Raw genomic sequence first — 57,671 nt, forward strand, 5'->3', positions numbered from 1 at the left:
CTTGAACCAGCACACAAGATGCTACCTGCGCGAAATTAAGCTCACTAACCTTTGATATAAACAAGCCAGCATTCTGAATAATGAATTAATCACACTCACAACCAGAGACATATTTAATTAAATTGTTAGCTTGAGCTTATGTATTTTAACGGCTTACTGTCGATAACTAATGTTATTTATCACCTGTAAAATATTATTCATCTCTTCAGTTTAGTCTGCTAAGTTCCATCCGTTCATCAAATAAACAACCGCTGACGCAATCGTTATTGATATAAAAATCATGTAATTATTAAATTCATAAATTATGGGCGTCACTTCTAAATTTATTACTATAATTCTTCAATGATTTAATGTTTTGCCCTGTACTGCCGCTATACTAAAACAACGTTAGAGAGCTAACGGAATATAAAGGATATAGATTATGCGATCGACACTCAAAACACGGCTGCTGTTTAGCAGTCTTTCCGCTGTACTGATCACTATTGCTGTACTCGTAAGTATCTCTAGTTATTTCATTAGAAATAATGCGTTAGAAAACACCCAACATGAAATTGACCAACTGGCGAAGACTTTTTCATCCGGCATAGGTCAGTGGATCCAAGACAGAAAAATGGCCATCACTAGCCTAAAGCAAACCATTGAAGCCGAACCTAGTACCAACGTTACCCCTCATTTGTTGCAAGCGCATACTGCGGTTGACTTTGCCCTCACTTACTATGGTGACGAGCAAGGCAACATGTATCGCCAAGATCCGTCGCTGAATGCCGCAAATTATGATCCCCGCGTTCGCCCTTGGTATATGGATGCTAAAACGGCGGGTAAAATGATCATGACGGCGCCCTACGTCAGCGCCACATTGAAAAAACAAGTCGTAACTATAGCAGAACCTGTGATGGGCTCAGGCCAGCTCATAGGCGTAGCGGCTGCGAACTTAACCATAGATCAGTTAACAGATGCAGTGCAGCGCCTCCAAGTACCAGGCAAAGGTTACACTCTGATGGTCGATAATGCAGGGCTCATTATTAGTCATCCCAATAGCCAGCTAAATACTCAACAACTCACTAAAATCGATAGTAATTTTAGTAATAACTGGTTATCACAGCGCACTAATGCCAATACGATGGAAGAGCGAAACCTCGATGGTGCCACTAAGTTAGTCTATGTTGCGGCAATACCCTCAACAGACTGGGCGCTGATTTTCGTAATGGATAAGCAAGAAATCATGTCACAGGCAACCGATCTCGCTTGGTGGATGTCTGCCGTAGGTGTTGCACTATTGGTGCTGTTTGGTTTGATTTTAATCGCCATCTTTAAAATTCAATTCAAAGATCTCGAACGCGTTGCCCAAGCACTCAATGATATTGCCGAGGGCGATGGCGATCTCACTGTGCGCATTCATACTGCCAACAGTCACGATGAAATTGGTATGTTAGCTTCGGGTTTTAACCGCTTTGTAGAACGTCTACACGGTATGATTTCCCGCATGCACAAGATTGCGGGTCAATTGGAATATCAAGCCAAAGGAAGTAGTGCGTCGGCAACGGATAACAGTCAGCGCATTGAAGTACAGCAAGATGAAGTGACTATGGTTGCCACTGCGGTGACCGAAATGGCCAGCGCCACCGAGGAAATTGCCAGTAATGCGGAGCATACAGCGCAGACCGCTCAAAATGCGGTCGGACTTTCAAACCATGGCCATAAACAGGTAATGCAAAGCCAGCAATCTATCCGTAATTTAGCCAGTGAAGTCGAAACTGCAGGGCGAATTATCGGTGAACTGAACGAGCACTCACAAAAGATCAACAGCATTTTGTTGACCATTAGTGGCATCGCAGAGCAAACCAACTTACTTGCACTCAATGCAGCCATTGAGGCGGCACGTGCAGGAGAACAAGGTCGTGGCTTCGCTGTAGTTGCTGATGAGGTGCGTGTACTGTCACAACGTACGCATTCATCGACACAAGAAATTCAAGCGATGATCGAAACCCTGCAACAAACCGCAGGCAAAGCCGTTAAGTCTATGACTCAAAGTCATGAAATGGCAGAAACCAGTGTGGCCGATGCTAATTCAGCCAGTGAAAGTCTGTTGCAAATCAGCAAAGCCATTAATGATATTTCAGATATGGCGAGCCAAATTGCCACTGCAGCCGAGGAGCAAACCTCAGTCACCAGCGAAATCAACCGTAATACAGAGTCGATTCGTGAAGTGTCAGAGAATCTCTCGATTGAGGCACAAACGTCTATGGTCCAAGCTCAAGAGCTCGCCCATTTAGCCGCATCATTGCAGCAGGAAGTTAATCGCTTCAAACTGTAATCAAAAGCCTTATTTTATATAAAGATTACATCAACAGTTCCATACAATAATGCCCGCAAGTGTCAGTGACATTTGCGGGCATTTCTTTACATATTATTTCTTTATAGACTTACAATGGCTTACCTAAAGCAAGCTTAAATGATCTTCATCGCTTTATTTTCAGGAATATTGGCCTCAGGTCGAAGCTCAGCATGTACGTTTCTTAATCCTTGATAACCCATTTCAATTCGATTTCCGCCATTCTTTTTAGCTTTATACATAGCGGCATCGGCACAGGAAATAAGCTGTTTCTCATTTTCACCGTGCTCTGGATACAGAGCAATACCGATACTCGGCAGAATATGGATCTGCTGTTCGGCAAGCTCGAAGGGGTGCTCGAATACTTGCAATATTTTTTGCGCGGCCAGCAGGGTATTATGTGCTGAATCAACTCGCTCAAGTAAGATGACAAACTCATCCCCCCCAAAACGCGCAACGGTATCTGAGCCCCTCACACAACTGACTATTCGCTGCGCCGTCACTTGCAGTAATAAATCGCCCACACTATGACCAAAAGTATCGTTAACCCACTTAAATTTATCTAAATCTAAATAAAGCAAAGAGAAATAACTTGATTCCCTATGGGCTCGAGATAGCGCCTTTTGAAATCTATCGTAAAAAAGCTCACGATTGGGTAACAAGGTTAACTGATCATAAAGTGCAATATGCTCTAATCGCGCGAGCATTTGTCGACGCTCAATCGCAAAAGCTATTTGCGTAGAAACAAACTCCAATAACTCACGGTCTTGGTGTGTATATGAAGCCGAAGTGGGCAAGCTATGCATAATCAAAGCGCCGATAACGCCTTTCTGTAGCTTCAGCGGCACACCCAGCCAACTTAAACAGCCATTACCCAAATCGTCACGAATCGCTTGGGGATAATCAGTTAAAGTCACGGGACACAGGAGTAAAGACTCAGCACTGCGGATCACTTGGTCAGTGAACACACTGAAACTTGCAATATCGATAAGTGAATCCTTGCCAGTAGCGGCTTTATAAGGAAAACTTAATTCATTTAAATCTTGATCGTACAATGCAATAGCAAAGTTTGCTGCAGGCAATAATTTAGCAATAATTTCATGAATTCGACGATATAGGGCTAGCAAGTCCTCAGCGACATGCACAGCCTCTGAAATCTCATATAAGGCTGCTTGTCTACGTTCGGCATTTTTGCTCTTAGAAATATCTCTAGCGACTGCGACACGTTGTTGATAAGCATCGGACCAACGTGCAGACCAAAGAATATCGACGATAACACCATCTTTACGCACATAACGGTTTTCAAAATCGACTTTAAAGCGACCTGCCATAATTTCATTGGCCGTTGCGAGAGTGCGTTCCCTATCCTCTGGAATGACAAGATCTAGCATCTGCATACCCATCATTTCTTCTGGGGTATAGCCAAAAATACGTTCTGCCCCTGCACTGACAAATTCAAACCTCCCCGTTTTATCGACGACACAAATAGCATCCAAGAGAAGGTCGATAAAATTGCTTAAGGAAGTGTAGCCATCATTATTCACGTAATTCTCCAATAAACGTCCGTCTTTGGCTAAGTCCTAAGTTTGATCATAAGCATAAAAATAATAATAACGCACTATTAGAGTAGGTTAATTTTCAATGTCATTCCAGAGTTGGCTAAGTTAAGTCCGACTTTTACAGAGTTAAATTCAAACAAAATCAAACACAATACTTAAGGCCATCGGTGGCACTATTTGACTCTAGACGACAGATATCGGCACAATGCCCTAAAATGTTGGTCAACATCAGAGCGCAGCTTTGGTACGCGCAAATGGCATTAAAGGAATTTATTTTTGAACCGATTGTGCTCTCCGTTACATCAACCCAACCATTTTCGCCTTGGGCTTGCCATGTGGTCGCACTCGAATTGGCAAGAAAGTGTGTATGGTCACGGAACTAAACAAGCGGAGCGACTCGCCCGTTACGCGACAATATTCAATACTGTCGAAGGGAACACCAGCTTCTACGCAACGCCTGCACAGCAAACGGTAATGAATTGGCACAGTGCCACGCCAGAGAGCTTTCGTTTTACCTTCAAACTACCGCAAACCATCACTCACCAAAGATTATTGCAACACTGCGGCCAAGAATTGAAAGATTTTTTCCAGATAATGACACCATTAATCGATAAAACAGGGATCTGGAAAATTCAACTGCCCGCCCATTTCGGCCCAGAAAACTTGCCTGCGTTAGCGCAATTTCTAGATCAAATCCCCCAAGGGTTAACCTATGGCGTCGAAGTCAGGCATGCTGCGTTTTTTGCTAAGGGAGATGCCGAGCGTGCGCTTAATCGATTACTCATCGATAAAAAAGTGAATCGCATCATCATGGACAGCAGGCCCTTGTTTGCACTGCCGCCAAGCAATGTCGCAATTATCGACGCTCACAAGAAAAAACCTCGAGTGCCAGTGCATGCGATTGCCACCGCCAATAATCCAGTGGTGCGCTTTATCGGCCAACCAGACGATGCCGTAACACAACTCGCACAGCAAGGCGTTACTGCTTTACCTAAGGATAACGATGCCTTTTTTGATAATTGGCTCACCCAACTCCCGCAATGGCTCGCAGAAGGTCGAGAACCCTATCTGTTTATTCATACTCCCGACAATGAAGCCGCGCCAGAACTGGCCATCCGTCTCTATCAAACATTGCGCAGCCAAATTGCAGCGCAGATTCAACTCGCCGAGTTAAGCCTGCTTGAGAAGATACCTGAGGAGACAAGTACGCAGATAGGACTTGCTTGGTAAAACGGGCGCGAGGTAAAACGGACGCAAGAAGAAACCCACGGCAAGCTCGCCGTGGGTATATACCCAAACAACCTGAAGATGCAGGATTCAGCGGGCTGATGTTAACTGAATGGTAACGCACTTTAGGCAAGGCCATTTATTGCTCCTGCATAAATGGCATTCACGCCATCCATGGCGATTGCGGTTATTTGCAGGCCTAGCGGGCTAAGTTAAAAATAACCAACGCAGCATAAAGTGCGTTAAAACCCGCCGGGACGGAGCGCCCAGGGCACTCCACTTCCGTGTTGCATCAATTCAAAAGGTGGCCGACATTCTGTCATTAATGCGCCTTGAATTGAAGCACCCTGTGCGCTCTGAAACTCGTATCTTCAGGTAGCTTGGGTATAGATGAAAAACAGCTTTAACTCGGGATAAATAAGTTATTCATTTGCTCAAAACCAAGGGAAATGGCTTTAGGTATTGAATCCTTATCAACGGCAATAACCGCATTATTTGACTCTCGCTGAAACGGTTTTGCCTTAATTGAATTTAACAAAATTGGATTAAGCAAAGTGCTATAGGCCTGTAAAAATGAAGCTGGGCCAGTGGAAAAACGCTGCACACCTGCGGCAAATAACTCGCCGATATCCATCTGCTCATTCAATAGCATAAAATTCAGTGGCATATCCACAGCGGCAAACAAGCGCTTAGCGGTCTCGACCTTAATCGCGCCAGGGATAAAGCCACCATCCGCACCCGCAGCCTGATATTGAGTTAACCTATCAATAGTCATAACGACTGCGGCCTCACCACTGGCTAAACCCAGTAAATACACATCAGTTCGCGCATTAATAAATAATCCTTGGCAACGAGGATGGGCGCGAATAGCTTTAATTTTTGCCACCATCTCAGCAACACTTGCACTGCCATCCTCAATATTAATTCCTGCTACGCCAAGCTCAGCAAGCTGCGCAACAAAAGCAGCAACCTCATCGGGATCTTGGCTATAACCAGATTCAATATCTATCGTCACGGGCACTCGGCTCAGCCGTAGGATATTGTTCACTACGTCCAATAAAGCCGCTTTAGGTAGCGCTTGCCCATCGGGATAACCGAGCGACCAAGCCAATGCCGCGCTACTGGTCGCAATCGCACGGGCGCCCGATGCTTGGATGATGGCCGAACTGGCGGCATCCCAAGCGTTAGTTAATATCAGCGGCTCTGATTGTTGATGTAGTGCTTTGAAAAGTATTCTAGATAGCTCAGCCATCTTATGTCCTTGTTGGTGTTGAAGGCTCAACTCTAACAAGATGGCTTAGGTAATTATCGCGGGAAACGGCACTGAACCGAAAAGCCAAGCCCTCAAGGCTTGGCTATGTGAGCATTCAACTTGAGTATTCTTGGCTAACCCCAAAGTGCATTGGCAAGGATAAACACACTCGCGGAGAGCAACATAGTAATAGGTAGTGTCAGCAGCCAAGCAAGCATGATCTGCTTAATGGTTTGGATCTGAAGCCCTGAACGATTAGCCACCATAGTACCCGCAACAGCGGAAGACAAAATATGAGTCGTCGATACCGGCATCCCTGTCATACTGGCAATCCCAATAGAGACGGCAGCGGTTACCTGCGCAGCAATACCTTGGCTGTAAGTCATACTCGATGAACCAATTTTTTCCCCCACGGTATATACAATCCGCCGCCAACCCACCAACGTGCCGCAACCCAGCGCAGTCGCAATGGCAATAATCACCCAAATGGGCGCATACTCAGTAGTTCTAGTGAGATCTTTTCGCCATTTAGCTAATGAGCTCAAATCCTTAGCAGGAAGATCCAATTTAGCCACTTGGCGAGCAGTATCATCAATGCACAGCAATAAACGTCGCACCTCGCGTCGCTCTTCTACATCCATATCTTTGTAAGTCGAGACTTTTGCTAAGCGACGGTCAAGTAACGACATCGCCGGTAATACATTGGCAGATGAGCAATGGGCCAGCATATATTCGGGAACGTTGACCAAGGCTTTAAAGTCGATAACATCCGCGATAACGGCTTGGTTACGGTCATAAATCGCCATAATGCGACGATTAGCATCTTGAGTTCTTTCTAAATCATAGGGTTGACTGCCCATGTCCAAGGCAAAATAAGCCGGTGCCATACAAATCAGCACTAGCATCACTAAACCTATCCCCTTCTGTCCATCGTTAGAACCATGGGCGAAACTCACCCCCATAGCAGAGATAATTAAACTCGCCCTTGCCCAAAATGGAGGGTGTTTTTTACCATTAATCTGCATCTGCTCATCTGGGGTACGGTGAATTTTATGTTTCTGCCAAACGTATTTCATGATGAGCAAAAAAATCCCTGCCATCACAAACCCTAAGGTCGGCGAAATAATCAAGGACAGCATGATCTGCGTTGCTTTAGAGACATTAATGCCCTGCAAGATAGGCTGATGATTTATCCAAGCAAACGCGCCACCCACGCCCATTATCGAACCAATCAAGGTATGGGAACTCGATGCCGGAATACCAAAATACCAAGTACCTAAGTTCCAGATAATTGCCGAAAATAGCAGGGAAAACACCATCAGCAAGCCTTGGATTGAGTCCATACCGAGCAAGGAGTCTACGGGTAATAAATGCACTATCGCATAGGCCACCCCTAACCCCCCTAACAGCACACCCGCAAAATTAAATAGTGCGGAGGTAACGACCGCCAGATTTGCCGGCATTGCCTTGGTATAGATCACCGTCGCCACCGCATTTGCCGTGTCGTGGAAGCCATTAATAAATTCGTATGCCAGTACAAAAAGTACGGCAAGGACTAAACCCACCGACCACGCAAAGCCTAACGTTGTGAACATTTCAAACATAAAATACTTACCCATGGCGAGAACGCACACAGGTTACGCCCAAGTTTGGGGTCTTTTACAGTGAAAAATTGTTTAGATTGTCAAAAAGTGAATTAGCCCCCAATAACTCAGTAGCATGCTTGCAATTACAACTGGCTTGATTTTATTCGGCCAAATGAATATTTGTGCCGCGAAAAGGTGCAATATATTGATTCAATATTAAATAAGCCAACTAAAAATAGTGTTCATAACCATACGCCGTAACAGGGTTATATCCCATGATCGCCTAACCGAAATCGCTGTGGCGTCATCCTAAAACGCTCCTTGAAGGCTTTGATATAGGATGAATCATTTTGATAACCAATTTGGTGGGCCACATTCTGTATTGATAGGTCAGTGGCCAATAACGATAGCGAATAGATCAGCCGTAAATGTTGACGCCATAATACGAATGAAGAACCAAACTCCCTCACAAATAGCCTCGACAATGTTCGTTCCGATGCCCCAACCATCTCACCCCATTTCACTAAAGAGAAATCTAAAGCTGGCGTTTGGGTTAAATGCTCAAAAATCAATTTTAGGCGCCTATCTTGCGGTATCAGTAACTTGAAAGTCTGTCCTTCCGCACTATTAATTTGATCATATAACACCTCAAGCAAACGCAGTATTGGCGCCTGAACCATTGGATCAACATTCGTTGGGGTATTAAAAGCACATTGTTTTCTGAGCGTTAGCACTAACTCCCTTATAAAAGCACTCATGGCGACGGGCTTAACGATGGCACCATAATCTCGACCATACATAGGATTCAAATAGACACCAATAAAGCAGGTATCTGTGATCGCAACAGACTCATGCATGACACCTGCAGGCACAAAAAGCGCTGTGGTATGGGGGACCAAAAAAAGTGCCTCATTTGCCTCTGTCTGTAACAGGCCTTGAAGCGGAAAAATAAGCTGATGCCAACAGTGCTGGTGTAAAACATCCACATAACCCTTCTGCATCTCAATCGTTTTGACAAAAGAAGGCATATTAGGCGCTTGCTCAATAATGGCGTTAATCGAATCGAGTTGGCGACTTAGCATCATTACTTGTCCATATAACGTTATTCAGCCAAATAAAAAGGATTGTAGCATAGCGTTATCCCATAAAAGACACAGGAAAACTCGATGCGCATTCATTGCATTATCCATGAAAGCTATGAAGGTCCAGGCTATTTTAGCGATTGGGCTGCAAGCAAAAACTACAGTATGAGCTTTAGCAGAATCTATCTAGATGAAGCTTTACCCGACAATAGTGATGGTTTTGATCTATTAATTATCCTCGGTGGCCCTCAGTCTCCCGCGACATGCCAAAGTGATTGTCCATATTTTGATAGCCAAGCAGAACAAAGGTTTATCAGACAAGCTATCCAAAAAAATAAAGCCGTTGTGGGGGTTTGTCTTGGGGCACAGTTAATCGGAGAGGCATTAGGTGCCCGTTATCAAAAGAGCCCGCATACCGAGATTGGTTACTTCCCCATTGAACTGACTGCGGCAGGAAAAAGTGATATTAACCTTAAGACATTTTCGACCACTGAAGTGGTCGGCCACTGGCATAATGATATGCCAGGCCTCACTCCCGATTGCGAAGTGCTCGCCACAAGTGCAGCCTGCCCGCGGCAAATTGTACGTTACACAAATTTAGTTTTTGGATTTCAATGCCATCTTGAATTTATCAGTAGCCAATTAGCGCCATTAATTGCTCAAGAAAATGCTTTTTCTAGCACACAGAAAATGCCATATATTCAAAGCCCTGAGTTCATACTGGGGCAATCAACGGCTAAGATGAATCAGTTACTGGGGCATTTTTTAGATAATCTAGTCCTAACCTATCAAGCCGTATAAAGTAAAAAGTGGCTCAAGCCAAAACAAAAACGCCAGCTAAGTTAGCTGGCGTTTTAGATTAATGACTCACAAATCGCTTATTGCAAATGACCCGCATTGTGCAATTCACGATCATCCTTTGCAGGCGGATTCCACTGATACATCCAAGTCTCAGATAATGGCTGACCATCGACCTCCAAATAGACTCTCAAGTTAATCGGCTCAGTACCGTCTCCGGGGGGCACTACGTCAAACATAGCGCGGTAACCATTAATCGAGGCTAAAGGACGGGCAGATTCAATTTCCACTTTGCCTTCAGATGCTGTGATCACGGCTTTAACTTGGGTGTCTTTACCTATCATAGGTAAGGTGCCGCCCGCGAAATCAACCACAAAACGCTTACTGTAGTATTTGCGTTTCTGGCCAACTACACCGCCAATCCCGGTGAAGGTATCGACAACCCGAGCACGGGGTGATTGAACCGGTGGAATGCCACCCCAGTACATGTTGTAGCTGTACAGCAGCTCTTGACCAGGAACAATCGGCTCAGCAGGATTCCAGAAAGCCACTATGTTATCGAAGGTTTCATCCAGTGTTGGAATTTCAACCAACTGCACTGAACCTTTACCCCAACTGCTGGTTGGTTCAATCCATAGGCTTGGGCGTTTATCATAAAACACGCCGTCGTCCTGATAATGATCGAAGTTACGATCACGTTGCAGTAAGCCAAAACCTTTTGGATTTTCATCGCTATAGGCGTTGAATCGCAGGTTTTCAGGGTTACCTAGCGGACGCCAAATCCATTCACCATTCCCCGTGTGCATGGCTAAACCATCGGTATCATGGATTTCTGGACGCCAGTCATAACCGGTGCGACGATCGTTCTCACCCACCATAAACATACTGGTCAGTGGCGCAACGCCTAAACGTTCAATCGCTTTACGTGGATAAACAGCCACATCCACCTTCATTTTTAAACGTTCACCCGGTTCGATATCAAAACGATAAGCCCCCGTGACACTCGGAGAATCTAACAAGGCATACACAGTGGTGATATTCGATCCTGGTTTAGGTTTTTCTAACCAGAAATTGGTGAACATTGGAAACTCTTCGGGTTTTGGCAGTGCAGTATCAACCGCTAAGCCGCGAGCCGACAAACCATACTGCATTTCTTGACCCACAGCGCGGAAATAACTGGCGCCAAGGAAGGCAACAATGTCACGCTGCCAATCGGTATTAAATTGCATACGGAAACCCGCAAAACCAAGATCCTTAGGCAACTGACTACCCTTAACCTTTGACTTGCCGTAATCGAACATTGAAGGTGAATATTCGATTAACTTAGCCTTACCCTCATTTAGCTCATAAATATGAATAGGGGTATCGAAAAACAGCCCAAGATGGAACAGTTCGGCACGAAACTCCGAATCTTGATCGCGCCATAGTGCGGCTTTCTTCTTGAAGTGGAATTGTTGGTAATCATCCCAACTCATGCCCTGAAGGCTTTTAGGTAATTCGCCTTTATGACTCTCATAGGGTTGTGCAGCCATAGTACGGGCATAACCCTTTAGCCAAGCGTAACTAAACTCTTCACCTTCTTGTGGTGACGCCTGCTTACCTGCCGCACATGCTGAAAGACTCAGCAATACGCTACAGGTTAACAATACGCCGCCAACCATACGCTGCAAACGGCCGCGACGAGAGGAAGATTGGGCTTCAATCGAGGGTAATGTCACCCTCGATTCTTGATAAACGTTTCTTTGTTCGGGAAATAAATTGGGTTGCATAAGCAGACTCTGAATTGGTGTAACTTCCTGACACTTCCCTGCAAATCTGACTCAATTGCAGCGATGGCCCTGTGGAGAACTGTTGATGACAGAGGTAACAATACAGCGATCAGCAACAATTCGCCAGAATCTAGCATACTTTCTGTCGAATGGAATATGGCATGCTAGCTATTTTCAATCTTGAGGCCTATTTATGAAAATATGATTAAAAAATTCCGTTATTAACTGAATTTACGCCCATAAAAACCTCACTGCCAGCAAGAAGGCCGTCGACTTAATACCTGAAGATAAAGTGCACCTTCGGCATAGGTTAATTATCTGCTCAGCGTGTTAACTCGAAGAGATAATATCGCCAGCCCGCAAAATCGGTTTATGGCCTTAAAATCATACAAGTCGCCGTAGCAGTGGCGAGCAGTTTTCCATCCTGCGTTTTTAGCGTACCTTCCGAAATACCTAAAGACTTAGATAAATTGATCACCTTGCCCTCAGCCACTAACACTTGATGTTTAGGCACAGGTCGAATCATTTTAATATTCAAATCGATAGTGCCGTAACCAACACCCGCTTCAAGCAATGTATGCACGGCGCAACCTGTAACCGAATCCAGTACAGTCGCGGCAAAACCACCATGAACGCCGCCCAATGGGTTGAGGTGCTTATCATCGGCAGTCGCATGGAATGTCACCGTTCCTTCGTCGGCTTGAACCAGCGACATTGGCATAGTGAGAGAGATAGAAGGTGCGGGTAATTCCCCCCTTGCCATCGCCTGTAAAATAGCTAAACCCGACATTTGCTGAATATTCATATTCCACCTAAATTGATGAGCGTCAAAGCACATGAATAAAAATGACCGCTTAACCACTTTGGATTAGGCGATCATTTAACTGAAAATCCACTTAAACGCTCGGTCCGCATTAACCCCAGCGGCGCCTAAATTGGATCCATATACCACTAAAAAGACTAATAAATATAAGCTCAGCGAAGATCGAATCTATCTAAGTTCATCACCTTAGTCCAAGCGTCGATAAAATCATCGACAAATTGCAGCTGTGCATCACTGCTCGCGTACACTTCTGCGAGTGCACGCAGCTGCGAATTAGAGCCAAAGATCAAATCAACACGACTTGCAGTCCACTTTTGATGGCCGCTGACACGATCAACACCCACAAACATATCCTCCGCTTTGGAAGTGGGTTTCCACGTCGTCCCCATATCGAGCAAGTTAACAAAAAAGTCATTGGTCAAAAACTCAGGACGCGCAGTCAAGACACCCGTTTTTGACTGATCAGAGTTCGTATCTAACACCCGCAGACCGCCAATAAGCACTGTCATTTCCGGCGCAGTTAAGGTCAGCAATTGTGCCCTATCGACCAATAACTCCTCCACCGAAACAGAAAACTGAGTGGGATGATAATTTCTAAAGCCATCAGCGACAGGTTCAAGTACTGCAAAAGATTCCACATCAGTTTGTGCTTGCGTGGCATCCATACGACCCGGCGTAAATGGAATCGTCACTTCAACCCCCGCATTTCTAGCCGCTTGATCAATACCGACACAGCCTGCCAGCACAATCAAGTCAGCTAGGGAGATTTTCTTACCTCCTTGATTGAACTCAGACTGAATACTCTCAAGCACTTTGAGCACCTTAGCGAGCTGCTCAGGCTGATTCACTGGCCAATCTTTTTGCGGTGCGAGTCGAATTCGAGCACCGTTCGCACCACCGCGCATATCAGAACCACGGTAGGTCGAAGCAGAGGCCCAAGCGGTTGCAACGACTTCTGAAATCGTTAATCCAGAGCCAATAATCTTCAGTTTGAGATCAGTAACATCCTGCTCATCAACCAAGGGATGATCAACCGCTGGGATGGGATCTTGCCAAAGAAACTCTTCTGCTGGCACTTCAGGACCCAAATAGCGTGTGCATGGCCCCATATCCCTGTGCGTCAGCTTGTACCAAGCCTTTGCAAAGATCTCAGCAAACTCATCAGGATTTTCAAAGAGTCGACGCGATATTTTCTCGTAATCAGGGTCGAAGATCAGTGCAAGGTCAGTGGTTAACATGGCCGGCACATGACGTTTTGAGGCGTCGTGCGCATCGGGGATCACCCCTTTACCCGCGCCATTTTTAGGTATCCACTGATGGGCACCCGCAGGGCTCTTAGTCAGTTCCCATTCATATCCGAATAGATTTTCAAAAAAATTGTTACTCCATTGGGTTGGTGTTGAAGTCCAAGTCACTTCGAGGCCACTGGAAATAGTATCGCCACCTTTACCGCTTTTATAGCGACTCTGCCAACCTAGCCCTTGCTGCTCAATACCTGCGGCTTCTGGCTCAGGTCCGACTAATGCTGCGTCACCTGCACCATGGGTTTTACCAAAAGTATGACCCCCAGCAATCAAGGCTACGGTTTCTTCATCATTCATCGCCATGCGGGCAAAGGTTTCGCGGATATCTACGGCGGCAGCGAAAGGATCAGGGTCGCCATTGGGTCCCTCAGGGTTAACATAAATCAACCCCATTTGGACTGCGGCGAGGGGATCTTCAAGGTCTCGCTCTCCCGAGTAACGCTTATCGTCTAACCATTTATTTTCCGCACCCCAGTAAATATCAGCTTCGGGTTCCCAAATATCGACTCGCCCACCAGCGAAACCTAAGGTTTTGAATCCCATAGATTCCAGCGCGACATTTCCTGTAAGGATCATCAAATCGGCCCAAGAGATTTTATTGCCATATTTTTGTTTAATCGGCCAAAGGAGCCGGCGTGCTTTATCGAGGTTTACGTTATCTGGCCAGCTGTTTAACGGTGCGAAACGTTGATTACCGCTGCCCGCACCACCGCGTCCATCACCGGTACGATAGGTGCCGGCACTGTGCCATGCCATACGAATAAATAGCGGCCCATAGTGGCCAAAATCTGCAGGCCACCAGTCCTGTGAATCCGTCATTAATGCGAGGAGATCTTGCTTTACAGCAGCTAAATTGAGGGATTTAAAGGCTTCAGCATAATTGAAGTCATCACCCAAAGGATTAGATAAGGAAGAGTGTTGGTGCAGAATATCGAGCCGGAGCTGTTTAGGCCACCAATCTCGATTCGAGGTGCCACCAGCAGAATGGTGCATAGGACATTTGTTCTCAGACATAACGTGCTCTCCTTCTGTTCGCAAAAAATATTCAAGTAAATAAAATCTAAATGACTTTTGCCGCAAGTTTGTACTGCTTAACGCTCTCTACCACAGACTAATCGTTTCAATAGAGAAATAAAAACCAGTCTAACGACCTTACCTTACCTCTAGATGAAACGCGATGAATCCGCTCATTAAAAAATATTCAGCAAAAATTACCCTTTCTAAAATAAGCTATTAAAGGATAGTAGAATGATACCAATCATAAAAAAACAAGGGCTGCAAAATGCAGCCCTTGTTTTTTTATTGGGTAAAACTATGGGGTAACTGACTACTTAACTTCTGCCACAGGTTTACGTCTATTGTGCGCAATGATCAGCGCAACTAAACAGATAACCCCGACAGCGATACCCACTGGCTGGCTCAAAGGTTGCGGTAAACCTAGGCCAATACCCGCAGTCATAATATAAGACACAGTAACGCTGGTGCCGCCAATTGCTGGTAAGCTAACAATCCAATGGAAGGTCCCGCGATCGAACAAATACTTAGTCGCTAACCACAACACACTGGTTGATAGCAGCATATTTGAGAAGGCAAAGTAACGCCAAATCAAAGAGAAATCGATCTTCGTCATAAAGTACGCAATGGTCAGAATAGGCACAGCAACCAATAAACGATTACGCATACTTTGCGGAATATGGAAGGCATCAATAATCGTCAAACGCAGCGAACGAAATGCGGTATCGCCAGATGTGATAGGGAAGATAGCCACGGCCACAATCGCCATAATACCGCCCGCAACACCTAAATACGTAGTTGCCACTTGATTAACCACTAAACCTGGGCCCCCTTGGTCGAGCAAACTCTTAAGCTCAACATAACCGCCAGGGAAAGCTGCAATACCCGCCGTTGCCCATACACAAGCAACGATACCTTCAGCAACCATAGCGCCATAATACACAGGGCGAACATACTTCTCATTCGTCAAGCAACGAGCCATGATGGGCGCTTGAGTTGAATGGAAACCGCTAATCGCACCACAGGTAATAGTCACAAATAACAGTGGCCAAACAGGTAGTCCATCAGGGTTTGGTTCGAGTAACTCATTGTTGTAATGGCTGTGGTCGAAATAGGCAAACACATCCCCCATTTCAGGTAACTGCGGCGCATTGATCATTAGAGCAACGGCGATAGAAACTGTCATGACTATCATCAACAAACCAAATGCGGGATATAATTTAGTGATGATTTTATCAATCGGCAGCATAGTCGCTAAAAAGTAATAGACTAAAATCACTAACACCCAGAAGGTATTATTGCCAAAGATGGTGTCTTTAAAATAATCGAGATTACTCAGTAAACCTGCGGGGCTCATGATGAAGACCACGCCCACAAAAAACAGCAGCATAGCCGTAAACAGCAACATCACGCCTTTAAAGTAAATATTAAAGTAGTGGCCCGCAATCTCTGGCAGACTCTTACCGTCTTCTTTTATGCTGAGCACGCCAGAAAAATAATCATGTACTGCGCCGCCAATAATATTCCCCAGTACAATCCACACTAAGGCTATTGGGCCATAAAGTGCACCGAGGATCGGGCCAAATATCGGCCCCACACCCGCGACATTGAGGAACTGGATCAGAAACGCTTTAGCCGGATGAACCGGAACGTAATCGACGCCATCTTCGAATCTCGCCTGTGGTGTAATCGCTTTAGGATCTATACCCGCTTGCCGCTCAACAAAGGGACTATAGAACTTGTATGCAAGCACTAAGAGTGCGATACAAATAAAGAAAATTAACATTATTTAATTATCCATACTTTAGTAGGAGGTGATTTAATGGAGAGTTTCATTGAGTTAGCGACTGAGGTCAAGCAACACACTATTAGACTAATGTCGGGTTGATTATCTGAAACAGCCGTACGAGTGGGTATAAATGAACAAACGCGTTAAAAAATAATCCCTATGAAGTATTTATGCACTCAGTAATACAACCAACTATTTTGATGTATCCCAATTGCCTCTTCTTGAACTCTTTGCCCTAGGTATTCCTGCAAACCATCGCTATCGAAAATGAAATGAACACAGACAATATCGCATGTGACTGGCGGCGAGATGCTAGCAGCATAGACGAGTGTTTCGTGACATCCCAATATACAACCCCAAGTTAAAGACACTATCTACACTCACAAACTAAACCCGCAATCTACACTACGATCGATAGCCACAACCTAAAGCTAACGTGCCACTTGATGATGCTCATCTAGCCCATTTTTAGGTTACTAATGGTTCGACTTTATCACTCATTATTTTTAGCTATTTTAGAAAACAAAAAACCAGCCAAATGGCTGGTTTTTTAGGGGGTATTTCATCGTAGCGATGCTCAGGTCATACCTAAATCAATCACTGTAAACTTAACCTATTGCGACTTACTAAAAGTCGAGTGGCTAAACTAATACAACAAAATGTACAACGAAATACCTTGTTCGACTGCATTACCCCTGTGGGCGCATGGCAGGGAACAGGATCACGTCACGGATAGTATGAGTATTAGTGAACAACATCACTAAACGGTCGATACCAATACCTTGACCTGCCGTTGGTGGCAAACCGTGTTCCAGTGCAGTGATATAGTCTGCATCGTAGAACATAGCTTCGTCATCACCTGCATCTTTCGCGTCAACCTGTGCTTTAAAGCGGTTGTCTTGATCTTCTGCATCGTTCAGCTCGCTAAAGCCGTTAGCCACTTCGCGGCCACCGATGAAGAATTCGAAACGGTCAGTGATGAAATGGTTGTCATCATTACGACGTGCCAATGGTGAAATATCCGCTGGGTAGCCAGTGATGAACGTCGGTTGCATCAATTGCCATTCAGCTGTTTCACCGAAGATTTCTTCAAGTAGCTGACCACAAGTCCAGAACTTCTCAATCTTCATGCCTAAGCTTTTCGCCAAATCGCGCATGAATTCAACATCTTTCACTTGCTCATAGGTCATAGCTTGGATAGTCGCGTTATCAGGATTGTACTTCTGAATCGCTTCTAACATGCTTAAACGTGCGTATGGGCCGCCGAAATCAACTGTGTGCTCGCCGTAGGGCATTTGCGCACTGCCAAGCAGTTCGATAGCAATCGAGCTGAGCATTTCTTCGGTGAGGTCCATCAGATCTTTGTAGTCTGCATAAGCCATATAGAATTCCATCATAGTGAATTCTGGGTTATGACGTGGCGACAGACCTTCGTTACGGAAGTTACGGTTGATTTCGAACACACGCTCAAAACCACCGACCACTAAACGCTTCAGATATAATTCTGGCGCGATACGCAGATACATTGGCATGTCTAAGGCGTTGTGATGAGTGATAAAAGGACGCGCCGAAGCACCACCTGGGATCACATGCATCATAGGGGTTTCAACTTCCATGAACTCTTTTTTGATCATGAAGTTACGAATTGCAGAAACCACTTTAGAACGCATGATAAAGGCATTGCGCGAATCTTCGTTAACGATGAGATCCACGTAACGTTGACGGTAACGCATTTCTTGATCGGCTAGACCATAATAGTCCGCAGGCAATGGACGCAGGGCCTTGGTCAGTAACTCGTACTGTTCCATGTTGACGTATAAGTCGCCTTTACCAGACAAATGCAGCTGACCAGTTACACCTATGATGTCACCGATATCCAGACCTTGAAAACGCTCTTTCAAATCAGCTTGTACGCTTTTTTCAGCGTAAGCTTGAATACGGCCAGACACGTCTTGGATCACTAAGAAAGGACCACGTTTTGCCATGATGCGGCCAGCGATGCTGGTCTTAAAACCTAAGGCTTCGAGTTCTTCTTTAGTGTTTTGACCATACTGTGCTTGCAGTTCAGCCGCTTTATGGGTGCGACGGAAGGTATTTGGATGGGCATTAGCACTACAGTTTGGGCGGATGCTTTCTAGCTTGGCACGGCGCTCGGCGATCAGTTTGTTCTCATCAATTACTTGTTCAGTCATCTTATTTCTCGTCTATACCTTGAATTAATTACAGCCCAGATTTCAAACTGGCTTCGATAAACTTATCCAGATCGCCATCGAGTACCGCTTGAGTATTGCGGGTTTCAACGCCTGTGCGTAAGTCTTTAATGCGGGCATCGTCTAATACATAAGAGCGAATTTGACTGCCCCAGCCGATATCAGACTTAGCGTCTTCTGCGGCCTGCTTGTCGGCATTTTGCTTGAGCATTTCTAACTCAAACAGTTTTGCTTTCAGCTGCTTCATCGCAGCATCTTTATTTTTATGCTGTGAACGGTCGTTCTGGCACTGCACGACGGTATTCGTCGGTAAGTGGGTAATACGAATCGCCGATTCCGTTTTGTTAACGTGCTGACCACCCGCGCCCGATGCGCGATAAGTGTCAATACGTAGATCCGATGGGTTGATATCAATCGTGATATCGTCATCGATTTCTGGATAAACGAACACAGAGCAGAATGATGTATGACGACGACCCGATGAATCGAATGGCGACTTACGTACTAAACGGTGCACGCCAGTCTCAGTGCGTAACCAACCGAACGCATATTCGCCAGTAAACTTAATGGTCGCGCCTTTAATACCGGCCACGTCACCATCGGTTACTTCCATCAACTCAGGGCTAAAGCCATGGGCTTCGCCCCAACGTAGGTACATACGCAGCACCATGTTGGCCCAATCTTGGGCTTCGGTACCACCACTACCAGACTGAATGTCTAAATAACAGTTTGACGCATCTTGCGGGCCGGAGAACATACGACGGAATTCAAGATCGGCAAGGCGGCTTTCGAGATAATCCAGCTCTTTACTGGTTTCATTGAAGGTATCTTCGTCTTCCTCTTCAATAGCCAGCTCGAGTAAGCCTTCAACATCTTCAAGACCTGAGTCCATATCGTCTATGGTTTTGACCACAGCTTCTAGGCTGGCGCGCTCTTTGCCTAAGGCTTGGGCGCGCTCTGGGTCGTTCCACACTTCTGAACTTTCAAGCTCACGAGTAACTTCTTCTAGACGCTCATTTTTGGCATCGTAGTCAAAGATACCCCCTAAGAAGCTCCGTGCGCTCGGCAAGCTCCTTAATTTTGAATTTTACTGGATTAACTTCAAACATGAGTTTTCAACTTTCTTTATTTGGCCGCTTTAATTGATCTTCCACTAAAAGGGGCGGTGATTAACAGTATTTGCAACCGCGCATTTTAACCTAACCAGACTGGTAAACCTAGGGGTGCACTGTTCATTAAATGGGATAACAAGGATTATTTTCCAAGCTAAAAGACCACAGCACTAAAGCCGAGACTAACAAAAAGCAATGAGTTAAGACTGTGATCTTACTTAAATTTAGCCAAGATAGTGCTATGCGCGAGGCCAATGGCTGACACACAAGCGCTCTCCTGCCTAAAAAATCCCCATAATATCAAAGGAAACACAACTAAAAAGGCCTGATAACGCCAACCCCATCACGACTAAACTAGAACAAACATTCATCAGCGCACAGTCTGAGCGGGTTTGTGATTCAAGCTGCAATTTTGCAGCAAACTTCACTCGCCCATAAGCGTCTTCTAAAGCTGTCTAGGTATACTCGAAACAACCTAAGCCTGCAGCCCCGCGCTATAGCAGCTAAGCACCCTACATATAAAAAGGCCATGGGATGATAGAACTTCAAATTGATGACCAAGTGTTGTCGGTTAATCCGACCGATAACCTACTGCAAGTGGCGCATGCTGCTGGCATAGCAATACCCAGCTTATGTGATCCCAGCGCAGCCTCGCAGCAATTAGGCATTCACGAACATGCAGACAAGCAAGCATGCAATTTGTGTGTCGTCCAAATTGAGAATTCCGACGCGAGTTTGCGCTGCGTACGCGCCTGTGAAACGTCCGCCACCGTCGGCATGCGAGTCATAACTCAGTCTGAATTCTTAAGCCAAAAACGCAAACAAGCGCTGACCGAAATCTTGAGCGATCATTTTGCTGATTGCGAAGCCCCCTGCCAACAAGCATGCCCAGCGGGCGTCGATGTGCAGAGTTACCTGTATCACATAGCCCAAGGCAACCATACTGAAGCCGTTAAAGTCATTAAACAAACTTTGCCGCTGCCACTCTCCATTGGCCGTGTCTGCCCTGCTTTTTGTGAAGCACAATGTCGCCGCGGACTCGTCGATGAGCCCATTGCCATACGCCAATTAAAACGCCACGCCGCCGATCTCGACTTAGCAGATGGCGAAAATGGGGGCATAAGTTATGTGCCGCCACGCCAAACCGACACGGGCAAAAAAGTTGCCATTATCGGTGCGGGTCCAGCTGGGTTAAGTGCCGGATATTACTTATCAAACCAAGGTCATAGCGTAGAGGTATTCGAATCTATGCCACAGGCGGGTGGTTGGCTACGTTATGGTATTCCTGAGTATCGTTTACCTAAGGCGATACTAGACAAGGAGATCGCACTCCTGTGCCGCAATGGCTTAACCATACACACAGAAACACGTCTCGGTCACGAGATACATTTAAATCAATTAGTTGAAGATTTTGATGCCGTCTGTCTCGCCATTGGCGCCCAAAAAGCTGTGCCTATGGATTATCCCGGCAGCACACTCTCGGGTTGCTACTTAGGTGTCGATTACTTAAAAGATCATTGTCTCGACAAGACACTCGTACTGGGCAAAAAAGTCGCTGTCATTGGTGGTGGCAATACCGCTATTGATTGCGCCCGCACAGCAGTGCGTGAAGGCTGCGATGTCACCCTAATTTACCGTCGCACCCGCGCCGAAATGCCCGCCGAAGCTTACGAGGTACATGAGGCCGAAGTCGAAGGGGTGAAGTTTCATTTTTTAACCAATCCGCTTGAAAACCATAGCGATGTGCAAGGTAGAGTCCATTCAGTCACCTTCGCTAAGATGGCACTCGGCGAAGCCGATGCCTCTGGCAGACGCGCTCCCGTTGATACCGGTGAAACCTTTACTCAAGATTTCGACACTGTGATAGCCGCAGTATCACAAACTCCCGATATGAGTTTTATGCAAGATCCCGCGAGCCACTTAAGCAATGGTGAACTCGCTCTCAGCCGCTGGAATACCTTTATTGGCTGCGAGCACACTATGTCGTCCGGGGTTGAAAAACTCTTTGTGGTGGGGGATGCACGCCGCGGCCCTGCTACCGCAGTCGCCGCGATAGGCGACGGCAATAAAGCCGCAATTGCCATAGATAAATTGCTCAAACAAGGCCTAAGCTGTGAGCTGCATGCCACTGAATTTAATTCATCAAAAGCAGTCGGTAACACAATAAAACAAGGCTTGCCAACTGCCGAACTCTACCCCTCTGTCGCACGTAAAGCCCGTTTAACCATGCCCGAATTGAACGCGGTGCAACGTTTACTCAATTACGGCGAAGTCGAGCTAGGCTTTGCTCCCGATGCCGCCATGCAAGAAGCTGCTCGCTGCCTCGAATGCGCCTGCCAAGCCAATACGGATTGTAAATTAAGGGACTATGCGACCGACTACCATGTCGAAGCTAAGTCACTCAGCACTCAAAGCGCGCGTAAGTTTTCGGTCGATAAATCGAGTCCGTTCATTCAATTTGATGCTAATCGTTGTATTAGCTGTGGTAAGTGCGTCGATGTGTGCCAGTTGCAGAGTGGCCATTGTGCGATTCAATTTGCCCATGATTCCTATCAAGCGCTGCCGCAAGACATAAGTGAAACCGCAACGCGCCGCGCACCGAGAGTCGGCTTTAGCGCTAGCATGGCCGATAGCAAATGTGTGCAATGCGGTAACTGTGTGCAGGTTTGCCCAACAGGCGCACTCGTCGATGCGCGGGATAAACGCCAAGGCAATGAAACGCCACTCAAAACCGCCTCAACGATTTGTACCTATTGCGGCGTAGGCTGTCGGCTTGACCTTAAAATCGATACCAGCACGAATCAGATCCGTCATATTGAGGGCAATAAAGAGTCTGTGGTTAACCAAGGCATGTTATGTGTGAAAGGCCGGTTTGGTTTCGATTTTATTCACAGTGAAAAACGCCTCACCACGCCACTCATTCGTAAACATGGCCAGCTCACGCCAAGTAGTTGGCCTGAAGCCATCGCCTATGTAGCCGAACATTTACAGCAAATAAAACAGCAACATGGCAGCAATGCACTGGCAAGCTTGGCCTCGGCAAAAGCCACCAATGAAGAAAACTTCCTCCTGCAAAAATTTGTCAGAAGCATACTCGGCACCAATAACATCGACCATTGCGCCCGTCTGTGCCATTCATCCACAGTCACTGGGCTACAGCAAAGTATCGGCAGTGGTGCCATGACCAATGACATTCCGAGCATTCAAGCATCGGATGTGATTTTTATCATAGGCTCAGACACCAGCAGTGCTCACCCGATCATCGCCTCGAAAATTAAGCAAGCCGTGGCTTTGCATGGCGCAAGATTAATGGTGGCCGATCCTAAACGTGTCGCCATTGCCGACAGTGCACAGCTTTATGTCGCCCACAGACCCGGCACTGACGTCATGCTACTCAATGCGATTATGGCGGAAATCATCCGTAATGACTGGCAGGATAAAAGCTATATTGCAGCGCGCACCGAAGGCGTGGATGCTCTCTATGCTGAACTCAAAAAAGTAGATTACAGCCTAGAAAATGCAGCCTTGATAACAGGTGTTAAAGCCGAAGATATCGCCCGCATCGCCCGTACCATAGGCACGGCCGACAAAACCGCAGTCTACTATGCCATGGGCATTACCCAGCACACGACGGGACACGACAATGTCACCGCCATATCTAATCTACAACTTCTATGCGGCAATATTGGAGTTGAAGGAGCGGGGATTAACCCACTACGGGGACAAAGTAATGTGCAAGGTGCCTGTGACATGGGCGCACTGCCTAACTTCTTCAGTGGTTATCAAAAAGTCACCGACATTCACGCCAGAATGCGTTTCGAGGCACATTGGCAAACGCCGTTATCGGGAGAAATTGGCGTAACCGCCACCCATATGATGCATGATATTTCCAAAGGGAAAATCAAGGCGTTGTATGTGATGGGCGAAAACCCCGTATTAAGCGACCCAGATCAAGCCCATGTGCTTAGGGCGCTTAATGCAATCGACTTTTTAGTGGTGCAGGATATCTTTCTCACCGAAACCGCCGAGCTTGCCGACGTGGTTCTGCCCGCCGCAGCCTTTGTCGAAAAACGCGGTCATTTCACTAATACTGAACGACGAGTGCAGCGACTCGAACAGGCCCTGCTACCGCCAGGTGAAGCCCTGCCCGATTGGCAAATTGTCCAAGCCATTGCCAATGCGATGGGTGCCGCTTGGGATTACCCTAATGAAGAAGCGATTTGGCAGGAAATCAATGAGCTGATACCACAATATCGCGGCATTACTTGGCAGCGATTAAGCACTGGAGTTGACGGTAAAATTCCCCAAGGTATTCAATGGCCTTGCCCAGATGAAGCTCATCCAGGTACTCCCATTATGCACCAAGGCCAATTCACCCGCGGCTTAGGTAAGTTCACGCCAGTGAGTTATCGCTTACCCGCAGAAATGCCCTGCAGTGAGTACCCGCTCACCCTCTCAACCGGACGTTTACTGGAACAGTTCCACACAGGCACCTTAACCCGTAAAACGGCCGGACTCGACTTACTCGGCTCGCCTAAAGTAATGATTTCAGTCTATGACGCCGAGCAACTCGGCATAGGCAATGGCGATAAAATCAAACTCACAACCCGTCGCGGTGAAATTGAAATCGACGCCTTTGTGACGAAAAGAGCCCAAGCTGGCGTGTTATTCCTGCCCTTCCACTTTGTGGAAGCTGCGGCGAATAAACTTACCATCAATGCGCTCGATCCTGTCGCTTTTATCCCTGAATATAAGGTCTGCTCGGTAAGGGTTGAGCGGGTTGCCGAGAAAATTGATTAGAATGAACTGACTAGGCTGGATTGACTAAAGTAAATGGATTAAGTGCTCTTCAAAAAGATAAATAAGCCAAATAAAACGGGAGACCTTAAGTCTCCCGTTTTAATCAAGATTGCTGCAATTAAATCTTAAACTGGCCCACTAACTTGCCCAAGTTAATGCCTTCTTCCGAGACTGTCATACTGATCCTAGCGGCATCTTCGCTGGAATGAAGCAGCTCGTTTACAATCTCTTGGATGGCATACACGTTACGGTTAATTTCTTCGGTTACTGAGCTTTGCTCTGTCGCCGCGGCCGCAATTTGGGTACTCATATCATTAATCGCCGTTACCGCTGAAGTGACTGAGCCTAAACTATCGGAAATCGTACGAGAAGAATCCACCGAACGTACACAGCTTTGCTGACTCTCTTCCATGGCTTTCACGGCTTGGGTCACTAGCTTATGCAGTGCCGATAACATCTCGTTGATTTCTAACGTGCTGGCTTGAGTTCGACTGGCTAAATTACGCACCTCGTCGGCGACCACAGCAAATCCACGACCCTGTTCACCAGCACGGGCCGCTTCGATGGCGGCGTTCAATGCCAATAGGTTAGTTTGCTCGGCAATACCGCCAATGACAGAAAGCACGCTGTTGATCTTCTGTGATTGCTCGCTGAGTGATTTTATACTGCCTGCCGCATTGTTAATTTGCGACATTAAAGACGCAATCTCCTCAAGCGAAGCATCAACACAACGCTGTGCATTCGCCACATCACCAGTAGCAGCGTGAGTCGCTTCGGCTACTTGAGTGGTATTCTTAGCCACTTCGTTCGCAGTGGAGGACATCTCAGTGATTGCAGTCACCACCTGATCGGTTTCATTGTTATGACTCACCAACTGGCTCGACATGACTTTAGTTTGATCATGAATCGCATTGGCTGCCGTTTTTACTTTAGCCGTCGCAGTCGCAACATCGCCGATAATATGCTGAAGTTTATCGACAAAGAGGTTAAAGGAGCGCCCAAGTTGGGCAATTTCGTCTTCACCTTTTACGGTAAGTCGTTTGGTTAAATCCCCTTCGCCCTTAGCAATATCATTTAAGTTATCGGCCATATTCTTGATTGGCACGACCATACGGTGGGCGGCAATCATAATGATAAAGCCAGTAATACCCGTAAGGAAAAGCGCTATCAGCAAAATCGCGAAGGATTTTTCTGCCATTTGCTCAGTCACTGTCTCACGATAATCTTCAACAACAGCTTCAATATCATCGATATATGCCCCAGTACCTAACATCCAGTCAGTACCTGGGATCATCATGGCGTAACTGATTTTTTCAATCTGTTCATTAGTATTAGGTTTTTGATAGTAATAGGAAAAACTACCATCGCCACGTTTAGCGGCATCGAGCAGACCGACGATAATTTTAGTGCCGCGAGGATCTGTCATATCCATTTTATTTTGCCCTTCTAAACTCGGTATGAGGGCATGAAAAATATTTTTCCCTTGAGAGTCATACATGAAGAAATAACCCGCACTGCCAAAACGTATGTCTCTTAGCGCTTGATTCACATTCCCTTGTTCTTTTAACGATAATTGGTAATTCACTATACCAGCGGCAATTTCGGTAGCTTCTTTAATTTGTTGTTTACGTTCACCGACGAGCTTAGATCTAAAGGTAACCACCTCATCGGCAAGCGCATTTTGCTCAACATAATAAGAAACCGACATCAACACCAATAATGCGAGGATCAAAGGAAACAGCGATAGCAATAATAATTTATTGCGCAAACTCAACTTAGACATACTTGAATGCTCCAAAGGATTACAACTTGTATCTTCGGAGTATAGCTAAGATTGTTGTATTTCTATGCGCTTAAAGTAACAAAATCTTAATCTTGCTCAATAAACATTCGATTAATAACGACTCAGTTCAAAGCATATTAAGCAGCACACCACATACACTAAAGCCTAATACCAGTTGTAGCATGGGTGGTTTAAATAACTTTAATGCACCAAAACCGAGCAATACCAAGGCCATATCTTTACCTGAAAATACCGCCTGAGAAAACACGGGTTGATAAAGTGCTGCGGCAAGTAAGCCAACAACACAGGCATTCACTCCCGCTATCGCGCCAGCAATTTTTGGTCTTGCGGCAATCGCATGCCAACTTTTCAACCCCACCAGCATGAGTAAAAAACCGGGTAAGAAAATGGCTGCGGTTGCGATGCAAGCCCCCATGAAGGGCTTATCTAACATCACTTCAGCGCCTAAAAAGGTCGCAAAGGTAAACATAGGTCCTGGCACTGCTTGGGCAAAGGCATAACCTGTCAGAAAACGATCGCCACCTATAGTATCCCCCATCGCTGTTTCTAGCAGAGGTAGTACAACATGACCACCACCAAATACTAAGCTCCCTACGCGATAAAACTCACCGAAGATCCAAGCTTCAGATCCTAAATCCACGATAAAAAAACTGCCGATGAGCAACACGAAAAAGAGCAATAAATAGAAGTAATTCAATCGAATCTGTGTCAGCTGTACTGTGTCATCTTGGATCGCACTCAATTTATAGATGCCGATAGTGGCGGCGCCGAGTAACAAGAGGATTTGCGTCAACATAGATGGCGCAATCAAAATTGCCGCAGCACTGACTAACATTAATAGGCGTGCGGATTTGCGTTGGCAGAACTGTTTAAACATGGCGAGAACGGCATCGGCAACCACAACGACGGCCATTAACTTAAGCCCATAAATCATCCCTTGAACATAATGATTGGCGAGCCAGGCCGACGTTGTAACCGCCAGTAAGTACATCAAAATAAAAGAAGGTAGTGTAAAACCGGCAAAAGCAGCAAGCGCGCCAACAAGCCCGCCTCTTTGATAACCAATGGCAAAACCCACTTGGCTCGACCCTGGCCCCGGCATAAATTGGCTTAAGGCAACCAGACTGGCGTAACGCTTATCATCGAGCCAACCGAGTTCATTTACGAAGGTCTGGCGAAAATAACCAATGTGCGCCGCAGGTCCGCCAAAACTCATCAAGCCCAAGGTAAAAAAGCGTAGGAAAATCTGTAGCATAAATCGCTGCCCATTAATGCATAAAGTGCTGAAGATTATGCCACTAAAAAGACACTTTGATGAAGTTTCACGCGAGCAGCGCAGATAAAAGTATTGCAAAGACTCTACATGGTAGAGTCCTTATGATTGTTTGAGCGGACTTCAAGAGTCGTAAAGCGAGTGAACACAAATGCTTAGTGATAAATTGATGAGCTAAAAAATTAATCCTTCACCAACATGACTAGTACTTCGAAGTGATCCGTGTGGGGGAATAAATCAAATAGCTGCACTTTGGTTAAGTGATAGCCTTGAATATGTTCGAGATCTTTCGCTAAGGTTTGCGGATTACAGCTTGAATAGAGAATGGCCTTAGGGGCAAACTCGCTTAATGACTGGCATAGCGCCTCGCCAATACCGCGCCTCGGCGGATTAACTATGATCAAATCCGGCTTATCGGCAGCGCTTTTACCCTTAGCAAAGTCGGTGGAATCGAGCGCCATAAATTGCACGTTTTCGAGCCCCATCATTTGCGCTGACATTTGCGCGCAGGCAATCGCTTCAGCTTCAATTTCAATCCCTGTGAGGGTAATGTCTTTAGATGCACAGTGCAGTCCGAAACCGCCTACACCACAGAAGAGATCCCATAACGAATGAGGTGAAAACTCGGCAACCCATTCACGGGCCGTTTGATATAACTGAGCCGCAACGTGTGGATTGGTTTGGAAAAAGCTCTTAGGCCGAATGAACAAAGGCACATGATTAAAACGTTCTTCAAGCCTAGTATTCTCAGTTAAGAAAATCTCTTCATCACCCTCAAGTATTGCCATATGAACCGGTTGGATATTGACTGACACCACTTTTATTTGCGGATATTCAGCTAATAATGCAGGTAATTCACGTTCGATACGTTCGATACTATTGGTGGACCGCAGTACAAACCGCAGTAGATATTCACCACGCACTTGGCTGCGGGTCAGCAGAATAAATTTAAGTTCACCCTTGGCTCTATCTACCCGATAAGGAGGAAGTCCAGCCTGCTGCACAAAGCGTGTTAAGCGATGTAATAAATCTTGCATATCAGCGGGATATAACAGGCAGTCGCAAAGATCTACCGCCTCGCCACTTTGGCCCACAATCCCCAACACAGGCGCATGGGCGGCGCCTAAGGCCACCATTTTAGCTTTATTACGAAAGCCGCTGTCCTCGCCAATTACCGGCGGCTGAAAAATATCGGGCAAATTAGCTGGGATAAAAGGCGCGAGTAGTTGCTGTAAAGTTTGAGTCTTAACCGCCACTTGCTGCACCATAGGCTGTTGTATATGTCGGCAAGAAAGGCACTGACCTTGGTTAAAATAACCACATTGCTTGGCGGTATTTACAATAGCAGCATTCACGGCAGATCCTAGATATCAGTAAAAAAGCGCCACACTGTAGCGGTTTTACAGGTAAAAATCACCTTGAAGCATATTCAAATCAGCATCAAGTGCATAATTCACGGCGCACTCAAGATAGGGTGAGTTTATCAACATCAGCAATAGACTGCCGCTTACCTATGGCCTTTTCAATCCATTCAAGCACTTCGGCTGAGGTACTGCGAAACGTCGTTAACTTACCGCCATATAAACTGAGTATTCGCGGATGGGAAATTGATGTTTTCATCAACGTATCCCGCGGTCGCTCAAAGGCTTGGCTATTTTGCTTAGGTAAAACCCGAATACCGCAGAAGGTTTGGGTAATTAAAGCCTTAAGCTCATCAATCTCCGGCGTTAGCGGGAAGTAATGCTTATAAATACCAAGCAGATAATTAATTTCTGACTCGGTCGCTTGGGGCGGCTTATCTAAAGAGGTTAATTCAGTTTCTGTGGTGCCGACTAAGGTTTGACCATACCAAGGCATCACAAATATTACCCGTTTATCGAAGCATGACTCTAAGTACAAGATGCCATCGGGCGCAGGAATATTCAGTAACACATGGGCGCCTTGCACCCAATCGAGTTCAACACCCGCAAGTGGGGGCAAGACTTTGCTTAAAACAGCATTCACCCAAGGACCTGCAGCATTAATTACAAGCTTCGCCTCGGCTTTATGGATTTCGCCCCTGTGGCTAAAACTCAGCTCACAAGCCTCGCGCTTATGTTCCAGCTCAAGAAATTCAGCCTCGGCATAGACTTCAGCGCCCTGTGCCTGCGCGCTGCGCGCCACCGCTTGAGTGAGCAATTTATCGTCGGTCTGCGCATCCCAATACTGAAATACGGCTTTTAATCCAGAGAGTTTTAATCCCTTGAAACGATGCCAATGCACAGCAGGTACTGACACAAATTGGCCTAAAGGATCAAATTCACTCAGCAGTGCATACATACTCAGTCCTGCGCGAATGGTCCAAGGACTGCGCTGACTGTTGTCGTACACGGGAATATAAAAAGGCACAGCTTTAACAAGTGATGGCGCAAGATTGAGTAAATGTCGCCTTTCAAGCAATGACTTACGGACTAAATTAATTTGTCCGGTTTCTAAATAGCGTAAACCACCGTGGATAAGCTTGCTGGAATTCGCTGAGGTTTGGCCGCCAATTTCGCCCTTTTCAATCAGCAAGGTGGAATAGCCCGCTGCTGCCGCATATTGGGCAATGCCGACACCGCTGATCCCACCGCCAATAATGGCTACATCGAAACAGGCCATAACTTACTCTCGCTAACCTTCAATAGACGACTGACCCGCTGAGCTTCAAGCATACAACCCATTGCACTCAGTCGAACCGCTAATAAGCGTTAATATGTCAATAAGTTAATCTTAGATCAAATCTCGACGATAAGAGTTTAATCAATACTGGCATGTAATTGCTTAAGTGCTTGATCGCACATAGTCTTTAAGGCTTTTAGTTCGCTCGCCTCGCCGCCGACTTTGCAACGCATCAAATGGGGAATTTCACTTGCCTGTGTTTTGAGGGCAAGCCCCGCTGGCGTTAAGGCCAGCACTCTCACGCGTTCATCCTGCTCGCTACGCCCGCGAGTCACTAATCCTTTAGATTCTAGCCGCTTCAGCAATGGCGTTAACGTGCCTGAATCGAGGAAAAGTTTATCGCCTAAGGTTTTGACACTAATCCCCTGCTCTTCCCATAGCACTAGCATGACTAAGTACTGCGGATAGGTTAGATCTAATTTGTCCAACAAAGGCCGATAGGCACGCACCATAGCATTTGCAGCACTATAAAGTGAGAAGCACACTTGATTCTCAAGACATAAGGCATTCTCTGTGCTGGTATTTTCTGCCATATCGACAGGATTAACACGGGTGTTGGGTTGAGTTGTTGCCATAGGAAGATCCGACAAATTAAATATATTGCGCACAATATACTTGCATTCACACCAAAGATCGAATTATAGTTTATCACAATTGAATTGCGCACAATTTAAATCGATTTACTTAATCCTTAACCTCAGAAGGTCTAATACTATGAAAACACTTTATGAAACACGTGCCACAGCAAAAGCGGGTCGTCAAGGTCAAGTCAGCACTGATGATGGTTTACTTGATGTCGCTTTAGCCTATCCAAAAGCCATGGGCGGTAGCGGTCTCGCCACTAATCCTGAACAACTGTTTGCCGCAGGTTATGCCGCCTGTTTCTCAAACGCCGTTCTGCACGTCGCAAAAATCGGCAAAGTGGATATTACCGAAGCGCCAGTCAGTGCGGTTGTTGGCATAGGTGCCAATGACGCCGGTGGTTTTGCATTAGCGGTTGCCTTAGAAGTCAGCTTAGATTTACCGCAAGAAGCCGCAGAAGCCCTCGTGCGTCATGCACATCAAGTTTGTCCATACTCGAACGCCACGCGCAATAATATCGACGTGAAACTTAGCGTAAATGGCGTAACGCTAGGCTAACCATAACCCATCATCGACACCTGTTGATAACGTCAGAAATAGAGCACCCTCGGGTGCTTTATTCTTTATTAGCCAATAACGACTCAAGCTGAGAGTGAGTGTGCATCACCCCATTTTACAGGGAGATAAACTGGTTTCAGTTCCCAAAAAATTATTATTCGCGAGTTAACTAACACTTCTTAATATCTAATTTAATCAAAATGATTGATTTAAGTAGAGTAAGAGATAATCGAACCGTTTGACGATACTTAAACCCACTCTCTGTGGGAGGCGCTATGACAAAATATCTATCGAAATTATCTCTCTTTTGCTCGCTATTATTCCTCTTTGCCTTTTCTATCCCGAGCTGGGCCGAGACAACACCCTCAAGCTCAGCGGATCGAACGTGGCATTATGTGAATGATCAGGGTGAGCTCAAAATTAAGCTGTATTTCTTTTGGTCAAAAACCTGTCCGCACTGTGCAGAGGCCCATCCGTTCATTGATTCATTACCGCAAAAATACCCTTGGATTGAACTCGAATCCCATAGGGTATCAGATCCCGGCGTACAGGATATTTGGCAAAATATCGCCTCCAAAACCAGTACTGAAGCACGCTCAGTACCCTATATGGCAAGTTGTGAAAAGGCCATTGTGGGATATTCAAGTGAAGCGGTAACGGGTGAATTTTTAGTCAATCGACTGAAGAATTGTTATTTATCCCTTGGCGGTAAACTGAGCGACGCTGACCTCCCCACCAAAGGAGCCACCAGCACAACCACAAGCGCTCAAACAGATGCACCGCTCTTTGGCACTTGTGGCACAGATACTGGCGAAGGCACCTGTGATGCCACCAGCTTAAGCGAGCCCGTTGCAGAGCCAGAAGTTCAACCCGTTGAATTACCTTTAGTGGGAGTAGTGACACCTGAGACTATGTCTCTGCCGTTACTCACCTTAGTGCTCGCAGGTGTCGATGCTTTTAACCCTTGCGCCTTCTTTGTGTTGCTATTTTTACTGTCGATAATGGTTAATGCCAAGAGTCGCAGCCGCATGTTACTCGTCGGCGGGATTTTCGTATTCTTCTCCGGCTTTATTTATTTCCTGTTTATGACGGCATGGCTAAACATCTTCCAACTGCTGGGGGCAGGCAGTGATGGCGGTATGATCATTTTAGCGGCGGGTTGTTTAGCTTTGATCGCAGGAGCCATCAATATCAAAGATTACTTCTTTACTAAGGGAGAAGTGACACTATCGATGTCGGCAGAAAATCGTACGAGTCTAATAAAACGCATGGGGAAACTATCCAATTCCAGTAACTTAGGCGCGTTACTCATAGGTTCTACCGTATTAGCTATCCTCGCCAATGCCTATGAGTTACTTTGCACCGCAGGCTTCCCAATGATCTACACCAGTGTGCTATCTATGCACAATCTGCCAGACATTGAACGCTATATGTATTTGGTTTTATACAATATTGTATATGTGATCCCGCTGGCTATTATTGTTATCGTTTTCAGTGCGACCTTAGGCAAACGTAAGTTAACCGAAAAAGAAGGCCAAACCCTGAAACTTATGTCAGGCGTGATGATGTTGGGGATGGGTATCGCACTGGTTATTGACCCAACAGCACTGCAAAATGTGAGTCTAGCACTCGGATTGATTTTAGGCTCGCTAGGCGTTACAGCAATAATTGTTATCGGCCGCAAACTGCTCACGGCCAAGGCAAAATAATTGCAAATTGGCAAATTCATGTGTAACGACTAAAGTTAACCGTGGGTTTGCCGATAAAGGGATCCAGCTTACAATTGAGGTTAGTTATGTCAATTTCACTGAATACACAAGCTATCGCACCGAATCTAGAAAATGGTGCAATTGGCGTTAAGGTTGCTCAGTTAGCCAAAGAGCAGCAAAAAGCCGAAGGTCAAATCGCGGTAGATTTAATTGCAGCTGCGGCGCCAAAACCCGTAGGCAATGCAGGCCACAACATCAACACCACGGCCTAATTGTTAGCAATACAAAATCAAAAAAAGCGCTCTGATTATCAGGGCGCTTTTTTTTGTTATTTTCTCTAAAACGTCAGGCGAATTTAAGAAAAAGCGTTACCATTCACGTGCATAATAGTGAATGTCCACACCACAAACGCCAGTGGGATATGCACTAAGGCATAGAAACACTGATCGAGTCGCCCCATTCCTTTTGCTAACAAAATCAAATATAAGTGTAATCCAATCACCAAGGGAAATAGCGCTAACAACGGATAGAGTGCGACAGGATTTGCATCGGAAAATAAGCTGTGACTGAATAAAGCCCACGCCACCATAAAGGCGGTCGTCAACGGCGGCGTTGCAATGCGATATTGCTCTGGATAGGGAAACATCCTACGACCTCTGAGTCTCAATCAATAAATTTACGTTGTAGGTTTTCGCGCAATCAACTGGGCTTTATAACTGCTTTGAGTGGACTGCGGATCACATAATCGACCTTCAAAGTAATGTAAAGATTGCCAGTTAGCAAACACTGATTTGAGTTCATTTTCAGTAAGTAAGAAATCTGGGTTGCGTGGCCGACCTATCTGCGCCTGTTGCATTGTAAAGGTTTCATAGACAATAAGGCCTGTGCTCTTAACCGCCTTAGCAATTTGTGGCAGTAATGGGCGATGCAGATAATTAAATACTAAGACAATATCGTACTCTTCAACCGGCAATAATGGTCCTGCCTCAGCTTCTAAATCCCTTTGTAATTTGTAAGCATTAGCTTGATCAATGTGTGACATGGCGGACAAATCTCGATCGATAAAAGTCACTTCAGCCCCTCGCGCTAAAAACCACAAACCATTACGCCCAGAACCGCATGCGAGATCGAGCACCTTAAGTCCATCGAAGCAACTCAAGTCTAAGTTAGACACAGATGGATTAGGCCAAGCGAACTCTGTGATTAACGCAGCAGGCGTTAAAGTTGACGTATGGATTACAGACAGATCAATTAGCCCTTAATTTCTTTTTTCGATTCAATTTGCCGACGATGCACAATAGAATAATGCCTGAGCCCTGCAGGACCATGGGACACGATAACTGACAAAAAAAGTATCACGATTAATAGCTCAGGTTTGTAATGAGCCAGCGGCACAAACAGGCCAAGCAAGCCTATTTTTACTAAAGTTAACACTCCCTTAAGCTGGATCAGCCAGCGCCAATCCCGTACGATTTCCCACAACATTAATATGCTGCCCGTCGTCATCGCGAGATACCAATAACTCAACCATTGCACTTTATTTACATCTAATAAAATGCCACCACCGACACCAACGATCCCTAAAATATGTAATGCCCTTAAACTGGTTTTACTCAAACGTTGAAACCAAAAACGTTTTTCAGATATGCCTTGTTTGTGCATTACAACCCCTTAAGAATCAATTGCGTAACATTTAATTAAAACAATAATATAATTTTATACAATAAAGGCTTTTGAAATAACATTATTTATAGAATACATAAAAATAAATAAGCCATCACCTCAATATACAAGATTAAATTATAATATCTATAAAATACAAATAGATAAAACACACCACCAAAGCCATAATTTATGCCATTTTTATTTTATAAAGTTAAAATCAATCCATTCAATATGTTAACTCACGCATGTTATACCGTATTGAAGCAGTGATTAGTCTCAACTTCATTAATATTTCCCATCCGATTGCACATTTTAAATATGTTATTTTCGCTGTAACAAAGGTTATGTGATCTGAACACACATATACCTCTTTAGATAGTGCTAAATTTGCAAATGGAGAATGCTCTAACAGTGCGTGAGCTGCGTAAAAAATAAATATCACGCCACGATGAATAACCCTTATTAAGTAGATGAATGTACGGCGGAGGAACTATCATGTTCACAAGAAAGATTCAAAAAACAGCACTAGCCATGCTGATCTCTGGCGCTATGGCAGGTACTGCCTATGCAGCACCAGAAGTGCTAGCCGATTTTCACGGTGAAATGGGTAGCTGCGACAGCTGCCACGTATCAGACAAAGGTGGCGTCACCAACGACAACCTTACCCATGAAAATGCTCAGTGTGTTAGCTGCCACGGTGATTTAAAAGAACTGGCCGCCGCTGCACCTAAAGATAAAGTATCACCCCATAAATCTCACCTAATTGGCGAAATTGCTTGTACTAGCTGCCATAAAGGTCATGAAAAATCAGTCACCTATTGCGATGCTTGTCACAGCTTCGGCTTCGATATGCCTTACGGTGGTAAGTGGGAACGTAAGTTTGTGCCTGTTGATGCAGACAAAGCTGCTCAAGATAAAGCCATTGCCGCTGGCGCAAAAGAAACCACTGATGTCGTGATCATAGGTTCAGGTGGTGCAGGTCTTGCTGCAGCCGTTTCAGCCCGTGATGCAGGCGCTAAAGTTATCCTGCTTGAAAAAGAACCTATCCCAGGCGGAAACACTAAACTTGCTGCTGGCGGTATGAACGCTGCAGAAACTAAGCCACAGGCTAAACTAGGTATCGCAGACAAGAAACAAATCATGATCGACGACACCATGAAAGGTGGTCGCAATATTAACGATCCTGAATTAGTCAAAACCTTAGCCAACAACTCATCAGACTCTATCGATTGGTTAACCTCTATGGGTGCCGATATGACTGACGTAGGTCGTATGGGTGGCGCAAGTGTTAACCGTAGTCACCGTCCAACAGGCGGCGCTGGCGTGGGTGCACACGTAGCACAAGTTCTATGGGACAATGCAGTGAAACGTGGTACTGACATCCGCTTAAACAGCCGTGTAGTACGTATTCTTGAAGATGCGAGCGGTAAAATTACCGGCGTATTGGTGAAGGGTGAATACACAGGTTATTACGTTGTCAAAGCTGACGCTGTCGTTATCGCAGCGGGTGGTTTTGCGAAAAATAACGATCGTGTAGCTAAGTACGATCCTAAGTTAAAAGGCTTTAAAGCGACTAACCACCCAGGTGCTACAGGTGATGGCTTAGACGTGGCATTGCAAGCGGGTGCTGCAACTCGCGACTTAGAGTTTATTCAAGCTCACCCAACTTATTCACCTGCTGGTGGTGTAATGATCACCGAAGCGGTACGTGGTAACGGTGCGATCGTGGTTAACCGTGAAGGTAACCGCTTTATGAACGAAATCACCACCCGTGACAAAGCGTCTGCCGCGATTCTGCAACAAAAAGGCGAAAGTGCTTATTTGGTATTCGATGACTCTATCCGTAAGAGCTTAAAAGCCATCGAAGGCTATGTGCACCTGAACATTGTTAAAGAAGGCAAAACAATTGAAGATCTGGCTAAACAGTTAGATATTCCAGCGGCCGAACTCGCTAAAACAGTGAAAGCTTATAATGGCTTTGTTAAATCAGGTAAAGATGCTCAATTTGAACGTCCTGATTTACCACGTGAATTAGTTGTTGCACCTTTCTACGCTCTCGAAATCGCGCCAGCAGTTCACCACACTATGGGTGGTGTTGTGATCGATACTAAAGCCGAAGTGAAGAGTGAAAAAACAGGCAAACCTATTGATGGTTTATATGCAGCAGGTGAAGTCACAGGTGGCGTTCACGGTGCTAACCGCTTAGGTGGTAATGCTATCTCCGATATCGTTACTTATGGCCGTATCGCGGGTGCATCTGCAGCTAAATACGCTAAAGACAAAAAGTAAAATGCAATAACGGAGGGTTAAAGGACTAGCCCTCAGCTCATATAGTACGACTTTCAATATGAGAGCTCTAGCTTGAACACTTCAAGTAAAAGCAGTCAATCAATAAGCGAGCCGTCAGGGGCTCGCTTTTTTATTCCCAATTGATGATAAAGCTCACTCTTTTAACGGGGAATTTTCTAAGGCTAAGGACAAAAAGCCCTAACTCACTTACACTCTTTGCCAGATAATGACATCAGCAAACCCGTTAGGTGACTGAAATGAGAATTGGATTTTTTAGCGCGAAACATTACGACATGCAGCACTTTAACCGCACAAATGCCGCGTTTGGTGCACAAATTGAGTACTTCGATTATCGCCTCTGCATGCAAACAGTGAAGCTTGCCGAAGGTTTTGAAATTGTCTGCGCCTTCGTCAACGATTCACTCTGTGAAGAAGTTCTGGTCGAACTCGCTAAGGGTGGCACAAAAATTATCGCCATGCGCTGCGCTGGATTTAACAACGTCGATTTAGTTGCCGCTAAACGCTTAGGCATGCAAGTCGTTAACGTACCAGCTTATTCTCCTGAATCCGTGGCCGAACATACAGTCGCACTGATGTTGACACTGAATCGAAAAATCCACAAAGCTTACCAACGCACCCGCGATGCCAACTTCTCCCTCGAAGGCTTAGTCGGCTTTAACATGTTCGGCAAAACCGTCGGCGTGATTGGTACAGGTAAAATCGGCGTAGCAACCATCAAGGTATTGCTCGGTTTTGGCTGTAAAGTCATTGCCTTCGATCCCTTTATCAATCCAGCGGTTGTCGCGCTGAATGTGGAATATCAAGATCTCGACTCTATTTATGCCAACAGCGATATCATCAGCTTGCATTGCCCGTTAACCGCGGATAACCGTCACTTACTAAACCAAGCCAGCTTCGCCAAGATGAAACCCGGTGTCATGGTGATCAACACCAGCCGCGGTGGTTTACTCAATGCTTTCGACGCAATGGAAGCATTAAAACTGGGGCAAATCGGCTCGCTTGGGCTCGATGTATACGAAAACGAAAAAGGCCTGTTCTTCGAAGATAAATCGAATGAAATTATTCAAGACGATGTATTCCGTCGTTTATCAGCCTGCCATAACGTGATTTTCACGGGTCACCAAGCCTTCCTCACCGAAGAAGCCCTAGGCGCCATTGCCAAAACGACCTTGAGCAATATAAAAGCACTATGTGCCAGTGAACTCTCAGGTAACGAATTGTTTTAACTGACAGATAAAATCCTGACTGCTAAAGTGAGGCTTCAACGTTTGAAGCCTCATAGAGGAATATAAATATGTTAGTGACTCAGGAAATTCAGGATATCTCCACGCCTTCAGGGCTAATGCGCACCTATATCTATCGCCCAGAAGCACAGGGAATATTCCCAAGTATCATCTTTTATTCCGAGATATTTCAGCAAACTGCGCCCATCGCCCGCACCGCTACTATTCTTGCTGGCCACGGTTTTGTGGTGTTAGTACCCGAAGTGTTCCATGAACTGAATCCTTTAGGCACTGTGCTGGCCTATGATGAATCAGGTAAAGATAAAGGTAACGCCGATAAATTTGCCAAACCCCTAGAACACCACGATAGCGATACCCAAGCACTGATCGATTTTGCCACTCAACAAACTTACTGCAATGGCAAAGTTGGCTCTATGGGCGTGTGTATCGGCGGCCACTTAGCCTACCGCGCCGCACTCAACCCCGCTATTTTAGGTGCATTTTGCCTCTATCCTACCGACATTCATTCCAACACCCTACCCTGCGCTTACGGCAATGACTCATTGAGCCGCAGCGGTGATATTCAAGGGGAATTAGTGTTAGTGTTCGGCAAGCAAGATCCCCACGTATCCGCGGAGGGACGAGTACTAATCCACCAGCAATTAATGGCGCTGAACCGTAACTTTACTTGGCTTGAAGTCAACGCCCAACACGCCTTTATGCGTGATGAAGGCGAACGCTATGATCCCGCACTCGCACTGCAAATGTACCTGCAAGCGGTAGCGTTTTTTCAAAGAATACTGCACTAGTTTATAAATTAAACATACAAGATATTAAATACTTAAGGAAAGAGTAAAAAATGAAACCCTATAAAAATTTATCCTCAAAAAACTTAGCATTACTATTAATGATTACCCGAGTAACAACCGTTGTTTCGTTATTAGCCGTCGTGCTTTCATTAATTGGCCTAGCGAGTCAGTTTTGGATGACACGTGGATTTAGCCTTAACTTTTGGTCGACAGTGGGCATAGCTACTCTTATCCCCTCTCTACAAGTGCTTTTGGGCTCTGGTATCATAGCTGCTATCATTGCATTTGAAGAATCCTACCGCCAAAAGTCTGAAGCCTTTATCGCCTCGTTAAAATAGCGTTTAGGGTTGCCAAAAATACACCTAACGATCTAACTTTTTAAAATCAAATGAATCACTAAAACCTTAACTAATATTATGGTTTTAGTGATTCATCCTTTCATATATTAAACTGCTAGTAAAAAGCAGATAATCACTATTCGGAATATATTTCATCGATAAAGCCATCTAAAACACCTATCTGCAAAAGGGGAAAATCTTCACCCCAAGAAATATCATATCCAATGGAAATGGCATTTGAACCTAGCTTACCAACACCAAGGCTGTATTCATTATTTGCATTAACTTCGATCAAGCATGGCAACAAAAATGTCCAAACATTGGATGAGGAGAGCTCAATATCTGCAGGAACAATGTCAGAAGAGGTAAGGAAATGAATAATCCTAGCAGTTGCATCTTTTCTAATCTGCTCTGCATTATTGATGAGTTTATCGAATGCCTCACATTGGGATACTGTTGGTCCCTCTTTTGTCCCCCAAATACGTATGAGAAAGCCATCCCCTAAATAAGGTATATCTAATTTCCTTTCCCAGATTTTTGATTGACCTTTTCCTGAAATATCACCAAAAGGAAAAATGGTTATTGACTTTACAAACATGCGAACTCCAAATAACTAAGGTTGCCAACCATGGCCAGATCTATCAAGTTTGTTAAAAATTATGTACACGTATAACTCTGACTGTTCTAAATTACAAAGCAGTCATTATCTCCTTTAATTTTCGTGAATATTTTTTGCTGCCTGGGACTCTTATTTTTTTAAGGTAACGTTCTAGTTCATCTTGTTTTTCAATTAAGAGGCAGAACTCAATAATGTATATCACCAAGAAATTTTTATAAAAAGGCAGTGTTGCGATAACATCATCATTGCTCTCTTGCTCATCTGGTGCATCAATAAAAGTATCAATCTTTTTATCGAAGAAACGAGTAAATAATGGCATGTTCGATGACACTATCTTCTCCATCTCTAAAATATAAAATTCGGCGGCGTTTATTTTTTGTGCATCATAGGCTAATAACACTTTAGGTAGATCACATTCATTCACATTTACTTTGCTATTCTTTTTTGCATAGACGAGTAATGAACTATAAAGTTCAGTATCAATCAATTTGCCAACCTCTTCTTCAATGACCATGTATCTATATCCTTTGTTACTCAGGATCAAACTTCTTCTTGCCTTCGAGTAACGCCTGACGTTCGGCTAAGGGAGTCTGATCGGCCAGCTTTAACACTGCCTTTTGCAGCATGAGGTTATTTGGATAAGTGATGGTATCGCCGTTATCGCGATGAATCAGCACATGGAATAACGCGATTTCGATGATCACGCCGCTAATATCTTCATCCTTATCAACCACTCGAATGCGCTCGCCGATACGGTAAGGAAACACGAAAAAGATCAGCACGCCAGCGGTTAAATTACTCAATATCGACCATTGAGCAACCAATGCTACACCCATTACTGCAAAGGCGGATGACACAAATAGCGACACATCCTGATAGCCCAGTCCGAGCGAGACCGCCATCAAGGACAGAGTAATAAAAAACATCACATAGGAAATAAAACGGGTCACTAAACTGGTCCGTGCAACACTCACTTGCTTCATTTGCGCGAGTTTTCTAACCCAATGGGTTAAGGCGCGCTGTAAAAAGATAAACACTGCAAGATAAATACAGGCAAGCAGGATTTGATTTGTCATAATAGCGGCTCAATTAACTAAAACTGTCTGAATTCTAACTTTTTTGCGCGAGCAGTTATAGCCCGTGCAAACAAGCCAAACAGCTAAATCGAGTAATTAATCCAATATGGCCGATTCTACCCTCTTACATGAAACCCAAGACGCACTAGGCCCGATTCGTGTAATCGATTACGACGACTCACGGATCCTGTCCTTTGGGGATAACGATGAGCAGAGTAAGATCCTCAAGGCGGCGCCCCATATTCCCCAGCACACTTATGTGCAAGCCATGTTGTTGGTTTTACTGTTTTGTAAGCCCAAGAGCGCTATTGTTTTAGGTTTAGGCGGCGGCTCGATTATTCACTCACTGCGCAATTTCGACGCGGCAATAAAGTTAACAGCGGTGGAATTACGCCCCGCGGTGATTGAGTTAGCTAAGCGCTATTTTCAACTGCCGATAGGTAAAAAGCTCAATCTTATCAATGATGATGCTATTGCCTTTTTAGCTGCTGGCGATCATAAAAAAGTGGATGTAATTTTTGCCGATATTTATACAGCCAAAGGCGTTGAAACAGGGCAGCTTTCGCCAATATTCCTTGAGCAGTGCACTAACCTCATCAAACCCAATGGGTATTTAGTGCTGAACTGCTGGAAAGAACATAGCCAAAATCGCGAGTTGTTAGCCGACTTACAACAACACTTTGCCCATGTGAACGCTTGCCTCACAGGCGGCGGCAATTGGGTGATTTTTGCTAGCCAATCTCCTCAAATATTAGGCACCTCGGCACTCAAAAATCATGCTCAATCTTTATCGCAACAATTGGGTTTTGCCCTTGATCGATCACTGACACGATTTGGGCCTTGGATTTAATATTAATATCAGCAAAATAGCGTAAATTAGTTAACCCTAAGGCTGAGCTTTGTTATTCTTTACATTCTCCTATGATATGAGTTGTCACCATGAAAAATAAGCACAAATTTATGTTAAGCGTTATGGCTCTGGCGTGCCTTAACTCTCTCAATGCTAACGCCGAAAGTTTTAGTTTTGACACTCGTAGCTCACTGAATTCAGATACATTAGTGCTATTCCAAAGTGCTGACTCCACTACCTATGGGATCGACTTTTTACCTCAGTCGACCCAAGATCAATTAAACCTAGCAACGGCGGATAATATTTTTTCCGGCAAACGGGGGGAAATCCTCGAGATTTTGGTACCCAGCGAAATTGATGCTAAACGGGTCTTACTGGTCGGCATTGGCGATGCAAAAAACTTAACGCCCGGCGACATTAATACCATCGGTGGCAATGTTGCGGCCAAACTCGATACGGTTCCCCAAGCCACAGTGCGTGTACTCACCCAAGGCTTAACGGCCGCGCCGCTATTTGCCTCTGAGCTTGCCCACGGAATTGAACTACGCAGTTATCGCTACACTCAGTTCAAAGCGAGCCCCCGTGCCGAGAAGAATTACCAAATCGCTGTCGATGATTTAAGTCGCAACCAAAAACACCATAAAAATCTGCAAGCGGTTGAAGCGGGTGTGTTTTTAGCGCGCGATCTGACAAACGCACCTGCAGACATTATGTATCCCGACAGCTTTGCTAACGAAGCCAGAAAACTCAAATCCCTCGGCGTTAAAGTCACGGTATTAGAAGCCAAAGATATCGAACGTCTACAACTAGGCGCCTTAGCTGCTGTAGGTAAAGGCAGCGAGCGCCCACCTAAGTTAGTGGTCGCCCATTGGCCTGGTAGCAAAGACGCGCCAATCGCACTGGTCGGTAAAGGCATCACCTTCGACTCGGGTGGTTACAATATTAAGGCGACGGGCACTTCTATCGCACGGATGAAGTCAGACATGGCAGGTGCAGCCACAGTGCTTGGCACTATTAAAGCCATGGCGATTCAAAAAGCGCCAGTCAACGTAGTAGCAATTATGCCAATGGCGGAGAACATGGTATCGGGTCATGCAATGATCCCAGGTGATGTGATTAAAACCGCCCAAGGTCTCACCGTTGAAGTGCTCAATACCGATGCCGAAGGTCGCCTAGTGCTGGCCGATGGCCTCTGGTATGCCAGAGAAAATTATAAGCCATCTGTGATTATCGATGTTGCGACACTGACTGGCTCAAAAGTGAGTGCGTTAGGCAATGTTTATGCTGGCTTGTTTACCGATTCTGAGCCTTTAGTGCAGCAGCTAACTTATGCAGGTCAACAGGTTGGCGAAAAGGTCTGGCGCTTACCGTTAGATCAAGCCTATGCGGATGAGCTTAAATCCACTATCGCGGATCTCACAAACACAGGTAAAGAAGGCAGCGCTGGCGCTTCCTCTGCGGCCATGTTCTTAAAACGCTTTGCGGGCGAACAGCCTTGGGCACATCTCGATATCGCGGGCAATGCCTTAACCGCCACCGATACCGCTGTTGTGCCTGCGGGGGCAACAGGTTACGGCGTGCGCTTACTCAGCACTTGGTTAACTCAACCCAAAGCACAGAACTAGAACCTAGAACCTAGAACCTAGAACCTAGAACCTAGAACCTCAGTATCTTGTTTTAATTGTATTTACACTTTAAGGGATATCATTGATATCCCTTTTTTATGCTCGAAATTTATCTTATCTCAATCACCAAAGACCAGCCGACTAAACCCAAACTACACCCAGTCACGCCAAACCCACTGCAGTCGCAGAAAAACCGATTGAGTCCGACCTAATCGCATCACCATTCGACTAAACCGATTAGGATAATAGTTTTTATCCGTTATCTTAATTTTAATCGAGTCGGTAATATGCTTCACATCGACAGGACGCAAGCAAATGTCCTCGTTATGAACTTAAGCCATCATCAACTAAATGGAAGCATAAAATGACTCAATCAATTATCAACAGCACAATCAAACCATTCAAAGCCACTGCATTCCACAATGGTGAGTTCGTTCCAGTAACTGAACAAGACCTGTTAGGTAAATGGTCTGTTGTCTTCTTCTACCCAGCAGATTTTACCTTTGTTTGCCCAACTGAATTAGGCGACATGGCTGATCACTACGAAAAACTGCAAGGAATGGGTGTTGAAGTTTACTCAGTATCAACTGACACTCACTTCACTCACAAAGCATGGCATGACACGTCAGACACCATCAAGAAGATCAACTTCCCAATGCTGGCTGACCCAACAGGCACTATCAGCCGTAACTTCGGCGTGATGATTGAAGAAGACGGTTTAGCACTACGTGGTACTTTCGTGATTAACCCAGAAGGCCAAATCAAGGTCAGCGAAGTTCACGATTTAGGCATCGGCCGTAGCGCTCAAGAGCTAGTTCGTAAAATTCAAGCTGCTCAATATGTTGCTACTCACGATGGCGAAGTTTGCCCAGCTAAATGGCAACCAGGTGACGAAACATTAGCACCGTCTTTAGACCTCGTTGGCAAAATCTAATTTAGTCTGCAAAGCGTCAACCCCGCCAGTCTAGCGTCCTAAGCTGATTGGCGTTACAGCCGACACAGTTGTAGCGCCACGCAGCAAAGGATTAAGCCCGCCCCTGCAAGGGCCTAGACTGGCCCCCTTTTTCTCCCTTTTACGCGATTTTGGAGTCATCACATGTTAGATGCGAATTTAAAAAATCAACTGCAAACCTATCTGCAAAACCTCAAGAGACCAGTTGAACTTGTCGTGTCTGCAGATGAAAGTAGAAAGTCTCAAGAATTAAAAAGCTTAGCGCAAGACATTGTCAGCCTATCTTCTCTGGTGAGCCTGAAAGAAGTTCAGGGCGAACGCATCCCGGCGATGACAGTGATTAACCCAGAGCTTAATACGCAAATCAGCTTTGCTGGTCTGCCTATGGGTCACGAATTTACCTCACTCGTGCTGGCATTACTGCACACGGGTGGACACCCAATCAAACTCAGCGATGATATTATTGAGCAGATCCGCAATCTGCCAGGCAAATATGCCTTTGAAACTTACGTCTCACTGACCTGCCAAAACTGCCCAGACGTAGTACAGGCACTGAACATGATGGCGGCCATTAACCCGAATATCACCAACGTGATGATCGACGGTGCCCTGTTCCAAGAAGAAGTGACCAGCAAAAACATTATGGCTGTGCCTTCTGTCTACTTAAATGGCGAAGTGTTTGCAGCCGGCCGTATCAGCATTGGCGAGATCCTCAATAAACTGGATACCAATGCCGCAAGCCGTAAGGCCGATGAAATTAATGAAAAAGCGCCATTCGAAGTCTTAGTCGTTGGCGGCGGCCCAGCCGGCGCAGCAGCAGCCATTTATGCAGCACGTAAAGGACTTCGCACCGGTATTGTTGCCGACAAGTTTGGCGGACAAGTGGCTGAAACCGTCGGTATCGAGAACTTTATTTCGGTCAAAGCGACCGAAGGTCCAAAACTAGTGGCAAACCTTGAAGCCCATGTACGAGACTACGAAGTCGACATCATGGACAACCAAAAGGCAGTGTCGTTATCAACAGATGGCTTGTTCGAGCTTGAACTGGCAAGCGGCGCTAAATTACGTAGCCGTACCGTATTGTTAGCCACAGGTGCCCGCTGGCGTGAGATGAACGTCCCGGGCGAGAAAGAATACCGCGGCAAAGGCGTCGCATACTGCCCACATTGTGATGGCCCGTTATTTAAGGGCAAGCGTGTGGCGGTGATCGGCGGCGGTAACTCAGGTATCGAAGCGGCTATCGATCTTGCCAACATAGTAGAACATGTGACTGTGCTGGAATTTGATAAAACCCTGCGCGCTGACGATGTACTGCAACGTAAAGCGGCTTCTATGGGTAACATTAAAATCATTACCCAAGCCATGACCACTGAAGTGACTGGCGATGGTACTCGGGTTAATGGCCTGAACTACACAGACAGAGCCACTGGCGAGAGTCACCATGTCGCACTTGCAGGTATCTTCGTGCAGATTGGGCTAGTACCGAATGCGGAATGGTTAAAGGGCACTATCGATTTAACCCCAAGGGGCGAGATCATAGTCGATGAGCGCGGACAAACCTCAGTCCCAGGTATTTTTGCCGCAGGTGATGTCACTAACTCACCTTTCAAGCAAATTATCATTGCCATGGGCAGCGGCGCGACCGCATCACTGGGCGCATTTGATTACTTAATTCGCCACAGCGATGAAGAAACCGCCGCGACCAAAGCCGCTTAAGGCTTAACTCGTCAACAGACATCAAAGCTAACGCAAAAAAATAGCCAGCATTTGCTGGCTATTTTTTTGATGTTAACTAAGCCATTGATAAGGCTTAGCAGGCCTAATTTGCATTAGCATTTCAGGGGTGTCGACCGCTTTAAATCCAAACTGCGCGTAGAGTCCATGGGCATCGCGGGTGGCTAACATTATCCGTCTTAAACCTTGTAATTCAGGATGTTCAAGAATCGCTGTTATCATCAACTTGCTTAAACCTAAGCCGCGGTGCGACTCAAGTACAAACACATCGGCAAGATAGGCAAAAGTGGCTTTATCTGTAATTAAGCGGCCAAAAGCCACTTGTTGATTATCCTTATCAAATACCCCAAAACACAGGCTATTGGCTAACGCTTTTTGTAGCAGCGCCTTTGGCATGCCCTGCGCCCAATAGCTATTACTAATAAAGCCATGGATAACCTCAAGATTCATTTCAGCCTGATCTGTACTGACTCTGTATCCTGTTTCCTGCTGCATTTTCCTTTCTCCGAAATTTTTCGTTAACGTCAGTTCAGGTGTTATTGGCACTCATGAATATCATAAATGCCATCGCTAATAACACCACTTTAGCTAACGAATACAAAGCCCCCGCTAAAGTGCCACCGCCATGATAACTAAAGGCTAAGTGGCGATTGATTTCATACTTAAAGGATTTAGCTAAATAACGGTAAGCGAGAAAGTAAAACAAGGAGGCTGCTGGCCAAATCCCCATAAGCAGCATTTGCCCCTGAGCCTTAGTAGTGAGTAAGGTTGAGATAAACGGTACACTTAAGCAGACAACATATATCCAAGCAAAACGCTTAAGTAGCTGGCGAATTTTTTTATCGGATAATGATTTCAACTTCACTCCTTGTCATCTTACATAGCTTCGATTTGCTCAACCATAAGTTGCAGCGAAAAATTGCCGCGATACTCATTCACATCGAGTTTATACACAATACGGGCATGATTAATCGTCGCATCTGGCCAAGTGTGCAAATCCACATTAAAAGCAATCGCATCGAGCATCACAGTGCCGCATTGGGTTTCGAGTACGAGCTTAAGGTGGCGCTCACCGACAAGACGTTGTTGCACTATCGTGAAGTAACCATCGAATAACGGCTCTTCGAAAGCTTGTCCCCAAGGCCCCGCATTACGCAGTAACTGAGCCATTTCAAGATTCAACTCTGCGGGAGTGAGTTCGCCATCGGACCAAAGCTCGCCCGTTAACAACTCAGGTTTAAGCTGCTCACGCACCGCATCATCATAGGCTTTAGCAAATGTCGCAAAACTGCCCGCTTTGAGCGATAAACCCGCCGCCATTGCATGACCACCAAATTTGATAATCAGTCCCGGATGGCGAGTGTTCACTAACTCCAATAAGTCGCGCATATGCAAGCCTTTGATCGAACGCGCCGAGCCTTTAATTTCACCATTGCCTGCATCGGCAAAGGCAATCACGGGTCTATGGTATTTGTCTTTAATGCGCGAGGCCAAAATCCCGATCACGCCCTGATGCCAATCCTCTTGAAATAAGGCAATTCCCCAAGGCAACTCGGCTTCGTTAAGCTTTAAGTGCTCTAGGCTTTTTAAGGCTTCCTGCTGCATGCCGACTTCCAGCTCACGGCGTTCTTGATTCAATCCGTCAAGCTCTGCCGCCATACGCCGCGCATACATCATGTCTTCGCAGAGTAAGGTTTCAACCCCAAGTGCCATTTCGTCCAGCCTGCCTGCAGCATTAAGCCTTGGGCCCACGGCAAAACCAAAGTCAGATGCGACAATCCGCGCCGGATTTCGCTTCGCCACTTCAAGCAACGCAGTAATCCCCACACGGCAACGCCCGGCTCGCACGCGCTGCAAACCTGCTTCAACCAAAATACGATTATTGGCATCGAGTGACACCACATCGGCAACGGTGCCAAGGGCAACGATATCGAGTAGTGTGCCTAAATTGGGCTCAGCAATACCGTGGGTTTGATACCAGTTTCGCGTCCGTAATTCAGCCCTTAATGCCGTCATCAAATAAAAGGCCACGCCGACACCCGCTATCGATTTGCTGGCAAATGGACAGCCCGGTTGGTTAGGGTTCACTATCGCATCGGCAGCGGGTAACTCATGTCCGGGTAAATGATGGTCAGTAATCACCACTTGCATGCCAAAGGCTTTGGCCGCCGCAACGCCGTCAATCGATGAAATACCGTTATCGACAGTGATCAGCATTTCAGCCTGTTTAGACGCCGCAACCGTAACAATTTCAGGGCTTAAGCCGTAACCATAATCGAAGCGATTGGGGATCAAATAATCCACTTTCACCGCGCCCATCATCCGCAGCGCCAACATACACACACTGGTCGATGTGGCGCCGTCCGCGTCAAAGTCACCCACGATCAGAATCGACTTATTCGCCTGCATGGCATCGGCGATAAGCGCCGCGGCTTCGGGCAACCCTTTCATGGTTTCAGGTCTTAATAGACCCTTAAGGACAAGCTCGCATTCGTGGGTTAGCGCACCACGGCGGGCGTAAAGTTGTTTCAATAGCGGCGAAAGATGAGCGGGTAAATGGCTATCATCAACGGTTGGGCGACGGACTATCTTATGGATCAAGGGACTCAAACTCTCATGAAATCGTGGCAATAAGATAACAAAAAGGTGAGCCTTAAGCTCACCTTTCGTGGGATAAATTTTACATTTTAGGCTGTTACTGACGTGCCTCTAAGGTGCGTAATAAGTCTTCAGGCGGTTGATAACCAGGGATCATATTGCCATCTTCTAATACGATTGCAGGCGTACCATTTACACCAAAGGTTGTGCCTAACGCATATTGCTCGGCAATTTTAGCATCACATGTTGCCGCGGCAACTTTGCTGCCCGCTTTAGCATCAGTCATGGCTTTTAATGGATCTTTAGCACACCAGATAGCTTGCATCTCGTCGGCATTAGCTGACGGCACACCCGCGCGCGGGAAGGCTAAGTAACGCACTGTAATACCAAGTTTATTGTAGTCAGACATTTGGCTATGCAGTTTACGGCAATATCCACAGCTAACATCGGTAAATACAGTGACCACGTGTTTTTCGTTTTTCGCTTTATAGACAAGCATATTCTCTTCAAGCGGCTTCATCATTTCTAAACGCGGACCCGCTAATGCGGCTTCGGTTAAGTTTTTCATGCCCTTATCGATATCATACACACTACCGTGGAATAATTTTGAACCATCACGGCTAATATAGAGCACGCCGCGGTTGGTCATGGCTTGATACAAGCCCTCAATTGGTGAGTCCTGCATAGAAATGACTTCAACATCTAACATCTCACCGAGTTTTTGCTTAATCGCAGCGGTATCGGGAGACGTCGCAGTGGCAGCGCTGGCAAGTGGTGCAACTAGGAGGGCAAAAACTAAGGATAATGCTGGGGTCAACTTCATGGGACATCCTATAAATTGTGTCGCTACAACGAGATATTGGGGCCGTTCTAACTCGAGATATTCAATAGACCCTGTATAGGGGCAAAAAGTTACAGACAAGCCGCGCGGAAAGCAAATTTATGCTGTAACTAAATCCTTTTTTAGCCTCTAGGATGATGCTGTTGATGCAATTCCTGCAATCTTGCCCGTGCGACATGGGTATAAATCTGCGTGGTCGATAAGTCGCTGTGACCTAATAACAGTTGGACAACCCGCAGATCGGCACCGTGATTGAGCAAATGAGTGGCAAAAGCATGTCGTAAAGTGTGCGGTGATAATGCAGTTTCAATCCCCGCACGCAGAGCATAAAGTTTAATCCGATGCCAAAAAGTTTGCCGCGTCATCATCTGACCGCGTTTCGACGGAAATACCACATCGGATTGCTTATTATCGAGCAACTCTTGGCGAGCAAATTTCATGTAGCCCTCCACTTCGGTAATAGCCAATTCCCCCAGCGGCACAAGACGCTCTTTGCCACCCTTGCCCACAATACGTACTAAGCCTTGGCGCAAACTCATTTGCTCCATGGTCAAGCCGACAAGTTCACTCACCCTGAGGCCAGTTGCATACAAAAGCTCTAGCATTGCCTTGTCACGGCATTCGACGGCATCATCCACATTGGGCTCAGACAGTAAACGGTCAACCTGCGACTCACTCAGAGAATCCGGCAAATGGCGCGTTAACTTAGGTGACTCTACTAAGGCCATAGGATCGGCTGAAATCTGCTTGGTCTGCACCAGATAAGTATAGAAACGCCGTAAGCTGCTGAGCAGCCGAGCGCTACTGGTACGCGCAAAATTCTGCTCAACTCTAAAGGCCAGATATGCCCTAATATCGGTCTGAGAAACCGCGAGTAACGTCACTCCTTGCTGACCTTGATAACGATCAAAATGGCGTAGATCGGTACGATAGGCCGATAGCGTGTTATCACTCAGTCCTTTGCTTGACCAAAGATCATCAAGAAAAGCATCGATAAGTGGATCTGGCATATAGGTTTTAGGCACAAATACTCCATAAAAAAACGGCGTAATCAAATGATACGCCGTTGATATTAATTTAAATATGTCTAAGCCTGCATAAGCTTAACTGAGTTAAGCATAAAGACGAGAACTAGAATGCAAAGCCTAGGCTGCAGCCGTTTGACCACGGCCACGACCGAATACTAAACACAGTGCAATCGTCGCAATGGTCGGCAATAACCAAGCCATACCTTCTTCATAGAGTGGCAGCTTAGATAACACTGGAGACATAACATTCACTATATGGATAAAGCCCTGTGCTAAGCCATTCATGGCTTGACCATCAGCGTCAGTCAAACTTTTCGCTGCCACTTTAAGACCATCGAAGATGCCGAAAAACAGTGCCACGCTCAGTACTGCCCGATGTGCAAACTGTGGATTCGCAAAATAAGCGGTCAGGAAAGTCACAACCACAAGAGCAATAGCCACAGGATAAATCGTCATTAATACGGGAATACTAATAGCAATCAACTGACTTAGGCCCACGTTCGCAATCACAGCGCATATCAAGCTTAAAAAGATCACCAGGAAACGGTAAGACAGTTTAGGCATTAGCTCATTAAAGAACTCAGAACACGCACTCACTAGCCCAACCGCAGTGGTTAAACAAGCTAAAGTCACGACTGATGACAACAAGACTGAGCCTAGTTCCCCAAACTCGCGGGTCACGTAATTTGTTAATATTTCGCCGCCATTTTTAGTGCCGATAGCGATATCGCCGGCGGTTGCACCTAAAAAGAACAAGGACACATACACAAAAGTTAAACCAGCGGCGGCAATAAAGGCTGCACGGATTAGATACTTAGTTTGATCACTGGGTTGGTCAATGCCCTTTTTACGCAAGATATCAATAATCAACATACCAAACATCAAGGATGCTAACGTATCCATAGTGTTATAGCCTTCCAAAATACCTTTGGTCAGCGGATGCTGTTGGTAATCCCCCACTGCTTGGCCCACTTCGGATGCAGGTAAAAACAGCACTGAAACGGCTAATCCGACCAACAAAATCAATAAAATAGGCGTTAATACTTTACCTACGCTATCGAGCAACTTACCAGGGAAAAGCGCCAGCAACATAGTGACAGCGAAGAAACCTAGTGTGTATAGCAGTTGCGTCAGGTTTAATTCCAAACTGCCCAGCAAAAACGTTGCCGTAGTGTCATCGATAAATGGCTTAGCGCCAATCTCGTAAGCCACTAATCCCGTACGCGGCGCAGCAAAAGCGGGGCCGATAATAATGTAAATCGCGACGGCCAATGTCGTTGCTGCAAATACTGGCAGCATAGCCATAACCTTACCTTGAGCCTTAGCGACAGCAATCAGTCCAACTAAAGGTAAACCTACGGCGGTAATCAAAAAACCCAACATGGCGAGGGGCATATTTTCGCCCGCTAACATACCCGCGAATGGTGGAAAAATTAGGTTTCCCGCACCTAAAAAGAACGCAAAGGTCATAAAACCTAAGCCTAATGTATCTCCGATACTCATCTGATTGTCTTGCACTGGAAGCCCCATCTTGTCTTATTGTTTTTTTACAAACTTAAGTGATTATGTGTCGATTAGCCATAGCTAAAACAAAGCCCATCCGGAGTGCAAATCTATGTTTACACAATTCCGTGGTAAATATGTTCGATATCTGCCGAGTTTATAAACGATGGCGAACGTTTATGTAGCCTAACTGACGACTAATTCACCAACAAACTCGTTTACCTATCCGTTAATCTTAAAAGTGATTAAAAATGGGGGCGAAACTAATACCAGACTTAAAGCATCAATACAAGACAACAAGTCCGTTCAGGCAAAAAAAGCTAAATAATGCTAATTAACTGCTAATAAAAGGTTTCTAAGGCAATAAATTAAAGCGTTAATTAAGTGAAATCAGTATTGCCACGTAAAATAGTAAATGATTTGGCGACACAAATTCATACAGCTAGGACAGATGCGACTGTTTAAAAACATTAGCTAAAAACGAGGGCTAGAATTAGAATATTGCGCGCCCAATATTGGGCCTAAATCACTTTAGAACGGCAAAATTAACTCCCCATGGCATTCACTTTTAAACAATTTCATATCGATGACATGAATTGCGGCATGGCCGTAGGCACAGACAGCGTCGTCCTTGGGGCATGGGCACAACTGACCACCGCGAAATCAATCTTAGATATAGGCGCAGGCAGCGGCTTACTCAGTTTAATGGCAGCTCAGCGCAGTCAAGCACATATCACCAGTGTCGAATTAGACACCAATGCCGTCCATGCTTGCCAACATAACTTCCACAATAGTCCTTGGGCCAATCGACTGACCTTAGTTAATTGCAGCATCCAAGACTTTTACCAACAAACTGAGTATCAAGGGTATTTTGAACACATAATTTGTAATCCCCCCTATTTTGAGCAAGGCACGCAAGCGATACAATCCCAGCGCGCTATGGCCCGCCACACAGATAGCTTAAGCTTTACCGCACTACTCGATGCCATTCATGTGTGCCTAGCACCACAAGGAAAGGCAAGTCTCATATTACCAATGCAGAGTATGGCCCGTTTCGACGAAATTTTAACGCACTCCCAGCTCAATTTGATTGAAATAACCAACCTTATCAGCATTGTAGGGAAAAGTGCTAATCGAGTACTCTGCGTACTCGCCCATAAGACTCACCCGCAAATGGCTCCAAAGCTCAGTGATATCACTATTCGTGAACGTTCAGGCCAATACACACAAACCATGGTGCAATTGGTCCAAGATTTTTACCTTAAATACTGATATCGAGTCCAATCCTGACACATTAAGTAAAGCTAGCTAAGTTTGGCAAATTTAACGAAAGGTCCAATTTCCCACAAATTAAATGCTAATACATTGACCTAAAAGTAATTAACTTATGCCAATTACCATAAAACTTTACTGACTCAGAAGATAAACACAGGAGATCTAGATAAGTTATTTAAGTTAACCGCCATAACCTTTATAATGCTTCGCTATTATCCGTCGAGACGCTGCGCATGCAATTTGAAGATTTCCAGCTTGACCCTAGCTTATTAGAGTCGCTTAATGCCATGGGGCATCATTCACCCACTACGATTCAGCAAGAAACGATTCCTTACGCCCTAGAGCAAAGAGATATTCTTGCGCGCGCCCCGACAGGAACAGGTAAAACAGCGAGCTTTTTACTGCCATCGCTACAACATTTGATCGACTTTCCCCGTCGTTTTGCTGGACAAGCAAGGGTGCTAATTCTCACGCCAACCCGTGAGTTAGCCAGCCAAATCCACCGTTATGCGAGCCACCTAGCCACGGGCCAAGGTTTAGATATTGCTATCGTTACTGGTGGCGTTCCTTATGGACCACAGGAAGAAGCCTTAGCAGGCAACGTCGATATTCTGGTCGCGACCCCAGGCCGCCTGATGGAATATTTAGACAAAGGCAATTTCAATGCCCAAGAAGTCGATATCTTAATTATCGACGAAGCCGATCGCATGTTAGACATGGGCTTCTCTTCTGTGGTGCAAGCCATTGCTATTGAGGCCCAAGGCCGCAAACAGAACATGCTGTTTTCTGCCACCTTAGAAGGCGGCGGTGTACAACGTTTTGCCCGTGAAGTGTTAAACGACCCGATTGAAATCGATGTTGAAGCCCCTCGCAGTGAAAAAGCCAAGATCCACCAATGGATCCACTTAGCCGATGATAAAGAGCATAAATTTGCGCTGTTGTGTCATCTGCTACGCCAAGAAGATGTCAAACGGACTATCGTATTTGTGAAAACCCGCGACATCGTTTCTAGCCTAGAAGGCCAGTTACTGAAAGTCGGTATTCCCTGCGCCTTTATGCGTGGCGATATGGAACAGAAGAAACGCTTCCAAGCCTTGAGTCGCTTTACTAAAGGTGAAGTCAATGTCTTGTTAGCGACCGATGTGGCTGCACGCGGTATCGATATCGACGATATCACCCATGTGATCAACTTCGATATGCCACGTTCTGCCGACACTTATATCCACCGCATTGGCCGTACTGGCCGCGCTGGCGCAAAAGGTACCGCGATTTCGCTTGCCGAAGCCCACGACATGCGTATCGTCGGTAAAATCGAGCGTTATATCGAGCAACCGTTGAAACGCCGCGTGATCGAAGAGCTGCGTCCAAAGAATAAAGAAGCGCGCACACCGGGTAAGAAAAAAGCCAAAGTGAAAGCGAAAGAAGCTGCGAAGAAAACGAGCAAGAAAGAAGCGGCAAAGAAAGCGAGTAAAATCGCCCGTAAGAAAAAGTAACACCCGCTTAAATTCACCAAACTAAAGCCGCTATATGCGGCTTTTTTATTACCAAAATATAACTTACGTGGGTGATTTTACTAAAAATATCCTGCTATGTTTAATTATATAGAATGAAATGCGGCGGATTTAGAGCAGTTAACCCCAATACGTATTCATTCTTATTTCAATATATTCCAATTACCTAACTGAACCTTTCATCACCTTTCTGCTCTAATTTTCGCCCAAATATCGATGCATGATGAGCATATCTGTCGCGGCATCACTTTTAGAAACATTTAATTTACAAAAATAAATTTATTGGCGTGGCCGACTCTGCTACTTTAACCCCATTACGCGATTAGCATGGATTTAACCATTATATGATGAAGACCCTACTGAGGAGACTGTCTCCTTTTCTTATTCTGCTGCTGTTTGTCTTTGGCGCAGCCTTATTAATGCAAACGAAGGAGGCGCCAGAACAAAAACCTGAAGAGATGCCCATTCCTATCGTTGATGTCACGCAAGTGACTCAGCAAACAGTATCGCTAAACTTACCTTCCTACGGCGTGGTTACCCCAAAGTATAAAACACAACTCGTAACCGAAGTTCAAGGCAGAATGCTCACTATCTCCCCTCATTTTGTTGCAGGTGGCATAGTCAAGAAAGGCGACCAATTAGCGCAAATCGAGCCCTCAGATTACGAGGCTGACTTAATGCAAGCCGAAGCGACGCTGGCCCAAGCCACCGCCGCACTGAACGAAGAAATAGCCCGTGGTGAAGTCGCTAAAATCGAATTCAAAGGCTACGATAAGGGCTTGCCCCCTGAGTTAGGTCTACGTATCCCGCAACTCAAAAAAGAACAAGCTAACGTAAAATATGCGCAGGCAGCACTGGCGCGTGCCCAACGTAACCTTGAGCGCACGGTTATTCGCGCGCCCTTTGATGGCATAATCAAAGTTAGAAATGTCGATTTAGGTCAATACGTTAGCTTAGGCACTAATCTAGGTGAGCTCTACGATACTCGCGTTGCCGAAATCCGCTTACCCATTTCTAATGATGATTTAGCCTATTTAGAGTCTGTCGATAATCCCGATACCCAAGTCACGCTTAGCGCCTCTTTGGCGGGCAAAGAAAATACTTGGGAAGGCAATATTATCCGCAGTGAAGGTGTTATCGATGCCGAAAATCGCATGGTGTATTTAGTCGCAGAAATCAAAGATCCCTATCTGCGCGCGAATAAAGTGCCAGGTAGCTTACCACTTAAATACGGTAGCTTCGTCAATGCAGTCATCAAGGGCCGCACTGTCGATGGCATAGTTAAATTACCCCGCCATGTGGTTCGTAACGACCAAGTCGCCCTAGTCAACGACAAAAATATCATTGAAATGCGCCAAGTAAATGTGGTTCGTAGTGATTTAGAAAATGTGTTCATCAAAGACAGTCTAAAAACGGGTGAACGCGTCGCTACGACCCACTTCAACAGTATGGCAAATGGGCAAATGGTCAAAATCTTAGGTGAAGCGGCATTGCCTACTGAGACACCAAAAGAAAATACTCCTGAATCGAGTCTTGCGGCCGCTGGAGTTAAATAATGGACACTCAAAAAGGGATCTTAGCTTGGTTCGCCCGCAACAGTGTGGCCGCGAACTTATTAATGTGTGTTCTACTCATCGGCGGCCTGTTCAGCAGTATTTTGATTAATAAAGAGGTTTTTCCTTCTTTCGAACTCAATTTATTAAATATTTCCGTCGCCTATCCAGGTGCGGCGCCACAGGAAATCGAAGAAGGCATCAACATCAAGATTGAAGAAGCCATCCAAGATATCAACGGCATCAAGAAAGTGACTTCTGTGGCTAGCGAAGGCGTTGGCTCGATTACCGTTGAAGTTGAAGACGGTTACGAAGTGCAGACCATTCTCGATGAAGCCAAACTGCGGTTAGATGCAATTTCAACCTTCCCAGTGAACATCGAAAAACCGAATATCTCTCAAATCAAACCTGAGAATAACGTCATTTGGGTGTCTGTTTATGGCGATATGACACTCCACGATATGAAAGAATTGGCTAAGTCGGTTCGTGACGATTTAACCCAACTCCCCGCGGTAACCCGTGCGAAAGTGACTGGGGTGCGCGATTATGAAATCGGTATTGAAGTTTCTGAGAATAAGTTACGAGAGTACGGTTTGACCTTCTCGCAGGTCGCATTAGCAGTGCAAAACTCTTCCTTAGACTTACCAGGCGGCTCTATTCGTGCTCAAGATGGCGATATCCTATTGCGCACCAAAGGCCAAGCCTACACGGGCGATGACTTTGCCAATATAGTCGTCACAACTCGCGCCGACGGTAGCCGCGTGATGCTGCCACAAGTAGCTACCATCAAAGATGATTTCGAAGAACGTTTGGAATATACCCGCTTTAACGGCAAACCCGCTGCGATTATTGAAGTTACCAGCATTGATGATCAAAAC

Annotated in this window: 46 protein-coding genes (1 of these 46 running past the window's edge); 19 read left to right on the plus strand and 27 right to left on the minus strand. The window is 45.6% G+C overall.

Annotated elements, in window-relative coordinates; genetic code table 11:
- Positions 1-421 precede the first annotated feature (421 nt).
- Positions 422-2,314, plus strand: a complete 1,893-nt coding sequence (locus AAA952_RS08230) for a methyl-accepting chemotaxis protein (protein ID WP_338255987.1) — start codon at positions 422-424, stop codon at positions 2,312-2,314.
- Between the two features lie 134 nt (positions 2,315-2,448).
- Here the strand turns inward: AAA952_RS08230 and AAA952_RS08235 are convergent, their stop codons facing one another.
- Positions 2,449-3,876, minus strand: a complete 1,428-nt coding sequence (locus AAA952_RS08235) for a sensor domain-containing protein (RefSeq protein WP_338255989.1) — start codon at positions 3,874-3,876, stop codon at positions 2,449-2,451.
- A gap of 348 nt (positions 3,877-4,224) precedes the next feature.
- On the opposite strand from AAA952_RS08235, the gene AAA952_RS08240 reads away from it, so the two are divergent.
- Positions 4,225-5,121, plus strand: a complete 897-nt coding sequence (locus AAA952_RS08240; RefSeq protein WP_445190374.1) for a DUF72 domain-containing protein — start codon at positions 4,225-4,227, stop codon at positions 5,119-5,121.
- A 400-nt stretch (positions 5,122-5,521) separates the two neighbouring features.
- On the opposite strand, the gene AAA952_RS08245 is transcribed toward AAA952_RS08240, so the two are convergent.
- From AAA952_RS08245 to AAA952_RS08255, 3 genes are all read right to left on the minus strand, one after another.
- Positions 5,522-6,370, minus strand: coding sequence for an isocitrate lyase/PEP mutase family protein (locus AAA952_RS08245; protein WP_338255993.1), 849 nt, complete (start codon positions 6,368-6,370; stop codon positions 5,522-5,524).
- A gap of 134 nt (positions 6,371-6,504) precedes the next feature.
- A complete protein-coding gene (locus AAA952_RS08250; RefSeq protein WP_105252986.1) occupies positions 6,505-7,974 on the minus strand; it encodes an inorganic phosphate transporter in 1,470 nt (489 codons plus the stop codon).
- A 248-nt stretch (positions 7,975-8,222) separates the two neighbouring features.
- Positions 8,223-9,038 (minus strand): AraC family transcriptional regulator, encoded by an 816-nt coding sequence (locus AAA952_RS08255; protein WP_338256282.1) that lies wholly within the window; start codon positions 9,036-9,038, stop codon positions 8,223-8,225.
- An 84-nt stretch (positions 9,039-9,122) separates the two neighbouring features.
- Between AAA952_RS08255 and AAA952_RS08260 the strand changes: the two genes are divergently transcribed.
- The gene (locus AAA952_RS08260) at positions 9,123-9,839 is read left to right on the plus strand and encodes a type 1 glutamine amidotransferase (RefSeq protein ID WP_338255998.1); all 717 of its coding nucleotides are present in this window, start codon (positions 9,123-9,125) and stop codon (positions 9,837-9,839) included.
- 77 nt (positions 9,840-9,916) lie between these two features.
- On the opposite strand, the gene AAA952_RS08265 is transcribed toward AAA952_RS08260, so the two are convergent.
- From AAA952_RS08265 to prfB, 6 genes are all read right to left on the minus strand, one after another.
- Entirely contained in the window at positions 9,917-11,605 is a 1,689-nt protein-coding gene (locus AAA952_RS08265; RefSeq protein ID WP_131524680.1) for a glucan biosynthesis protein, read from the minus strand.
- A 370-nt stretch (positions 11,606-11,975) separates the two neighbouring features.
- Entirely contained in the window at positions 11,976-12,410 is a 435-nt protein-coding gene (locus AAA952_RS08270) for a PaaI family thioesterase (protein ID WP_028761608.1), read from the minus strand.
- 170 nt (positions 12,411-12,580) lie between these two features.
- A complete protein-coding gene (gene katG, locus AAA952_RS08275; RefSeq protein WP_338256005.1) occupies positions 12,581-14,746 on the minus strand; it encodes a catalase/peroxidase HPI in 2,166 nt (721 codons plus the stop codon).
- Between the two features lie 313 nt (positions 14,747-15,059).
- Positions 15,060-16,532 (minus strand): carbon starvation CstA family protein, encoded by a 1,473-nt coding sequence (locus AAA952_RS08280; protein WP_105250058.1) that lies wholly within the window; start codon positions 16,530-16,532, stop codon positions 15,060-15,062.
- A 692-nt stretch (positions 16,533-17,224) separates the two neighbouring features.
- Positions 17,225-18,727, minus strand: a complete 1,503-nt coding sequence (gene lysS, locus AAA952_RS08285; protein WP_338256007.1) for a lysine--tRNA ligase — start codon at positions 18,725-18,727, stop codon at positions 17,225-17,227.
- A gap of 28 nt (positions 18,728-18,755) precedes the next feature.
- Positions 18,756-19,854 (minus strand): peptide chain release factor 2 gene (gene prfB, locus AAA952_RS08290; protein WP_168824900.1). Its coding sequence is split into 2 segments (ribosomal slippage): positions 18,756-19,778 and positions 19,780-19,854, totalling 1,098 coding nucleotides; the frame shifts between segments, so codons are not numbered across the junction.
- Between the two features lie 537 nt (positions 19,855-20,391).
- Between prfB and fdhF the strand changes: the two genes are divergently transcribed.
- Positions 20,392-24,657 (plus strand): formate dehydrogenase subunit alpha, encoded by a 4,266-nt coding sequence (gene fdhF / locus AAA952_RS08295; RefSeq protein ID WP_338256012.1) that lies wholly within the window; start codon positions 20,392-20,394, stop codon positions 24,655-24,657.
- A gap of 118 nt (positions 24,658-24,775) precedes the next feature.
- Here the strand turns inward: fdhF and AAA952_RS08300 are convergent, their stop codons facing one another.
- The 5 genes from AAA952_RS08300 to ohrR all read right to left on the minus strand — a co-directional run bounded on the left by AAA952_RS08300 (position 24,776) and on the right by ohrR (position 31,009).
- Entirely contained in the window at positions 24,776-26,440 is a 1,665-nt protein-coding gene (locus AAA952_RS08300; RefSeq protein ID WP_113939838.1) for a methyl-accepting chemotaxis protein, read from the minus strand.
- Between the two features lie 127 nt (positions 26,441-26,567).
- Entirely contained in the window at positions 26,568-27,716 is a 1,149-nt protein-coding gene (gene chrA / locus AAA952_RS08305) for a chromate efflux transporter (protein WP_338256017.1), read from the minus strand.
- 200 nt (positions 27,717-27,916) lie between these two features.
- Complete coding sequence (gene rlmC, locus AAA952_RS08310) at positions 27,917-29,089, minus strand: 23S rRNA (uracil(747)-C(5))-methyltransferase RlmC (RefSeq protein ID WP_338256019.1); 1,173 nt, start codon at positions 29,087-29,089, stop codon at positions 27,917-27,919.
- Positions 29,090-29,198: 109 nt separating this feature from the next.
- Positions 29,199-30,374, minus strand: a complete 1,176-nt coding sequence (locus AAA952_RS08315; protein ID WP_263238724.1) for a glycerol-3-phosphate dehydrogenase/oxidase — start codon at positions 30,372-30,374, stop codon at positions 29,199-29,201.
- A 137-nt stretch (positions 30,375-30,511) separates the two neighbouring features.
- A complete protein-coding gene (gene ohrR, locus AAA952_RS08320; protein WP_219250339.1) occupies positions 30,512-31,009 on the minus strand; it encodes a hydroperoxide resistance transcriptional regulator OhrR in 498 nt (165 codons plus the stop codon).
- Positions 31,010-31,148: 139 nt separating this feature from the next.
- Between ohrR and AAA952_RS08325 the strand changes: the two genes are divergently transcribed.
- The 3 genes from AAA952_RS08325 to AAA952_RS08335 all read left to right on the plus strand — a co-directional run bounded on the left by AAA952_RS08325 (position 31,149) and on the right by AAA952_RS08335 (position 33,555).
- A complete protein-coding gene (locus tag AAA952_RS08325; protein WP_131524696.1) occupies positions 31,149-31,574 on the plus strand; it encodes an organic hydroperoxide resistance protein in 426 nt (141 codons plus the stop codon).
- A 275-nt stretch (positions 31,575-31,849) separates the two neighbouring features.
- Positions 31,850-33,283, plus strand: coding sequence for a cytochrome C biosynthesis protein (locus AAA952_RS08330; protein ID WP_338256025.1), 1,434 nt, complete (start codon positions 31,850-31,852; stop codon positions 33,281-33,283).
- 86 nt (positions 33,284-33,369) lie between these two features.
- Entirely contained in the window at positions 33,370-33,555 is a 186-nt protein-coding gene (locus AAA952_RS08335) for a cytoplasmic protein (RefSeq protein WP_106651481.1), read from the plus strand.
- Between the two features lie 83 nt (positions 33,556-33,638).
- Here the strand turns inward: AAA952_RS08335 and AAA952_RS08340 are convergent, their stop codons facing one another.
- From AAA952_RS08340 to AAA952_RS08350, 3 genes are read right to left on the minus strand one after another with little or no spacing between them, the layout of a single operon-like run.
- Positions 33,639-33,929 carry a hypothetical protein gene (locus AAA952_RS08340; protein ID WP_105250069.1) on the minus strand — a complete coding sequence of 97 codons (291 nt, stop codon included), beginning with the start codon at positions 33,927-33,929 and terminating at the stop codon, positions 33,639-33,641.
- Between the two features lie 30 nt (positions 33,930-33,959).
- On the minus strand, positions 33,960-34,529 hold the full coding sequence (locus tag AAA952_RS08345) for a class I SAM-dependent methyltransferase (RefSeq protein WP_338256285.1): 570 nt from the start codon (positions 34,527-34,529) through the stop codon (positions 33,960-33,962).
- 5 nt (positions 34,530-34,534) lie between these two features.
- Positions 34,535-34,945, minus strand: coding sequence for a hypothetical protein (locus tag AAA952_RS08350; RefSeq protein ID WP_338256030.1), 411 nt, complete (start codon positions 34,943-34,945; stop codon positions 34,535-34,537).
- A gap of 498 nt (positions 34,946-35,443) precedes the next feature.
- Between AAA952_RS08350 and fccA the strand changes: the two genes are divergently transcribed.
- The 4 genes from fccA to AAA952_RS08370 all read left to right on the plus strand — a co-directional run bounded on the left by fccA (position 35,444) and on the right by AAA952_RS08370 (position 39,628).
- The gene (gene fccA, locus AAA952_RS08355) at positions 35,444-37,237 is read left to right on the plus strand and encodes a fumarate reductase flavoprotein subunit FccA (protein WP_113939829.1); all 1,794 of its coding nucleotides are present in this window, start codon (positions 35,444-35,446) and stop codon (positions 37,235-37,237) included.
- Between the two features lie 257 nt (positions 37,238-37,494).
- Positions 37,495-38,484 carry a 2-hydroxyacid dehydrogenase gene (locus AAA952_RS08360; protein ID WP_338256034.1) on the plus strand — a complete coding sequence of 330 codons (990 nt, stop codon included), beginning with the start codon at positions 37,495-37,497 and terminating at the stop codon, positions 38,482-38,484.
- A gap of 68 nt (positions 38,485-38,552) precedes the next feature.
- A complete protein-coding gene (locus AAA952_RS08365; RefSeq protein WP_173497333.1) occupies positions 38,553-39,290 on the plus strand; it encodes a dienelactone hydrolase family protein in 738 nt (245 codons plus the stop codon).
- Positions 39,291-39,340: 50 nt separating this feature from the next.
- The gene (locus tag AAA952_RS08370) at positions 39,341-39,628 is read left to right on the plus strand and encodes a hypothetical protein (RefSeq protein WP_173246570.1); all 288 of its coding nucleotides are present in this window, start codon (positions 39,341-39,343) and stop codon (positions 39,626-39,628) included.
- Between the two features lie 136 nt (positions 39,629-39,764).
- Here the strand turns inward: AAA952_RS08370 and AAA952_RS08375 are convergent, their stop codons facing one another.
- The 3 genes from AAA952_RS08375 to AAA952_RS08385 form a co-directional block, all read right to left on the minus strand.
- Positions 39,765-40,226 (minus strand): hypothetical protein, encoded by a 462-nt coding sequence (locus AAA952_RS08375; RefSeq protein ID WP_338256040.1) that lies wholly within the window; start codon positions 40,224-40,226, stop codon positions 39,765-39,767.
- 91 nt (positions 40,227-40,317) lie between these two features.
- Positions 40,318-40,761 carry a hypothetical protein gene (locus tag AAA952_RS08380; RefSeq protein ID WP_263254788.1) on the minus strand — a complete coding sequence of 148 codons (444 nt, stop codon included), beginning with the start codon at positions 40,759-40,761 and terminating at the stop codon, positions 40,318-40,320.
- 16 nt (positions 40,762-40,777) lie between these two features.
- Positions 40,778-41,323 carry a mechanosensitive ion channel family protein gene (locus AAA952_RS08385; RefSeq protein WP_106651494.1) on the minus strand — a complete coding sequence of 182 codons (546 nt, stop codon included), beginning with the start codon at positions 41,321-41,323 and terminating at the stop codon, positions 40,778-40,780.
- 106 nt (positions 41,324-41,429) lie between these two features.
- Between AAA952_RS08385 and AAA952_RS08390 the strand changes: the two genes are divergently transcribed.
- The 4 genes from AAA952_RS08390 (at position 41,430) to ahpF (ending at position 46,466) form a co-directional block, all read left to right on the plus strand.
- A complete protein-coding gene (locus AAA952_RS08390) occupies positions 41,430-42,173 on the plus strand; it encodes a spermidine synthase (protein WP_338256046.1) in 744 nt (247 codons plus the stop codon).
- A gap of 89 nt (positions 42,174-42,262) precedes the next feature.
- Positions 42,263-43,798 carry a leucyl aminopeptidase gene (locus AAA952_RS08395; RefSeq protein ID WP_263193019.1) on the plus strand — a complete coding sequence of 512 codons (1,536 nt, stop codon included), beginning with the start codon at positions 42,263-42,265 and terminating at the stop codon, positions 43,796-43,798.
- 364 nt (positions 43,799-44,162) lie between these two features.
- Complete coding sequence (gene ahpC, locus AAA952_RS08400; RefSeq protein WP_105250080.1) at positions 44,163-44,732, plus strand: alkyl hydroperoxide reductase subunit C; 570 nt, start codon at positions 44,163-44,165, stop codon at positions 44,730-44,732.
- A 162-nt stretch (positions 44,733-44,894) separates the two neighbouring features.
- Entirely contained in the window at positions 44,895-46,466 is a 1,572-nt protein-coding gene (ahpF, locus tag AAA952_RS08405) for an alkyl hydroperoxide reductase subunit F (protein WP_113939822.1), read from the plus strand.
- A gap of 72 nt (positions 46,467-46,538) precedes the next feature.
- Here ahpF and AAA952_RS08410 read toward each other — a convergent pair whose 3' ends face one another.
- The 6 genes from AAA952_RS08410 to brnQ all read right to left on the minus strand — a co-directional run bounded on the left by AAA952_RS08410 (position 46,539) and on the right by brnQ (position 52,481).
- On the minus strand, positions 46,539-46,979 hold the full coding sequence (locus AAA952_RS08410) for a GNAT family N-acetyltransferase (RefSeq protein ID WP_212599771.1): 441 nt from the start codon (positions 46,977-46,979) through the stop codon (positions 46,539-46,541).
- A 34-nt stretch (positions 46,980-47,013) separates the two neighbouring features.
- A complete protein-coding gene (locus AAA952_RS08415; protein WP_212599770.1) occupies positions 47,014-47,343 on the minus strand; it encodes a hypothetical protein in 330 nt (109 codons plus the stop codon).
- Between the two features lie 17 nt (positions 47,344-47,360).
- Positions 47,361-49,085, minus strand: a complete 1,725-nt coding sequence (gene recJ, locus AAA952_RS08420) for a single-stranded-DNA-specific exonuclease RecJ (protein WP_338256058.1) — start codon at positions 49,083-49,085, stop codon at positions 47,361-47,363.
- 94 nt (positions 49,086-49,179) lie between these two features.
- Complete coding sequence (gene dsbC, locus AAA952_RS08425; RefSeq protein WP_105250085.1) at positions 49,180-49,905, minus strand: bifunctional protein-disulfide isomerase/oxidoreductase DsbC; 726 nt, start codon at positions 49,903-49,905, stop codon at positions 49,180-49,182.
- Between the two features lie 140 nt (positions 49,906-50,045).
- Entirely contained in the window at positions 50,046-50,948 is a 903-nt protein-coding gene (xerD, locus tag AAA952_RS08430) for a site-specific tyrosine recombinase XerD (protein WP_338256061.1), read from the minus strand.
- Positions 50,949-51,068: 120 nt separating this feature from the next.
- The gene (gene brnQ / locus AAA952_RS08435) at positions 51,069-52,481 is read right to left on the minus strand and encodes a branched-chain amino acid transport system II carrier protein (protein WP_173246583.1); all 1,413 of its coding nucleotides are present in this window, start codon (positions 52,479-52,481) and stop codon (positions 51,069-51,071) included.
- 528 nt (positions 52,482-53,009) lie between these two features.
- Between brnQ and AAA952_RS08440 the strand changes: the two genes are divergently transcribed.
- The 4 genes from AAA952_RS08440 to AAA952_RS08455 form a co-directional block, all read left to right on the plus strand.
- Positions 53,010-53,726 (plus strand): tRNA1(Val) (adenine(37)-N6)-methyltransferase, encoded by a 717-nt coding sequence (locus tag AAA952_RS08440; RefSeq protein ID WP_338256066.1) that lies wholly within the window; start codon positions 53,010-53,012, stop codon positions 53,724-53,726.
- A gap of 236 nt (positions 53,727-53,962) precedes the next feature.
- The gene (gene srmB / locus AAA952_RS08445) at positions 53,963-55,222 is read left to right on the plus strand and encodes an ATP-dependent RNA helicase SrmB (protein ID WP_105250089.1); all 1,260 of its coding nucleotides are present in this window, start codon (positions 53,963-53,965) and stop codon (positions 55,220-55,222) included.
- Positions 55,223-55,584: 362 nt separating this feature from the next.
- Positions 55,585-56,796: an efflux RND transporter periplasmic adaptor subunit gene (locus AAA952_RS08450; protein ID WP_113939815.1), complete on the plus strand. Its 1,212-nt coding sequence runs from the start codon at positions 55,585-55,587 to the stop codon at positions 56,794-56,796.
- Positions 56,796-57,671: the start of an efflux RND transporter permease subunit gene (locus AAA952_RS08455; protein WP_173246595.1), read on the plus strand. It continues 2,316 nt past the right edge of the window; 876 of the gene's 3,192 nt are visible here — the first part of the coding sequence; it begins with the start codon at positions 56,796-56,798; its stop codon lies off the right edge, out of view. Before AAA952_RS08450 ends, AAA952_RS08455 begins: the two co-directional genes overlap by 1 nt.

Origin of the sequence: Shewanella sp. M-Br (genome assembly GCF_036245925.1) — a bacterium.
In the GTDB taxonomy this organism is placed as follows: Bacteria; Pseudomonadota; Gammaproteobacteria; order Enterobacterales; family Shewanellaceae; genus Shewanella; species Shewanella oncorhynchi.

What these genes read in the sequence shown, in the direction of transcription:
- AAA952_RS08230 (WP_338255987.1), top strand. Translation starts at nt 422, where the DNA reads ATGCGATCGACACTCAAAACACGGCTGCTGTTTAGCAGTCTTTCCGCT.
- AAA952_RS08240 (WP_445190374.1), top strand. Translation starts at nt 4,225, where the DNA reads ATGTGGTCGCACTCGAATTGGCAAGAAAGTGTGTATGGTCACGGAACT.
- AAA952_RS08245 (WP_338255993.1), bottom strand. Translation starts at nt 6,370, where the DNA reads ATGGCTGAGCTATCTAGAATACTTTTCAAAGCACTACATCAACAATCA.
- AAA952_RS08250 (WP_105252986.1), bottom strand. Translation starts at nt 7,974, where the DNA reads ATGTTTGAAATGTTCACAACGTTAGGCTTTGCGTGGTCGGTGGGTTTA.
- AAA952_RS08255 (WP_338256282.1), bottom strand. Translation starts at nt 9,038, where the DNA reads ATGCTAAGTCGCCAACTCGATTCGATTAACGCCATTATTGAGCAAGCG.
- AAA952_RS08260 (WP_338255998.1), top strand. Translation starts at nt 9,123, where the DNA reads ATGCGCATTCATTGCATTATCCATGAAAGCTATGAAGGTCCAGGCTAT.
- AAA952_RS08265 (WP_131524680.1), bottom strand. Translation starts at nt 11,605, where the DNA reads ATGCAACCCAATTTATTTCCCGAACAAAGAAACGTTTATCAAGAATCG.
- AAA952_RS08270 (WP_028761608.1), bottom strand. Translation starts at nt 12,410, where the DNA reads ATGAATATTCAGCAAATGTCGGGTTTAGCTATTTTACAGGCGATGGCA.
- katG (WP_338256005.1), bottom strand. Translation starts at nt 14,746, where the DNA reads ATGTCTGAGAACAAATGTCCTATGCACCATTCTGCTGGTGGCACCTCG.
- AAA952_RS08280 (WP_105250058.1), bottom strand. Translation starts at nt 16,532, where the DNA reads ATGTTAATTTTCTTTATTTGTATCGCACTCTTAGTGCTTGCATACAAG.
- lysS (WP_338256007.1), bottom strand. Translation starts at nt 18,727, where the DNA reads ATGACTGAACAAGTAATTGATGAGAACAAACTGATCGCCGAGCGCCGT.
- fdhF (WP_338256012.1), top strand. Translation starts at nt 20,392, where the DNA reads ATGATAGAACTTCAAATTGATGACCAAGTGTTGTCGGTTAATCCGACC.
- AAA952_RS08300 (WP_113939838.1), bottom strand. Translation starts at nt 26,440, where the DNA reads ATGTCTAAGTTGAGTTTGCGCAATAAATTATTATTGCTATCGCTGTTT.
- chrA (WP_338256017.1), bottom strand. Translation starts at nt 27,716, where the DNA reads ATGCTACAGATTTTCCTACGCTTTTTTACCTTGGGCTTGATGAGTTTT.
- AAA952_RS08315 (WP_263238724.1), bottom strand. Translation starts at nt 30,374, where the DNA reads ATGGCCTGTTTCGATGTAGCCATTATTGGCGGTGGGATCAGCGGTGTC.
- ohrR (WP_219250339.1), bottom strand. Translation starts at nt 31,009, where the DNA reads ATGGCAACAACTCAACCCAACACCCGTGTTAATCCTGTCGATATGGCA.
- AAA952_RS08325 (WP_131524696.1), top strand. Translation starts at nt 31,149, where the DNA reads ATGAAAACACTTTATGAAACACGTGCCACAGCAAAAGCGGGTCGTCAA.
- AAA952_RS08330 (WP_338256025.1), top strand. Translation starts at nt 31,850, where the DNA reads ATGACAAAATATCTATCGAAATTATCTCTCTTTTGCTCGCTATTATTC.
- AAA952_RS08335 (WP_106651481.1), top strand. Translation starts at nt 33,370, where the DNA reads ATGTCAATTTCACTGAATACACAAGCTATCGCACCGAATCTAGAAAAT.
- AAA952_RS08340 (WP_105250069.1), bottom strand. Translation starts at nt 33,929, where the DNA reads ATGTTTCCCTATCCAGAGCAATATCGCATTGCAACGCCGCCGTTGACG.
- AAA952_RS08350 (WP_338256030.1), bottom strand. Translation starts at nt 34,945, where the DNA reads ATGCACAAACAAGGCATATCTGAAAAACGTTTTTGGTTTCAACGTTTG.
- fccA (WP_113939829.1), top strand. Translation starts at nt 35,444, where the DNA reads ATGTTCACAAGAAAGATTCAAAAAACAGCACTAGCCATGCTGATCTCT.
- AAA952_RS08360 (WP_338256034.1), top strand. Translation starts at nt 37,495, where the DNA reads ATGAGAATTGGATTTTTTAGCGCGAAACATTACGACATGCAGCACTTT.
- AAA952_RS08365 (WP_173497333.1), top strand. Translation starts at nt 38,553, where the DNA reads ATGTTAGTGACTCAGGAAATTCAGGATATCTCCACGCCTTCAGGGCTA.
- AAA952_RS08370 (WP_173246570.1), top strand. Translation starts at nt 39,341, where the DNA reads ATGAAACCCTATAAAAATTTATCCTCAAAAAACTTAGCATTACTATTA.
- AAA952_RS08375 (WP_338256040.1), bottom strand. Translation starts at nt 40,226, where the DNA reads ATGTTTGTAAAGTCAATAACCATTTTTCCTTTTGGTGATATTTCAGGA.
- AAA952_RS08380 (WP_263254788.1), bottom strand. Translation starts at nt 40,761, where the DNA reads ATGGTCATTGAAGAAGAGGTTGGCAAATTGATTGATACTGAACTTTAT.
- AAA952_RS08385 (WP_106651494.1), bottom strand. Translation starts at nt 41,323, where the DNA reads ATGACAAATCAAATCCTGCTTGCCTGTATTTATCTTGCAGTGTTTATC.
- AAA952_RS08390 (WP_338256046.1), top strand. Translation starts at nt 41,430, where the DNA reads ATGGCCGATTCTACCCTCTTACATGAAACCCAAGACGCACTAGGCCCG.
- AAA952_RS08395 (WP_263193019.1), top strand. Translation starts at nt 42,263, where the DNA reads ATGAAAAATAAGCACAAATTTATGTTAAGCGTTATGGCTCTGGCGTGC.
- ahpC (WP_105250080.1), top strand. Translation starts at nt 44,163, where the DNA reads ATGACTCAATCAATTATCAACAGCACAATCAAACCATTCAAAGCCACT.
- ahpF (WP_113939822.1), top strand. Translation starts at nt 44,895, where the DNA reads ATGTTAGATGCGAATTTAAAAAATCAACTGCAAACCTATCTGCAAAAC.
- AAA952_RS08410 (WP_212599771.1), bottom strand. Translation starts at nt 46,979, where the DNA reads ATGCAGCAGGAAACAGGATACAGAGTCAGTACAGATCAGGCTGAAATG.
- dsbC (WP_105250085.1), bottom strand. Translation starts at nt 49,905, where the DNA reads ATGAAGTTGACCCCAGCATTATCCTTAGTTTTTGCCCTCCTAGTTGCA.
- brnQ (WP_173246583.1), bottom strand. Translation starts at nt 52,481, where the DNA reads ATGGGGCTTCCAGTGCAAGACAATCAGATGAGTATCGGAGATACATTA.
- AAA952_RS08440 (WP_338256066.1), top strand. Translation starts at nt 53,010, where the DNA reads ATGGCATTCACTTTTAAACAATTTCATATCGATGACATGAATTGCGGC.
- srmB (WP_105250089.1), top strand. Translation starts at nt 53,963, where the DNA reads ATGCAATTTGAAGATTTCCAGCTTGACCCTAGCTTATTAGAGTCGCTT.
- AAA952_RS08450 (WP_113939815.1), top strand. Translation starts at nt 55,585, where the DNA reads ATGATGAAGACCCTACTGAGGAGACTGTCTCCTTTTCTTATTCTGCTG.